This window comes from Kitasatospora sp. NEAU-CNBT7, assembly GCF_057220535.1.
Genome location: NZ_JBXQQB010000007.1, coordinates 1 through 57,671 on the forward strand (window position 1 = coordinate 1; position 57,671 = coordinate 57,671).

The window sequence follows — 57,671 nt, forward strand, 5'->3', positions numbered from 1 at the left end:
GACGTCACGCTGCTCGAAAGGGTCCTCAGTGGACTTCGCAAGCTCTAACGCGGCCGCCCCCAGCCGCGCCACCACCTCGGCGAAGATCGTCGTCGCGGGCGGCTTCGGCGTGGGCAAGACCACCCTCGTCGGTGCGGTCTCCGAGATCAACCCGCTGCGCACCGAAGCCGTCATGACCAGCGCCAGCGCCGGCATCGACGACCTCACCCACACCGCGGGCAAGACGACCACCACGGTCGCCATGGACTTCGGCCGCATCACCCTCGACGAGGACCTGATCCTCTACCTCTTCGGCACCCCCGGCCAGGACCGCTTCTGGTTCATGTGGGACGACCTCGTCCGCGGCGCCATCGGCGCCGTCGTCCTCGTCGACACCCGCCGCCTCGCCGACTGCTTCCCCGCCCTCGACTACTTCGAGAACAGCGGCCTGCCCTTCGTCGTCGGCCTCAACGGCTTCGAAGGCCACCAGCCGCACACCCCCGAAGAGGTCCGCGAAGCACTCCAGCTCGGCCCCGACACCCCGATCATCGCGTTGGACGCGCGGCGCCGGGACAGTGCCAAGAGCGCCCTGATCACCCTGGTCGAGCACGCCCTCCTCGCCCGCCTGCGCTGACCCGCCGGCCCCGCCGGGGGACGGCCGGGGCCCGCGGAACCGTCGTCGGTCCGCGGGCCCCGGGGGGTCCGGCCCATCCCGGCTCAGCCCTGCGCGGGGTCCAGCCCGGCGTGGATCAGGCCGTAGGTGTAGGCGTCGTCGAGCGCCAGCCAGGACGCCGCGATCACGTTGTCGGCGACCCCGACCGTGGACCAGGTGGCGCTGCCGTCGGTGGACTCGACCAGCACCCGGGTCTTGGAACCGGTGCCGTGCTGGCCCTCCAGGATGCGGACCTTGTAGTCGACCAGCTCCAGCCGGGCCAGCTGCGGGTAGATCGGCTCCAGGGCGGCCCGCAGCGCCTTGTCGAGGGCGTCCACCGGGCCGTTGCCCTCACCGGTGGCGACCTTGCGCTCGCCCTTGGCCCAGACCTTGACGGTGGCCTCGTTGCCCGCCGTGCCGTGCGGGCCCTGCTCGCTGATGGTCCGCCAGGACTCCAGGGCGAAGAACCGCTCCCGGCTGCCGCGCACCTCGTCGCGCAGCAGCAGCTCGAAGGAGGCGTCGGCGGCCTCGTAGGTGTAGCCGAGGTTCTCCTGCTCCTTGACCCGGGCGACCACCCGGCCGACCAGGTCGCGGTCGGCGGACAGGTCGTAGCCGAGCTCCTTGCCCTTGAGCTCGATCGAGGCCCGGCCGGCCATGTCGGAGACCAGCATCCGCATGGTGTTGCCGACCCGCTCGGGGTCGATGTGCTGGTACAGGTCCGGGTCGACCTTGATCGCGGAGGCGTGCAGGCCGGCCTTGTGCGCGAAGGCCGAGAATCCCACGTACGGCTGGTGCGTGGAGGGCGCCAGGTTGACCACCTCGGCGATGGCGTGCGAGATCCGGGTCATCTCCGCGAGCCGGCCCTCGGGCAGCACCCGGCGGTCGTACTTGAGCTCCAGCGCCCCGGCCACCGGGAAGAGGTTGGCGTTGCCGACCCGCTCGCCGTAGCCGTTGGCGGTGCACTGGACGTGGGTGGCGCCGGCGTCGACGGCGGCCAGCGTGTTGGCGACCGCGCAGCCGGTGTCGTCCTGGGCGTGGATGCCGAGCCGTGCCCCGGTGCGGGCCAGCACCTCGGCCACGGTCTCCCGGACGCCCGCGGGCAGCATCCCGCCGTTGGTGTCGCAGAGCACCACCACCTCGGCGCCGGCCTGGTGGGCGGTGCGGACCACCGCGAGCGCGTACTCGGGGTTGGCCCGGTAGCCGTCGAAGAAGTGCTCGCAGTCGATGAAGACCCGGCGGCCCTGGGCGCGCAGGTACGTGACGCTGTCGCGGACCATCTCCAGGTTCTCGTCGAGGGTGGTGCGCAGGGCCAGCTCCACGTGCCGGTCGTGCGATTTGGCGACCAGGGTGACCACCGGGGCCCCTGAGTTGACCAGGGCGGCCAGCTGGGGGTCCTCGGCGGCCTTGCCGCCGGCCCGGCGGGTGGCGCCGAAGGCGACCAGCTGCGCGTGGCGCAGGTCGAGCTCGGCGGCGGCCCGGGCGAAGAACTCGGTGTCGCGGGGGTTGGCGCCCGGCCAGCCGCCCTCGATGAAGCCGACGCCGAAGTCGTCCAGGTGCCGGGCGATGGTCAGCTTGTCCGCGACGGTGAGGTTGATGCCCTCGCGCTGGGCGCCGTCGCGCAGCGTGGTGTCGAACAGGTGGAAGCTGTCGTTGGGGCGGCTGTTGCTGGCCTCGGTCATGGCCCTGGGTTCTCCGTTCGGTGGAGTTACTGCTGTTGCCGGGTGGGAGTCCGGCTCCACTGTCCAGCATCCCGCGCGCACCCGGTGTCCCTCGGCCCCTCGTGGGGGCTCCGGCCGGTCCGGGGCAAAACAAAAGACCCCTCGCGGGTGCGAGAGGTCTGCGCGCGGGTCTGGACGCTGGTGGTCGCTCCGCATTCGGGTACTGCGGGAGCGGTCACTGCGGACCGGCGCGCCTGCTGCTAATAATCAGCGAGAGCGAGGACACGCTTGCAGTCTGGCACACCGACCGCATCCCGGCCCCGCCGTCTCGCGATGCGAAACGCCTCAGGTCAGCCGGTCGGTGGCGAGTTCGAAACCGAACGGCGCGGGGAGCGGCAGCGGGTCCCCGACAGCGGCCCAGGCGACGGCGTGGTAGTCGCCCCGCCGCGGGTCACCGAACAGCAGGACCTTGCCCTCGTGCCGGTCGACCAGCAGGTAGAGCGGGATGCCGGCGGCCGCGTAGCCGAGCCGTTTGGCCTCGCGGTCCTTGCCCGGCCGACCGGAGGTGACCTCCAGGACCATCAGCACATCGTCCGGCTCGGACCAGGACTCCCGGCCCAGCATGGCACCGGCCGCAGTGAACGTGCCGTCCGGGATGTAGCGGCCGCTGGGCACGATCAGGCCCTTGCCGCCCGCGAAGTCGACGCCGTCCGGGCATTGGCGAGCGATCTGCCGCACGATCCGGCCGACCGCGGTCTCGTGGTCCCCGTCCGGCGGCGAGGTCACGATGATCTCCGCCTCGATCAGCTCGGCCTTGAGACCCTCCGGGATGCTCAAGGGTCAGGAAGGCGTCGAGCAGATAGCTGTCATGGTCCTCGGCGAAGTCACCCGTCGGCGCGCTCAGAGCCCCTCCTCAGGTCCGCACGGCTCAACGAGCGGGGCACTTCGAGGTTACCGAGCCGGGCGCCCCGGCGGTGCGGGGCGCCCGGTGCCGGGTCAGACGATCTTGTGCAGCCAGCCGTGGGTGTCCGGGGCCTGGCCGCCCTGGATGGCGAGCAGCGCCTTGCGCAGCTCCATGGTGACCGGGCCGGGCTCGCCCTTGCCCACGGTCCAGTCGGCGCGGGCGGACTTGACCGAGCCGACCGGGGTGATCACGGCGGCGGTGCCGCAGGCGAAGACCTCGGTCAGGGTGCCGTCGGCGTTGGCCTGCTTCCACTCGTCGGTGGAGATCTTCCGCTCCTCGACCCCGTAGCCGAGGTCGGCGGCCAGCTGCAGCAGCGAGTCGCGGGTGATGCCGGGCAGCAGGGCGCCGGAGAGCTCGGGGGTGACGATCTTCGCGTCCTTGCCCTCGCCGAAGACGAAGTACAGGTTCATGCCGCCCATCTCCTCGATCCACCGGTGCTCGGCGGCGTCGAGCCAGACCACCTGGTCGCAGCCCTTGGCGGCGGCCTGGGCCTGGGCGACCAGGGAGGCGGCGTAGTTGCCCGCGCACTTGGCGGCGCCGGTGCCGCCGGGGGCGGCGCGCACGTACTCCTCGGAGAGCCAGACCGAGACCGGCTTGATGCCGCCGGGGAAGTAGGCGCCGGCCGGCGAGGCGATGATCATGAAGAGGTAGGAGTTGGCCGGGCGCACCCCCAGGCCCACCTCGGTGGCGAACATGAACGGCCGCAGGTAGAGGCTCTGCTCGGCCTCGTTCGGCACCCAGTTCTGCTCCTGCTGGACCAGCAGCTCGACGGCCTCGACGAAGGTCTCGACCGGCAGCTCGGGCATCGCCAGCCGGCGGGCCGAGTCCTGGAAGCGCCTGGCGTTGGCCTCCGGGCGGAAGGTGCTGATCGAGCCGTCGGCCTGGCGGTAGGCCTTCAGGCCCTCGAAGATCGCCTGGCCGTAGTGCAGGGTCATGTTGGCCGGGTCGATCTCCAGCGGCGCGTAGGGCGTCAGCTGGGCGTCGTGCCAGCCCAGGCCGTCGGTCCACCGGATGGTCACCATGTGGTCGGTGAAGACCCGCCCGAAGCCGGGGTTGGCCAGCCGGGCCTCGCGCTCCGCGTCGGACAGCGGGTGCGCGGTGGGCTTGAGGTCGAACGTGATGGGCGCCTGGGTGGGCGTACTCATGGCTGTCTGTCCTTCACCGTGGGGTAGGGCTGGGCCGCCACCGCCGGTGATCGAACGCACGACGGCACGGCCCACTGTCGATACTCGCATCCAGAGGGCCGTGCCGAACAGCCGGAGGGCTGTCCCGTCGTTGCTCCGGCGCCTCAGCCGGATACTCGGGCGGCGAGCGCGTCGCCGACCTGGGAGGTGGTACGGGCGCCGGAGCGCTCGGTCAGATCGGCCGCGACGGCGGCCTCGACCCGGGCGGCCTCGTCGGCGTACCCGAGGTGTTCCAGCAGCATGGCGACCGACAGCACGGTGGCGGTCGGGTCGGCCTTGCCCTGGCCGGCGATGTCCGGGGCCGAGCCGTGGACCGGCTCGAACATGGACGGGAAGGCGCCGGAGGGGTTGATGTTGCCGCTCGCGGCCAGGCCGATGCCGCCGGTGACGGCCGCGGCCAGGTCGGTCAGGATGTCGCCGAACAGGTTGTCGGTGACGATCACGTCGAAGCGCTCGGGCTGGGTGACGAAGAAGATCGTCGCCGCGTCGACGTGCAGGTAGTCGGTGGTGACCTCGGGGAACTCCCGGCCGACCTGCTCGAAGATCCGGGTCCACAGGTGCCCGGCGTGCACCAGCACGTTGTTCTTGTGGACGAGCGTGAGCTTCCTGCGCGGACGGGCGGCGGCGCGGCGGTAGGCGTCCCGCACCACCCGCTCGATGCCGAACGCGGTGTTCAGGCTGACCTCGGTGGCCACCTCGTGCTCGGTGCCGGTGCGCAGCGAGCCGCCGTTGCCGACGTACGGGCCCTCGGTGCCCTCGCGGACCACCACGAAGTCGATCTGCGGGTCGCCGGCCAGCGGGGAGCCCACACCGGGGAAGAGCTTGCCCGGGCGGAGGTTGATGTGGTGGTCGAAGGCGAACCGGAGCTTCAGCAGCAGGCCCCGCTCCAGCACGCCGGACGGCACGCTCGGGTCGCCGATCGCGCCGAGCAGGATCGCGTCCTGGCCCTTCAGCTCCGCCAGCACGCTGTCCGGCAGGGTCTCGCCGGTGCGGTGGTAGCGGCGGGCGCCGAGGTCGTACTCGGCGGTCTCCAGCTTGACGTCGGCGGGGAGGACGGCGCTGAGCACCTTGAGGCCCTCGGCGACCACTTCCTGGCCGATACCGTCACCGGGGATCACTGCGAGGCGAAGGGTGCGAGACATGCTCGTGACCCTACTCCCGCGTCCCATGGGCTGACATCCCGTGTCCGCCATTCGGACATTCCCGGCAGCGGGCGGTTGGTGCCGGCCGGCCGGGTGCGCCTACAGTGCGGCCTGGCGGAAGCGGCGGGCGAACGGCGGAGGACAGACGGATGTGGCAGCTGATCCGGTTCGGGCTGGTCGGTGCCGTGAACACCGGCAGCTGCCTGGCGCTGTTCTGGCTGCTCCACCCGGCGCTGCCGTACCTGGCGGCGTTCAGCGTGGCGTACCTGCTCAGCATGGTCGGGTCGTTCTTCCTGAACACCTACTTCACCTACCGCACCCGGCCGACCTGGCGGAAGTTCCTGCTCTTCCCGCTGCCCAACCTGGCCAACTACCTGCTGCAGACGGCCGGCCTGTTCGCCCTGGTGCAGTGGTGCGGCCTGGACGAGCGGATCGCGCCCGCGGTGGTCGCCGCGGGCGCGATCCCGGTCAGCTTCCTGCTGACCCGGCTGGTGCTGACCGGCCGGGCCGCCGGATCACCGCAGCCCGGATCGCCGCAGCCCGGATCACCGCAGGGAGACCAGCTGGGCCCGGCGCCCGTCCGGGTTGAGGTGGTGGACCAGTAGCAGCCGGGCGGTGTCGCCGCCGGGGCCCTTGCGGACGTCCAGCACCGTGCCCGGGCCCGCCGGGGCGGCGATGGCGGCCGGCCCGTCGGCCGGGCTGCGGACGTCCAGCGCCGGGTGCAGCACGTCGATCGACAGGGTCGGCCGCTCCCCCTGCAGCCCGATCGAGGACAGCGCGTCGGCCGCACTGGGCACCCCGCCGAGGGCGAACCCGGTCCACAGCCCGTACCGGATCCGGGCCGCGGAGGTGCTCAGCCCCGGCAGCGCGGCCAGCCGGACCGGCAGCACCAGCGTGTCGCTGTCGAGCAGACCGGTGTCGCTGTCGCCCCAGCGGGCGTTCAGCGGCTGGACGTCCAGCTCCCGGCCGGTCCTGGCGTCCACCGTGCGGGCCACCAGGACGTCGCTGCCGCGCAGCCGGTCGGCGCTGACCACCGCGTCGGTGCGGCCGTCCCCGTCGGTGTCCAGCGAGGCCCGGACGCCGAACTGCGCCGCCGGGGTCGCGGCCGGCGCCCACAGCGCCGCCGCCAGGTAGAGCGTGCCGCGGGCCAGCGGGTCACCGCCGACCGCCGGGGCGTCGCTGGCCGCACCGGCCGCCCGCAGGTTCGCGGCCCGCTCGGACGGCGCGTCGACGCACAGCCCGGCGGCCGGGCAGTCCGGCCAGCGCTCGCCCTCACCGCCCAGCTGGAAGGCGCTGACCAGGGCGCCGGCCGTGGACGGCGCGCCGGTGCCGCCGAGCGCCAGCAGCGCGGAGCCCTGCCGGGCCGACTTCAGCTGCAGGCCCGCCGTCAGGTCGGAGGCCGCCCGCACCGCCGCGAACAGCGGCACCCGCAGCTCGGGCGCGTCGCCGGACACCGGGGTCAGCAGCAGCCGCCCGGACAGCTCGCCGCGGTACCCGCGGGCCCGGCCGCCCTGCAGCGTGTCGATGGTCGGGTCGGGCTGCCGCTCGACCTGCCCGGGGACCCGCAGCGCGACCCGGACCCGGGCCGTGCCGCCCGCCGGGACGTCCACCCGGGCCGGGCTCGGCTCGAAGGTGGCGCCCGCGAGCTCGGTCGCCGCCGCGTACCCCGTGGTGTAGCTGACCGGGGTGTCGCCGAGGTTGCGTACCTCCACCTCGCGGACCGTCTCGGTCGGCCGCGAGACCGCGACCGGCCCGAACGACAGCCCGACCGCGCCCGGCGCCGCCCCCTCGCCCGCCGCGTACGCCACGGCCGGGGTCCGCACCGCCCGGTCCACCCGGACCCGCCCGGCGCCGGTCCGCTCCGGCCCGTACACCGGGCCGCCGTGGCCGTCCCCGAGCCAGGTGTCCCCGGCGGTGTTCATCAGGGCCGCCTTGACCTCCTCGACCGACCAGTCCGGGTGGGCCGCGCGCACCAGCGCCGCCAGGCCCGCGATGTGCGGGGTCGCCATCGAGGTCCCGTCCTCGCGGATGCCGGCCGTGCCGCTGCCCGCGCGGGCCGACCAGATGGTCTCGCCCGGGGCCGCCAGGTCGGGCTTGACCAGGCCGGGCAGACCGATCCCGCGGGAGGTGAACGAGGTCAGGGTGTCCACCCGCTGCGGCTGCTCCTGGGCGACCGAGCCGCGCAGGGCGTCGCCGGGCGCCGCCAGCTGCACCCGCACCGGGCCCTCGGCCAGCGCCGAGGTGAGCCGCTCGCCGTCGGCCCGGGCCAGGATGGCCACCGGTACCCGGTCGTCGCCGGCCAGCTCGCCCAGGTGGTCGCCGTCGGCCGCGAACAGCGCGCCGAGGGCGCCCGCGTCGGCCGCGTGGTCGGCCCGGGCCGCCGAGCCGCAGGCCCGGTCCGCGTCCTTGGTCCGCCAGGTCAGCAGCGCCACCCTGCCCTTGAGCCGGGCCGCGTCCGCCGGGGTGAAGGCGGTGCAGCCGTCGCTCTGGTCGGCCGGCCGCGCGAGTTCGCCGCTCACGTCGGCGGTGGACCACTGCCGGTACTGGGCGCTCCAGTGGGCCGGGACCAGCCCGGCCAGCGCCGCCGGTGCCAGCACCCGGATGCCGTCGGCGTCGGTGTGCTGGTCGACCGAGGCGGCCACCGCGATCACCCGCGGGGCGATCCCGGGGCTGCCCCCGATCGCGTACACGTCGCCCTCGTTGCCGGCCGCGGCGACCACCACGGTGCCGAGCTCGGCGAGCCGGTCGGCGGCCAGCGCGTCGGCGTCGGCGGGGTCGCCGAAGGAGCTGCCGAGCGAGAGGTTGACCACGTCGAGCCGGTCGGACAGGTCGCCGTCGCCGTTCGGGTCGGCGGCCACGTCGAGGGCCTGCGCGAGCTGGTCGGTGGACCCGGTGCAGCCGAACACCCGGATCGCGTACAGCTGCGCCTCGGGCGCCGCGCCCGGGCCGACCTTGAAGCCGGCCGGGTCCAGCCCGGGCCGGTACGGGCCGCGGTAGGTGCGGCCGTCCGCGGCGACGCCGTAGCCGGCCGCCGTCCCGGCCACATGGGTGCCGTGGCCGTTGAGCGCGCAGTCGATCGGGTTGGCGTCCGGGTGCGGCTCGGGCTGGGAGTGCTCGGCGGAGGGGTCGGGGTTGTAGTCGTCCCCGACCAGGTCCCGGCCGCCGGCCACCTTGTCGTTGGGGAACAGCGCGGCCGGGGCCGGCTCGGCGCCGTTGACGGCCTTGAAGGCCGCCTCGGTGCCGGGGCCGCCGAAGTCGGCGTGGGTGTAGTCGATCCCGGAGTCGATCACGCCGATCCGCACGCCGCGCCCGGTGTTGCCCTCCCCGGCCGCCGGGGACCACACCTGCGGGGCGCCGGTGAGCGGTACCGAGTAGGAGTTGGCGCGCTGCTTGAGGGTGATCGGGTGGACCGCCCGGACGCCCGGCAGGGCGCCGAGCCGCGCCCGGGCGCCCGCGGGCGCCCGGACCGCGAGGCCGGTGAGCACCGTGGAGGTGCGGTAGATCGGGCGGGCGGCGGGCTCGGCCCGGTGCACCGCGGCCTCCAGGTCGGCGGCCGCGCGCAGGGCCCGGGCCCGCTGGTCGGCGCCGGCCCGGGCGGCGGCCTCGCGGACCGCCTCCGGGCTGCGCCGGGACCGCCGGGCGTCGTCGGCGGCCCGGCGCCAGGCGGGGGCGGCGGGCTCGGTGTCGAGTTCGAGCAGGAAACCGGCGGGGGCGCCGGCGCGGGCGGTGCCCGCGGAGGTGTCGGGCCGCTCGGCCGCCGCCGCGCCGGCGGGCGCGACGGCGGTCAGCAGGGCGAGGGTCAGGCCGATCCGGGTGGCGACTGCCGCCCGGCGGTGGGCTGGTGGGGTGCGCACAGGTCCGTCTCCCCCGGCAGGGGTGGACTGATCTGCGTGCCGGTCAGCCGCGGTCCGCGCCGTGCGGAGGTCGATCACCCTTCCGGAGGCACCAAATTACGATCATCGAGTTGGCGTCGGCGAGCACTCTCCCCCGTTGGGGGACGGCTTGCACTCCTGTGGGTGACGGACCGTCAGGCGTTCGGCCCATTCCGCGACCTGCGGGCGGAACCCGCGGGCCGCGCTCAGTAACCGTGGCCGGTGGCACCGCCGTTGTCACGGCGGTCCAGGGCGCGCTGCAGGGCGGCCGCGGCGTGCGGGTCCGGCTCGGCGCGGCGACGGCGGCGCGGGGCGTGGACGGAGTGGACGGCGGGGGTGGTGGGGACGGTGCGACGGTCTGCGACGGGGGGCATACCGGTCTCCTCGGTTCAGGGCGCGCCCGCAGGCGCAGTGGGGAGGGTGGGGTACGCCGGCAAGGGTCGCCTGCCGAACTGCGTACGGGCACACACGGGCCACCGTCCCTGGCTTGCAGGGGTGGCTCACCGTATGGCTCTTTCACCGTACGACTCGGCGGCGCCGCTGTCTGCACGATTAGTTGGATTTCCTAGTATCTGAGACGGGGTTCACCCGGCCGCCAGAGCCGCGGTATGCGAACGGCCCTCCCGCCCGAAGGCGGAAGGGCCGCTCGAAGGCCTGGCTGCCGGTCTCAGCCGAGGTTGACCGCGCGGGCGAAGCGGGCGCCGATCGCGCCGGCGATCTCGGCCAGCACCTCCTGGGAGACCTCGCTGTCCACGGTGATCGAGGCGAGCGCCTCCGCGCCGTCCCGGGCCACCTGCATGCCGGCGATGTTGATCCCGGCGTCGCCGAGGATCCGGCCGAGGGTGCCGACCACGCCGGGGCGGTCCTCGTACTTGAAGAACGCCATGTGGTCGGTGAGCGCCACGTCCACGTCGAAGGCGTCCACGCCGACGATCTTCTGCTGCTGCTTCGGGCCGGCCAGCGTGCCGGAGATGGCGACCTCGCCGCCGTCGGCCAGGGTGCCGCGCACGGTGATCACGTTGCGGTGCTCGGGGCTCTCGCTGGAGGTGGTCAGCCGGACCTCCACGCCGCGCTCCTGGGCGAACAGCGGGGCGTTGACGTAGGACACCGTCTCGGCCACCACGTCCTCGAACACGCCCTTGAGGGCGGAGAGTTCGAGCACCTTGACGTCGTGCTGGGTGATCTCGCCGCGGACCTCGACATCGAGCCGGACGGCGACCTCGCCGGCCAGCGCGGTGAAGATCCGGCCGAGCTTCTCGGCCAGCGGCAGACCGGGCTTGACGTCCTCGGCGATCACGCCGCCCTGGACGTTGACCGCGTCCGGCACCAGCTCGCCGGCGAGCGCCAGGCGGACCGAGCGGGCGACCGCGATACCGGCCTTCTCCTGCGCCTCGTCGGTGGAGGCGCCCAGGTGCGGGGTGGCGACCACGTTGTCGAAGGCGAACAGCGGGGAGTCGGTGCACGGCTCCTTGGCGTAGACGTCCAGGCCCGCGCCGGCCACCCGGCCGTCGCGCAGCGCGGCGGCCAGCGCCGCCTCGTCCACGATGCCGCCGCGGGCGGCGTTGACGATCCGCACGGTCGGCTTCACCTTGTGCAGCGCCTCGTCGCCGATCAGGCCGATCGTCTCGGGGGTCTTGGGGAGGTGCACGGTGATGAAGTCGGAGACCTCCAGCAGCTCCTCCAGGGAGAGCAGCTTGACGCCCATCTGGGCCGCGCGGGCGGCCTGGATGTAGGGGTCGTAGGCGACGATCTTCATCCCGAACGCGGACATCCGCTGGGCGACCAGGACGCCGATCCGGCCGAGGCCGACCACGCCGAGGACCTTCTCGCTCAGCTCGACGCCGGTGTACTTGTTGCGCTTCCACTCGCCCTGCTTGAGCGCGGCGTTGGCCGGCGCGATGTTGCGGGCGACCGAGATCAGCAGGCCGCAGGCGAGCTCGGCGGCGGTGACGATGTTGGAGGTCGGCGCGTTCACGACCATCACGCCGGCCTTGGTGGAGGCCGACACGTCCACGTTGTCCAGGCCCACCCCGGCCCGGGCGACGACCTTGAGCTTCTTGGCCGCGGCCAGCGCCTCCGCGTCCACCTTGGTGGCGCTGCGGATCAGGATCGCGTCCACGTCCGCGATGGCGGTCAGCAGCTCGGTGCGGTCCGCACCGTTGCAGTGGCGGATCTCGAAATCCGGACCCAGGGCGTCGACCGTGGCGGGGGACAGCTCTTCGGCGATCAGAACTACGGATTTGCTGCTCACGACAGTGTCCTTAACTGTCCGGTTCTCCCCGGCACGTAGGTGGCGTGGCGAACGGGGGGAAGGTGGCATGCCGCGTAGGTAGACGCACGACGCTGTGGGCCTGACGCGCACTCGGAAGTGTATCGACGGGCTGGGGCGGCGGCTGCTCCCGTCCGGCGAAATCACCCGGACGGGAGCAGCCTGGTTGTACAAGGCAGTTGGACCGCCCGAACGGGTTACGCCTCGGAGTCGACCCAGCTCATCAGCTTGCGGAGCTTCTTGCCGGTGGTCTCCAGCAGGTGCTCGGAGTCGGCGTTCTTGTACTCGTTGTACTTGGGCAGGCCCGCCTTGTACTCGGCGATCCAGGTGTTGGCGAAGGTGCCGTCCTGGATCTCGGCGAGGACCTTCTTCATCTCGGCCTTGGTGTCGGCGGTGATGATGCGCGGACCGGTGACGTAGTCGCCCCACTCGGCGGTCTCGGAGACCGACCAGCGCATCTTCTCCAGACCCCCCTCGTACATCAGGTCGACGATCAGCTTGAGCTCGTGCAGGCACTCGAAGTAGGCGATCTCCGGCTGGTAGCCGGCCTCCACCAGGGTCTCGAAGCCGGCCTTGACCAGCGCGGCGGTGCCGCCGCACAGCACGGCCTGCTCGCCGAACAGGTCGGTCTCGGTCTCCTCGGTGAAGGTGGTCTTGATGACACCGGCCTTGGTGCCGCCGATGCCCTTGGCGTACGACAGGGCCAGATCAAACGCCTTGCCGGTGGAGTCCTGCTCGACCGCCACGATGCACGGGACGCCGCGGCCCTCCTCGTACTGGCGGCGGACCAGGTGGCCCGGGCCCTTGGGGGCGACCATGCAGACGTCGACGTTCTCGGGCGGGGTGATGAAGCCGAAGCGGATGTTCAGGCCGTGGCCGAAGAACAGGGCGTCGCCCGCCTTCAGGTTCGGCTCGATCGACTCGGTGTAGACGTCGGCCTGGATCGGGTCCGGCACCAGGATCATGATGACGTCGGCCTCGGCCGCGGCGGTGGCGGGGTCGGTGACGCGCAGGCCCGCCTCCTCGGCCTTGGCGCGGGACTTCGAGCCCTCCAGGAGGCCGACCCGGACGTCCACGCCCGAGTCACGCAGCGACAGCGCGTGGGCGTGGCCCTGGCTGCCGTAGCCGATGACCGCGACCTTGCGGCCCTGGATGATGGACAGGTCGGCGTCGTCTTCGTAGAACAGCTCGGCCACGGGGGCACATCTCCTTGCGTGGTGGTGGTGCCGGTGCGTACCTACCGTACGTGGACCCGGCGGTGGGGTGGGGCGTTGCTTCAGGGGGTGAGACGGCAGGGGATCAGGCGCTGCGGTCCAGGGCCCGCAGCGAGCGGTCGGTGATCGACCGGGCGCCGCGTCCGATGGCCACCAGACCGGACTGGACCAGCTCCTTGATGCCGTACGGCTCCAGCATCTTGAGCATCGCCTCCAGCTTGTCGGAGCTGCCGGTGGCCTCGATGGTGACGGCGTCCGGCGAGACGTCGACCGTCTTGGCGCGGAACAGCTGGACGATCTCGACGATCTGCGAGCGGCTCTCCGCGTCGGCCCGGACCTTGACCAGGACCAGCTCGCGCTGGACCGCCTGGCCCTGGTCGAGTTCGACGATCTTTATCACGTTGACCAGCTTGTTCAGCTGCTTGGTGACCTGCTCCAGCGGCAGGTCCTCCACGTTGACCACGATGGTCATCCGGGAGATGTCCGGGTGCTCGGTCGGGCCGACCGCGAGCGAGTCGATGTTGAAGCCCCGACGGGAGAACAGCGAGGCGATGCGGGCGAGCACGCCGGGCTTGTTCTCGACCAGGACGGAGAGGGTGTGCTTGGACATGGCGGTCATGGTCTCTCTATCGGGTGGTCGGGGCCGTCAGTCGAGGTCGTCGCCGAAGTCCGGGCGCAGGTCCCGGGCGGCGAGGATCTCGTCGTTGCTGGTGCCGGCGGCGACCATCGGCCAGACCATGGCGTCCTGGTGGACGATGAAGTCGATGACCACCGGGCGGTCGTTGATCTCCATCGCCTGCTTGATCACCGCGTCCAGGTCCTCCGGGCGCTCGCAGCGCAGGCCGACGCAGCCCATCGCCTCGGAGAGCATCACGAAGTCCGGGATCCGGGTGCCCTGGGCCGGGGCGGCGATGCCGTCGTGCTCGGGGCCGGCGTGCAGCACGGTGTTGGAGTAGCGCTGGTTGTAGAACAGGGTCTGCCACTGGCGGACCATCCCGAGCGAGCCGTTGTTGATGACGGCCACCTTGATCGGGATGTTGTTCAGGGCGCAGGTGACCAGTTCCTGATTGGTCATCTGGAAGCAGCCGTCGCCGTCGATCGCCCAGACCTCGGTGTCCGGCCTGCCGGCCTTGGCGCCCATCGCGGCCGGCACCGCGTAGCCCATGGTGCCCGCGCCGCCGGAGTTCAGCCAGGTGGCCGGCTTCTCGTAGCTGATGAACTGCGAGGCCCACATCTGGTGCTGGCCGACGCCCGCCGCGTAGATGGCGTCCGAGCCGACCAGCTGCCCGATCCGCTCGATCACCTGCTGCGGCGACAGGCCGCCCTCGGGGGCGGGCTCGTAGCCGAGCGGGTAGGTGGCCTTCCACTGGTTGAGCTTGACCCACCAGTCGGCGTAGTCGCCCTTGTGCCCGGCGTCGAACTCGGCCTGCACGGCGACGATCAGATCGGCGATCACCTCGCGGGCGTCACCGACGATCGGCACGTCGGCCGGCCGGTTCTTGCCGATCTCGGCCGGGTCGATGTCGGCGTGCACGACCTTCGCGAACGGGGCGAAGCTGTCCAGCTTGCCGGTGACCCGGTCGTCGAACCGGGCGCCGAGGGTGAACAGCAGGTCCGACTTCTGCAGCGCGGTGACGGCCGGGACCGAGCCGTGCATGCCGGGCATGCCCAGGTGCTGGGGGTGGCTGTCGGGGAAGACGCCGAGCGCCATCAGGGTGGTGACCACCGGGGCGCCGGTCAGCTCGGCCAGGATCCGCAGCTCGGCGCTGGCGTTGGCCTTGAGCACGCCGCCGCCGACGTACAGGACCGGCTTCTTCGCGTTGACCAGCATCCGCGCCGCCTCGCGGATCTGCTTGGCGTGCGGCTTGGTGACCGGCCGGTAGCCGGGCAGCGAGGTCTCCACCGGCCAGCGGAAGACGGTGGTCGCCTGCAGCGCGTCCTTGGCGATGTCGACCAGGACCGGGCCGGGGCGGCCGGTGCCGGCGATGTGGAAGGCCTCCGCGATCACCCGGGGGATCTCGGCCGGGTCGGTGACCAGGAAGTTGTGCTTGGTGATCGGCATCGTGATGCCGCAGATGTCCGCCTCCTGGAAGGCGTCGGTGCCGATCGCCTTGGAGGCCACCTGGCCGGTGATCGCCACGATCGGCACCGAGTCCATGTAGGCGTCGGCGATCGGGGTGACCAGGTTGGTGGCGCCGGGACCCGAGGTCGCCATGCAGACGCCGACCCGCCCGGTGGCCTGCGCGTAGCCGGTGGCGGCGTGGCCGGCGCCCTGCTCGTGCCGGACCAGGATGTGGCGGACCTTGGTGGAGTCCATCAGCGGGTCGTACGCCGGGAGGATCGCCCCGCCCGGGATGCCGAAGACCGTGTCCGCGCCCACGGCCTCGAGGGAGCGGATGAGCGACTGGGCGCCGGTCATGGTCTCGGTGGTCTGGGGACCCGGAGCGTGGGCTGCCGGGGTGTCCCCGCGGCGGGGGGATGCGGCGTGCTCAGTCATCTGCCTGTCTCTTCTCGGGTTCTGCCGGCCCCGGCAGTTGAGGGTCCTGCCGTCCGGGGGCCGATCTCCGGCTCTGCCCCAATCGTCCCGTTTTAGGACGCTCAGGGCCAGGGGTATCGCGGGGGTGGAACAGGTTCAGTGCAACAAAAAACCCCTCGTGCCCAGGGCATGCGAGGGGTGGCGCGTCGGTCTGTCACGAGGCAGGCACAACGGCCCGCTCAGCCGACGCGCCCGCCAAGTACGAGAATTCGGGTGCGCATGGCACCGACCTTCCTCCCGAGCCCCGGTGAGTGTCAAGCTGGTGGGACGGACGTCTCGCCATGCGGACCACCGGACGGACCCCCGACGGCATGGCGTTGTGGCAGGTCGAGGGGGGCGTGGTGGTGCCCGGAGCGGCCCGCCGCGGGCTCCGCGCAGCCACCCGGACGGGTCTGGTCCGCCAGGTGCGGGCGGCGCCCGGCCAGCGCACCGACCGGACGCGGCAGCGGGTAGACCCGGCGCACCAGCGCACGGGCCAGCCGGGGCTCGTCCAGCGGCTGGGCGAAGGCCAGCCCCTGGGCCCGCCGGCAGCCCAGCTCCTGCAGCACCGCGACCTGGCGCGGATGGTCCACCCCCTCGGCCGCCGTCACCATACCGAGGTCGCGGCCCAGGCGCAGCGCGTTCCCGGCCAGCGCCCGGGTGAGCGCGGAGTCGGCGAGGTCCTGGACCAGGCTGCGGTCCAGCTTCAGCACGTCGAACGGCAGCCGGGCGAGGGTGCCGAGCGAGCCGCCGCCGGCCCCGAAGCCGCCGACCGCGGTGCAGACGCCGAGCCGGCGCAGCGCGGCCAGCCGGCGGCCGAGCTCGTCCGCGCCGTGGTCGGCCCCGGTCTTGGCCAGTTCCAGCATCAGCTGGCCCGGGGGCAGGCCGCTGTCGCGCAGGGCGGAGGCCACCGCCTCGTACATGCCGGGGGCGCAGAGCCGGTCCTCGGTCAGCCGGACCGAGACCGGTACGTCGGGGCTGGCGGGGTCGGCGCGGCGGCGGGCGGCTGCCCGGATGGCCTCCTGGAGCATCCAGCGGGCGAACCTGGTCGCGGCGTCGCCCTGCTCGGCGGTGCGCAGGAACTCCGCCGGGGTGAGCAGCAGCCCCTGCGCGGAGCGCCAGCGGGCCTGCGCCTCGACGCCGGCCACCTGGCCGCTGGCGAGGTCGACCACAGGCTGGTGCAGCAGGGTGAAGCCGCCCTCGCGGACCGCCACCCGCAGCCGTTCCGCCAGCTCGGTGCGGCGCTCCAGCTCGGCCCGCATCGCCGGGGTGTAGAGCACCACCCGGCCCTTGCCCTCGGACTTGGCCCGGTACATCGCCAGGTCGGCGTTGCGCATCAGCTCGTCGGTGGCGGCCCGCGGGTCGGCGCCGGGGGTGAGGTCGCGCGGGGCGAAGGCGATGCCGATGCTGGCCGCCACCCCCAGTTCGGCGCCGCCGATCCAGTACGGCTCGGAGAGTGCGGTGCGCAGCCGCTCGGCCAGGTCGTGCACCTGGTCGGGGGCGAGCCGCCCGCACACCAGGGCGGCGAACTCGTCGCCGCCGAACCGGGCCACGGTGTCCCCGGAGCGGACCGCGCCCTGCAGCCGGCGGGCGGCCTGCACCAGCAGTTCGTCGCCGACCTGGTGGCCGGCGGTGTCGTTGACCGCCTTGAAGCCGTCGAGGTCGAGGAAGAGCACCGCGACGCCGGTGCCGTCGGCGGCGCGGTGCGCCGGGGCGCCCTCGGCCTGGCCGAGGCCGAGCGCGGCGCGCACCCGCTGGGCGAACAGGGCCCGGTTGGGCAGGTCGGTGAGCGGGTCGTGGAAGGCGTTGTGCTGGAGCTGGGCCTGCAGCCGGACCCGCTCGGAGACGTCCCGGCTGTTGAGGATCAGCCCGTCGCGGTGGCGGTTGACGGTGGACTCCACGTGCAGCCACTCGCCGTCGCCGGAGCGGATCCGGCACTCCACCCGGGCGGACGGCTCCGCGCCGCCCTCGCGGCGGTTCGGGAACCGGCCGCGGGCCAGGATCCGGCCCACCTCCCAGATCACCCGGTCGACGTCGTCGGGGTGGACCAGGTCGAGCAGGTTGCCGCCGACCAGCTCCTCGGGGTCGCGGCTGTAGACCCGCAGCGACGCCGGGCTGACGTAGGAGAGCACCCCGTCCGCCCCGGCGATCATGATGACGTCACTGGAGCCCTGCACCAGCGAGCGGAAGTGCGACTCCTTCTGCGCCAGCTCCTGGGCCAGCGAGAGGTTGTCCAGCAGCATCACGCCCTGGCGCAGGATCAGCGCGATCCCGACCGTGCTGGCCGCGGCGAGCACCTCGCGGTCCACGAAGTGGCCGACCAGGGCGTTGTAGAGGATCCCCGCGGTGCAGACCGCGGCGGCCGCGTACGGGGTGAGCGCGGAGAAGGTGCTGGCCACCCGGCGGCGCGGCACCCCGCCGGCCGAGGGGTGCTCCCGGCTGGCCAGGCCGCGCGGCTGCGACCAGGGCGCCCGGGCCAGCAGCACGCTGCCGGCGAACCAGCCCGCGTCCAGCAGCTCACCGGAGCGGTACGAGCTGCGCAGGCCGGGTGCGGTGAACAGGGCGTCGCAGACCACGGTGAGGGCGAGCGCGACCATCGCGGTGTGCACGGCCGCCCGGTTGCCGTCGCGGCTGCGGAAGCGCAGTCCGACCACCAGGCTGACCAGCAGGATGTCCAGCACCGGGTAACCGAGGCCGAGCGCCAGCTTGACCGGGTCGCCGCCGTCGCCGCTGGCCACCCGCCCGAGCGCCAGGCTCCAGCTGAGGGTGAACAGCGAGCCGCCGACCAGCCAGCCGTCCAGCAGCAGGCAGAGCCAGCCGGCCGCGGTGCGCGGTCGCTGGGCCAGCACCAGCAGGCCGGTGATGGCGAGCGGGGCGAAGAGCAGGAAGGCGAAGTCGGCCACCGAGTCGGCCGGGACCTCGGTGCGCAGCACCACCTCGTACCAGCCCCAGGTGCCGTTGCCGACCGCCACCATCGCGGAGGACAGCCCGAACAGCAGCCAGGCGGGCCGGGCCGGGCCGGCCACCGCGCAGCCGTGGGCGAGGCAGGAGAGCGAGGCCGCCAGGGCGGCGCCGGCCAGCCCGAAGTCGCCCATGAACAGCGCCACCGAGGGGGATCCCCAGCCGACCGCGGCACCCGCCGTGTACCCGAGGCAGAGCAGCACCAGCAGGGCGCCGGGAAGGCCCGCGGTCCGGGTGCCGTCGGCGAGCGCCCGGCGCAGCCGGGCGGCGCGGGGGGTGGTCCGGGGGGCGGGCAGCACCGCATCGGTGGAGTTCAATCGACATCTCCCCCTCCGACACCGGGACCGTCTCGGCCCGGGCCTCGGCTGTGCGGCGCTCCGCGGTGCCGTACCGGTGTTCCCGATCGGGACCCTACACCACTTTCGTCACTCAACGACACGCACACTCAACTTAGAGTAATGGCGCGCTGGGGTGGCCTGGGGGCATTGGTCCGGGATCGCCCGATCGGCAGGGGCGTACGCCCCCGGCGCGCGAGCCCTCGGCGGCTGCGCACCGGCGGTCGGCGGCCGCGCCGGTCAGCGGTCGGCGGGGACCTGGCCGGCGTCCGGGAACAGCCGCCAGCGGTGGGCCAGCGCGGCCGCCTCGCCGCGGCCGGCCACCTCCAGCTTGGCCAGGATGTTGGAGACGTGGACGCTGGCGGTCTTGGGCGAGATGTACAGCTCCTCGGCGATCCGCCGGTTGGTCAGGCCGAGCGAGAGCAGCCGCAGCACGTCCCGTTCGCGCGGGGTCAGCCCGAGCGCCTCGACGGCGGCCGGGGCGCCCTGCGGCGCGGCCGGCCCGGGCCGGCCGGGGTCCGCCCCGGCGGAGTCCGCCCGCCCGGTGGGCGGCACCGGCAGGCCGGCCCGCTCGGCCAGCAGGGCGGCCTCCCGCGCCAGGTACCGGTCACCGCGGCCGCGGGCCAGCGGGTGGGCCTCGTCCAGCAGTTCGGCGGCGGCCCGGCGGTCCCCGTCGGCGGCCGCCCGGCCGGCGGCCCGGACCAGCGCCTGCCCCAGCGGGTGCGGGCGGCCGGCCACCCGCAGCGGGGTGATGGCCGCGGCCCAGTGCCCGGCGGTGTCCGCGCCGTGCGCGCGGGCCAGCTCGGCGTCCAGCAGCCGGGCCCAGCCCTGGTGCAGCGGCACCTGCGGCCGGTAGCCCTCGGCCGCCGCCGCGATCCGCGCCAGCACCTCGGCCCGCCCCGGCCCGGCGGCGGGCAGTCCGCGCGCGTCCGCCTCCACGGCCGCGGCCCGGACCAGCAGCGGGAGCAGCAGCAGCGTCTGCTGGCCGGCCGGCTCGCGGTCCAGTACCCCGAGGATCTGCTCGCGGGCGGCCAGCGGGCTGCCCCAGCGGGCGGCGGTCTCGATGCTCACCAGGACGGTCGGCAGGACGTGCTGGGGCTGCTCGTGCCGGCCCGCCGCGACGGCCTGGGCGAGCGCCGCCTCGGCCGCGGTCCGGTCGTCGGCCAGCAGGGCGAGTTCGGCCCGCAGCCGGCTGAGGAAGGCGTGGTGGGAGTCCCTGGACGGGTCCTCGGCCCAGGCGTCGAGCACCCCGGCGGCCTCCACCAGCCGTCCGAGGGCGATCAGCGCCTCGGCCAGGTTGCCGGTGAGGATCGCCCCGGTGTTGCCGAGCAGCCCGGTGGAGCCGGCGGCCTCCAGCCCCTCGCGGGCGGTGCGCTCCGCCTCCTCGGCCCGGCCCAGCTGGACCAGCAGGCTGGCCAGGTTGTTGAGCCCGCGGCAGGTCAGGTCGGGCACGCCGAGCGCGCGGGCCTGCTCCACCGCGGCGGCCAGCTCCGCGAGGCCCCGGTCCGGGTCGTCGAAGTCGGCGAGCAGGCTGCCCAGGGTCATCCTGGCGTGCGCCTCGACGCTGCCCGCGCCGACCTCCCGCGCGATCCGCACGGCCCGTTCGGCGGTGGCCAGGTGCTCGCGGGTCGGCCGGCGCAGCATCGCGTGCGCCGCCTCCAGGGCGAGCACCTCGGCCTGGACGGCGGACGGTCCGAGGTCGGCCACCAGCCGGTGCGCGTAGGCGAGTTCGGCGCTGCCGCCGGGACGGTCGAGGTGGCCCAGCATCCGGGCGCGCTGCATCCGGAACCAGGCCGCCCGCATCGGGTCGCGCTGCTCGTCGACCAGCTTGACCCCCCGCTTGGCGAGGCTGAGTCCGCGTTCGCGCTCCCCGCTGCGGCGGGCCGCGACCACCGCCTCGGCCAGCACGTCGACCTGCCGGAGCCGGTCGCAGGAGTCGTCGTGCCGGCCCGCGTCGCAGGAGCAGGGCGGATAGGTCTCGGCCCAGTCGTAGGGGCGCAGGGTGTGTTCCAGGACGTCCTCGGAGACCTCCTCCCACAGCTCCAGGGCGCGTTCCAGCATCCGCAGCTGCTCGGCGAAGGCGTTGCGGCGGCGGGCGGCGCGGGCCGCGTCCAGGGCGGCGGGCAGCGCCCGGCCCGGATGGTGCGCGTGGTACCAGTAGTTGGCCAGCCGGGCGGGCCGGACCTCGTCCCCCACCAGCGCGGGGTCCTGCTCCAGGGCGTCGGCGAAGCGGCGGTTGATCAGGTGCCGCTCGCCGGGCAGCAGGTCGTCCGAGACCGCCTCGCGGACCAGTGCGTGCCGGAAGCGGTAGCCCTCGCCGTCGGTGTCGGGGCGCAGGATGTTGGCGCCGACCGCGGTGCGCAGCGCCTCGATCAGCGGCTCCTCGCCCTCGTCCAGGACGGCGGCGAGCAGCCCGTGCTCGACGCAGGAGCCGCCCTCGGCGGCGAACTTGACCACCTGCTGGGTCTCGTCGCTCAGTGCCTCCACCCGGACCAGCAGGATGTCCCGCAGCGACTCGGTCAGCCCGGCCGGACAGCCCTGCCGGTGGGCGGTGGCGAGCTCCTCGACGAAGAACGGGTTGCCCTCGGAGCGGCGGTGGATCCGGTCGACCAGGGCGCGGTCCGGCGCCTCGGTGCCCAGGATGCCGGCCAGCTGCGCGGCCACCTCGACCTGGCCGAAGCGGTCGAGTTCGAGCCGCTGGACGGTGCGCAGCCGGTCGAGTTCGGCCAGGAAGGGGCGCAGCGGGTGGCGCCGGTGCAGGTCGTCGCTGCGGTAGGTGGTGACGATCAGGACCCGGGAGCGGTGCAGGGTGCGGATCAGGTAGGCGAGCAGTTCGCGGGTGGAGCGGTCGGACCAGTGCAGGTCCTCGACGGCGAGCACCAGGGTGCGGTCGGCGCCGAGCCGCTCAAACAGCCGGGCGGTGTGCTCGAACAGCCGGGCCCGGCCGAACTCGTCGTTCGGTTCGCCGTCCGCCTCGCCGAAGTCCGGCAGCAGCCGGGCCAGATGGCCCTCCATGCCGGCCGCGGCCCGTTCCAGTTCGGGCCCCAGCTGGCGGTACAGCCGGCGCAGCGCGGTGGCCAGCGGCGCGTACGGCAGGCCCTCGGCGCCGATCTCCAGGCAGCCGCCCAGCACGGTGACCGCGCCGGCGGCGGCCGCGCTGTCGAGGAACTCCTCCACCAGCCGGGTCTTGCCGACCCCGGCCTCTCCCCCGATCAGCACGGTCTGCGGGTCCCCGGCCTCGGCGCGGCGCAGGGCCGCCGCGAGGAGGTCGGTCTCCGCGTTGCGCCCGACGAAGACCGGGCTGACCGATATCTGCTCCATGGCGGCGAGCATGCCACAGGCCCGTATCGCGGGCCGAGGCGTTTTGGGGGCGCCGGACGGCCCGAAGGGGAGCACGCCGGTGGCGTGCTCCCCTTCCGTCCCGGCTCCGGCACCCGGGATGTGCCGCTCTGTCAGCATTCGCCGAGTCGTGCCGGGCGGGCGGTGGCCGGCCGGCCGGTAGCGGCGGCGTCGCGGCGTCCGCTGCGGGCGAACCGGGCCCGCAGGCCGGTGCGGTCGCCGGTGTGCTCCCGGGCTTCGCGGGCGGTCCGGGCCTCGTGCACCAGGCGGGCGCGCTCGGCCTCCTGCTCGAGCTGGTGCTGGCGCTGGCGGATGATCTCGTACTCGTACACGGTGGTGGTCCCCCTGTTCGGGACGCTTCCCGGTCCCTGTGGCCGGTCCGTCGTCCTGCATCCAGGATTCCGTCCCAGGTAGGGATGCGGCATCGGCAGCATGCCTCATCTTCGGGGGAACGACCGCCTTAGGCGCCTGCCTTTCGAAGCCGAAAGGCCCGCCCGCACCCCGGAGTACGGGGTGCGGGCGGGCCTAGGGGACTAAGGAGGCCTAAGGCGTCCTCAGGACAGCTTCGCCAGCAGCAGGTCCTTGACCCTGGCCGCGTCGGCCTGGCCGCGGGTGGTCTTCATGACCGCGCCGACCAGCGCGCCGATCGCCTGGACCTTGCCGTCACGGATCTTGGCGGCGATGTCCGGGTTGTCGGCGATGGCCTGGTCGACGGCCGCACCGAGCGCGGAGTCGTCGGAGACCACGGCGAGGCCGCGCTGCTCGACGACCGCGTCCGGCTCGCCCTCGCCGGCCAGCACGCCCTCGATCACCTGGCGGGCCAGCTTGTCGTTGAGCTTGCCCTCGGCGACCAGCGCGCACACCCGGGCCACCTGGGCCGGGGTGATCGGCTGCTCGGCCAGCTCGGTGCCGGTCTCGTTGGCCCGGCGGGCCAGCTCGCCCAGCCACCACTTGCGGGCCTGGTCGGCCGGCGCGCCGGCGGCGATGGTCTGCTCCAGCAGCTCCACCGCACCGGCGTTCAGCACCGACTGCATGTCCTTGTCGGACAGCGCCCACTCGGCCTGCAGCCGGGCGCGGCGCACCCGCGGCAGCTCGGGCAGCGCGGCCCGCAGCTCCTCGACCCAGGTCCGGGCCGGCGCGATCGGGACCAGGTCGGGCTCCGGGAAGTACCGGTAGTCCTCGGCGTTGTCCTTGATCCGGCCCGCGGTGGTGGTGCCGTTGTCCTCGTGGAAGTGCCGGGTCTCCTGGACGATCGTCCCGCCGTCGGTCAGCACCGTGGCGTGGCGCTGGATCTCGAACCGGGCCGCCCGCTCGACGCTGCGCAGCGAGTTGACGTTCTTGGTCTCCGAGCGGGTGCCGAAGGTCTCGGTGCCGTTCGGGCGCAGCGACAGGTTGACGTCGCAGCGCATCTGGCCCTTGTCCATCCGGGCCTCGGAGACGCCCAGCGCCCGGATCAGCTCGCGCAGCTCGGCCACGTACGCCTTGGCCACCTCGGGGGCGCGCTCGCCGGCGCCCTCGATCGGCTTGGTGACGATCTCGATCAGCGGGATGCCGGCCCGGTTGTAGTCCAGCAGCGAGTGCGTGGCGCCGTGGATCCGGCCGGTGGCACCGCCGACGTGGCTGGACTTGCCGGTGTCCTCCTCCATGTGGGCGCGCTCGATCTCCACCCGGAAGGTCGAGCCGTCCTCCAGCTGCACGTCGAGGTAGCCGTTGAAGGCGATCGGCTCGTCGTACTGCGAGGTCTGGAAGTTCTTCGGCATGTCCGGGTAGAAGTAGTTCTTCCGGGCGAACCGGCACCACTCGGCGATCTCGCAGTTCAGCGCGAGGCCGATCTTGATCGCCGACTCCACGCCGACCGCGTTGACCACCGGCAGCGAACCGGGCAGGCCGAGGCAGGTCGGGCAGGTCTGCGAGTTCGGCTCGGCGCCCAGCTCGGTCGAGCAGCCGCAGAACATCTTGGTCTTCGTACCCAGCTCGACGTGGACCTCAAGGCCCATCACCGGGTCGTACGAGGCGAGAGCGTCCTCGTACGAGACCAGACTGATGACGCTCACAGCGTCCCCTTCACTTGAGTCTTGGAGGTCCGTCAGCCCAGCAGCACGTCGTCGTCGCCGAGCCGCTTGAGCTCACGGACGAGGAGCGCGGTGCCGGTGATCAGCGCGGCGGCGCCGACCAGGGCGTTGATCAGCTTGAGGGTGTCGTTGTCGCCGCGGGCCTTCTTGACGTCCTTGACGATCGAGACCGCGCCGAAGGCGCTGGTCCCGATGGACAGCCACAGGCCGGGCTTGGAGTGCTTGAACCCTTTTGCCTTCGCAACGGTGCTCACAGTGCCGGTGCCTCCTCCAGCAGGGGGTGTCCCCACTTGTCGTTGAGTGCGGCCTCGACGGCGCCGCCCACGCGGTACAGGCGGTCGTCCGCCATCGCGGGCGCGATGATCTGCAGGCCGACCGGGAGATTGTCCTCCGGGGCCAGGCCGCAGGGCAGCGACATGGCCGCGTTGCCCGCCAGGTTCGACGGGATGGTGCACAGGTCGGCCAGGTACATCGCCATCGGGTCGTCGGCACGCTCGCCGATCGGGAAGGCGGTGGTCGGGGTGGTCGGCGAGATCAGCACGTCGACGCCGGCGAAGGCCGCGTCGAAGTCGCGCGAGATCAGGGTGCGGACCTTCTGCGCCGAGCCGTAGTAGGCGTCGTAGTAGCCCGAGGACAGCGCGTAGGTGCCCAGGATGATCCGGCGCTTGACCTCGTCGCCGAAGCCGGCCTCGCGGGTGAGCGCGGTGACGTCCTCGGCGGAGCGGGTGCCGTCGTCGCCGACCCGCAGGCCGTAGCGCATCGCGTCGAAGCGGGCCAGGTTGGAGGAGGCCTCGCTCGGCGCGATCAGGTAGTACGCGGGCAGCGCCAGGGTGAACGACGGGCAGGACACCTCGACGACCTCGGCGCCCAGCTCGCGCAGCAGCTCCACCGACTCGTGGAAGCGCTGCATCACGCCGGCCTGGTAGCCCTCGCCGGCGAACTCCTTGACGATGCCGATCCGCATGCCGCGGATGTCGCGCATCTTCGCCGCCGCGACCACGGCCGGCACCGGCGCGTCGATCGAGGTGGAGTCCAGCGGGTCGTGGCCGGCGATGGCCTCGTGCAGCAGGGCCGCGTCCAGCACGGTCCGGGCGCACGGGCCGCCCTGGTCCAGCGAGGAGGAGAAGGCGACCAGGCCGTAGCGGGAGACCGAGCCGTAGGTCGGCTTGACGCCGACCGTGCCGGTGACCGCGCCGGGCTGGCGGATCGAGCCGCCGGTGTCGGTGCCGATCGCCAGCGGGGCCTCGTACGCGGCCAGGGCCGCCGCCGAGCCGCCGCCGGAGCCGCCGGGGATCCGGGACAGGTCCCAGGGGTTGCCGGTCGGGCCGAAGGCGGAGTTCTCGGTGGAGGACCCCATGGCGAACTCGTCCATGTTGGTCTTGCCGAGGATCACCACGCCGGCGTCCTTCAGACGCGCCGTCAGGGTCGCGTCGTACGGCGGGATCCAGCCTTCGAGGATCTTCGAGCCGCAGGTCGTCGGGATGCCCTTGGTGGTGAAGACGTCCTTGAGCGCCAGCGGGACGCCGGCCAGCGGGCCGAGCTCCTCGCCCTTGGCGCGCTTGGCGTCCACCGCGCGGGCGGCGGCCAGCGCGCCCTCGGTGTCGACGTGCAGGAAGGCGTTGACCTTCTTGTCGACCGCGTCGATCCGGTCCAGGTGGGCCTGCGCGACCTCGACGGCGGAGACCGTGCCGGAGGCGATCGCGGTGGCGGTCTCGGCCGCGGTGTAGCGGATGAGATCGGTCATGGTGATCAGTCCTCCCCGAGGATCTGGGGCACGCGGAAACGCTGCTCCTCGCTGGCCGGGGCGCCGGACAGCGCCTGCTCCGGGGTGAGCGAGGGCCGCACCTCGTCCGCGCGCATGACGTTGGTCAGCGGCAGCGGGTGGGAGGTCGGCGGGACGTCCTGTCCGGCGACCTCGGAAACGCGGGCGACCGCGCCGATGATCACGTCGAGCTGCTCGGCGAAGTGGTCCAGCTCTTCGGCCTGCAACTCAAGACGCGACAGCCGGGCGAGGTGGGCGACCTCCTCGCGCGTGATGCCAGGCATGCAGCGATCCTCAAGGTGAGTTCTGGTGAGGCCGGGGCCGCTGCTGCGGCGCCCGGCCCGGACGGGCGGGCGCTCGGCGCACCCCGTCCTCTTGGTCTGTGCGCCCCATCCTATGGGGCGCGGCCCGGGCACCGGCGACGCGAGCGGGGCGCCGCGGGAGGGTCACTGCTGGGCGGTCGGGGCCCCGAGTTCGGGCTTGGCCTTGCCCTTGCCCTTCGCGCCGGGCCCGAGCTGGGTGGCCGGGCGGACCTGGGTCGCCGTCAGCCGCTCGACCGACGGCGCGCCGGTGCTGTGCACCATCAGCCAGGCGGTGGCCTGGTCGGCCGGCAGCGCGGCCGACACCAGCCAGCCCTGCACCGCGTCCACCCCCATGCTCTGCAGCCGCTCCCAGGTCTCGTCGTCCTCGACGCCCTCGGCGACCACGGTCAGCCCGAGCGAGTGCGCCAGCTCGACCGAGCAGCGCACCACCGCGGCGTCGTGGTCGTCGGCGACCATCCGGGAGACGAAGGAGCGGTCGATCTTGAGCTCGCCGACCGGCAGGCTGCGCAGCCGCACCAGCGAGGAGTGCCCGGTGCCGAAGTCGTCCAGCGACATCCGCACGCCGTAGCGGCGCAGCTCGTCCAGGGTGTCGGCGGCCCGCCGGGAGTCGTCCAGCAGCAGCCGCTCGGTGATCTCCAGCTGGAGTGCGTCGGCCGGGACCTGGTTGCGGTCGAGGTGGCCGGCGACCCGGGCGGCGAAGCCCGGGTTGAGCACGTCGCGCGGCGAGACGTTGACCGCGACCGGCACCTTGAGCCCCTGGGCCCGCCAGATCGCCAGCTGGCCGACGGCCGACTCCAGGACGTAGTCGGTGAGCCGGGGCATCAGACCGCTGGACTCGGCCAGGCTGATGAACTCGTCCGGGGCGACCCGGCCCTGCCCGGCCCGCTCCCAGCGCAGCAGCGCCTCCAGGCCGACCACCCGCCCGTCGAAGGCGACCTTCGGCTGGTAGTGCAGCTTGACCTCGGCGGTCTCCAGCGCCCGCCGCAGGTCGCCGAGCAGTCCGATCCGGTACGGCGTGTCGATGTCCCGCGACTCGTCGTACTGCTCGACGCCGCTGCGGCTGCGCTGGGCGTGGGCCATCGCCACGTCGGCGCGCCGCAGAAGCGATTCGGCATCCTGTGCGTGGGTCGGGTAGACGCAGACCCCGGCGCTGGCCTCGAGCACCAGCAGCAGCCCGTCGAGCCGGATCGGCGCGGCGAGCTCCACGATCAGGGCCTTGGCCACCCGCTCCAGCGTCTCGGGGCTGCCCACCCCGGGCAGCAGCACGGCGAACTCGTCGCCGCCCATCCGGGCCACCACGGCCTGCCCGCTGCGCTGGACGGACGGCGGCAGCGCGGCGAACACGTCCTCCGCCGGGTCCTGCAGCGCGGGCACCCCGGGACGCGGCGGGCCGGGCTGCGGGCCCGAGCGCAGCGCCCGGTTCAGCCGCCGGGCGATGTGCACCAGCAGCCGGTCCCCCGCGGTGTGCCCGAGGGCGTCGTTGAGCGAGCGGAACCGGTCCAGGTCGAGCAGGATCAGCCCGACGCTGTAGTCGTCCTCCCCGTCGTGCGCCGCGATGGCCTCCTGGGCGGCGATCAGCAGGGCCTGCCGGTTGGGCAGGTCGGTGAGCGGGTCGGTGAGCTGGTCCCTGGCCCGGTCGCGGGCGATCCGCCAGGCCGCCACCAGGACGGCCAGCGGGACCGCGAACAGCGGCAGCAGCTCGGGTTCGTAGCGGTAGACCAGGACGGCGAGCGGGATGAGCGGCGCGGCCCCGGCCAGCACAACGCCGAGCAGCAGGACCGCACCTGCCACCCCCTGCGGCGGGCGTGTGGGCGCACCGCCGGTCGTACGATCCATAAGCCCTGTCCTCCGTCGGGCCCGCCCCGTCAGGCCGCCTTACGGTGAGGCACCGTACCGGTGCCGGTGGACGTCAGGCGACGGGGTGTCCCCACGGGCCCCGGCCAAGACCGGAGCCACCCACCCCTGCTGACTCTCTGTTGCGCTCCAGGGTATGCCGGGGTCGACCGGGAGGGCAGACTTTCGGACACCCTGAGCGCGGCACCGGCCGGACTTCTCCCCCGGGGGAGGGTCCGGCCCTGTCCTCACACCGGATGGATGCCCGCGATCCCCGGCGCGGACCCCGGTGACGTCGCATCAGGAGGATAACGGCCCGGACAGCGGTGACCGCTCATCAGGACCCGGCCGGCGGGCTACTCGGCGGGCTCCTCGGGCCCTGCGGCGGGGGCCGGCTCCGCCGCCGGTGCGGCCTCGGGGACCGGCAGCGGGTCGAGCCCGAGGCTCGCGCGGGCCGCGTCGGGGCCCTGCTCCAGCAGCACGGTGAAGCCCGCGTCGTCCAGCACCGGCAGACCCAGCTGGACGGCCTTGTCGTACTTGGAACCCGGGTTGTCACCGGCCACCACGAAGTGGGTCTTCTTCGAGACCGAGCCGGTCACCTTGGCCCCGCGCGAGGTCAGCGCCTCCTTGGCGCCGTCCCTGGTGTGCCCGGCCAGGGTGCCGGTGACCACCACCGTCAGGCCCTCCAGCGGGCGCGGCCCCTGCTCCTCGGCGCCCTCCTCGACGAAGCTCACCCCGGCGGCCCGCCACTTCTCCAGGATCTCGCGGTGCCACTCCTCCTCGTACCACTCCTTGATGGAGCGGGCGATGGTCGGACCGACCCCCTCGGCGGCGGCCAGCTCCTCCTCGGTGGCGGCGAAGATGCGGTCCAGGTCGCGGAACTCCCGGGCCAGCGCCTGGGCGGCGACCGGGCCGACGTGACGGATCGACAGGCCGTTCAGGAAGCGCCACAGCGGGCGGTCGCGGACCGCCTGGAGGTTGTCCAGCAGCAGCGTCAGCGACTTCTTCGGCTCACCGCGGAGATTGGCGAAGAAGGTGGCCACCTTCTCCTCGCCGCTCTGGTCGTCCAGCTTCGGCATGCCGGTCTTCGGGTCGCGCACCAGCACCTTGATCGGCAGCAGCTGCTCGACCGTCAGGCCGAAGATGTCGCCCTCGTTCCTGACCGGCGGGTCGGCGGGCTCCAGCGGCTGGGTCAGCGCGGTCGCGGCGACGTACCCGAGGCCGTCGACGTCCAGCGAGTCGCGGCCGCCGAGGTACGCGATCCGCTCGCGCACCTGGGCGGGGCAGAACTGCGCGTTGGGGCAGCGCAGGTCGATGTCGCCCTCCGACATCGGCCGCAGCTCGGCGCCGCACTCGTGGCACTCGGCCGGCATCACGAACTCCCGCTCGGTGCCGTCCCGCAGGTCCTCGACCGGGCCGAGGATCTCCGGGATCACGTCGCCGGCCTTGCGCAGCACCACGGTGTCGCCCAGCAGCACCCCCTTGGCCTTGACCACCTGCTGGTTGTGCAGGGTCGCGTACTGCACCATCGAACCGGCCACCTTGACCGGCTCGGCGAGCACCGCGTACGGGGTGGCCCGGCCGGTGCGGCCGATGCCGACCTTGATGCTGGCCAGCTTGGCGGTGACCTCCTCCGGCGGGTACTTCCAGGCGATCGCCCAGCGCGGCGACTTGGAGGTGGCGCCGAGCCGGCCCTGCAGCGCGATCTCGTCCACCTTGACGACCACGCCGTCGATCTCGTGCTCGACCGAGTGCCGCTGCTCGCCGTACTGCCGGATGAAGGCGCGGACCTCGTCGAGGGTGGAGACCACCCGGTTGTGCCGGGCGGTGGGCAGGCCCCAGTCGCGCAGCAGCTGGTAGGCGTGCGACTGGCAGTCGATGTCGAAGCCGACCCGGGCGCCGATGCCGTGCACCACCATGTGCAGCGGGCGGGCGGCGGTGACCTGGGTGTCCTTCTGGCGCAGCGAGCCGGCCGCCGCGTTGCGCGGGTTGGCGAACAGCTTGAGCAGCGCCTGCGGGCGCTTGCCCTGCTTCTCCCGCTCGGCGTTCTCCGCGCGGCGGCGCTCGTTCTCCGCCGCGAAGGAGGCGTTCAGCTCGGCGAACGCCTCGGTCGGCAGGTACACCTCGCCGCGGATCTCCACCAGCTCGGGGACGTTCTCGCCCCGCAGCTGGTGCGGGATCTCCTTGATGGTGCGGACGTTGGCGGTGATGTCCTCGCCGACCCGGCCGGTGCCGCGGGTGGCGGCCAGCACCAGCCGGCCGCGCTCGTAGGTGAGGTTGACGGCCAGACCGTCGACCTTGAGCTCGCACAGGTAGTGGTAGTCGATGCCGGACAGCTCACCGGCGACGCGCTCGGCCCAGGCGGCCAGCTCCTCGTCGTCCATCGCGTTGTCCAGGCTGAGCAGCCGCTCCCGGTGCTCGACCTTGGCGAAGGCGTCGGTGGCGCTGCCGCCGACCTTCTGGGTGGGCGAGTCGGGGGTGACCAGCGCCGGGTGCCCGGCCTCCAGCGCCTCCAGCTCGCGCATCAGCCGGTCGAACTCCGCGTCGCTGACCACCGGGGCGTCCTGGTCGTAGTACCTGACCCGGTGCTCCTCGATCTCGGCCGCCAGCTCCGCATGCCGCGTGCGAACCTCGGCCGGGATCTCCTCCCAGCCCTCAACAGCCGCCACCCTGGGCCCTCCTGCCGTCTTACTCCGGGTTGTCCACCAGGCTCTGCGCCGCCTTCACACTGAGTGACAGCGCCCGCTTGGCGTAGTCGGGGGAGGCCCCCGCCAGCCCGCAGGTCGGTGTCACCAGCACCCGGCGGCCCAGGAGCTCCGGATCCAGCCCGAGCCTGCGCCACAACGTCCTGACACCCTGGACACTACCGGCCGGGTCCGACAATCCCGTGTCGGTGGAGGGCACCACACCGGCCAGGATCACGGTGCCGCCCTCGACCGCCTCGCCGAGGTCGTCGTCGTCACGCTCCGTCAGGAACGAGAAGTCCAGCGACACCCCCGCCACCCCGGCCCGGCGCAGCAGCGGGATCGGCACCCCGGGTGCGCAACTGTGCACCACCACCGGCACGTCCAGCGCCCGGACCACCGAGCGCAGCGTCTCCTCGGCCACCTGCCGGTCGACCGCGCGCAGCCGCTGGAACCCGCTCGCGGTCTTCACCGACCCGGCCAGCACCGCCGACAGCGACGGCTCGTCGAGCTGCAGGACGGGCTCCGCGCCCGGCACCCGGGTGCGGACCTCGGCCAGGTGCCGGCGCAGGCCCTCGGTCAGCGACCCGGCGATGTCCCGGCAGGCGCCCGGGTCGGCCAGCGCCTTCTCGCCGTGCCGCAGCTCGACCGAGGCGGCCAGCGTCCAGGGGCCGACGGCCTGCAGCTTCAGCGGTCCCCGGTAGCCCTGGGTGAACTCCTCCAGCGCGTCCAGGTCCTCGCCCAGCCAGGAGCGGGCCCGCCGGCTGTCCCGCCCTGGCCGGTCCGCGAACCGCCAGCCGCTCGGCTCGACCTGGGCGAACAGCTCGACCAGCAGGCCGGCGCCGCGCCCGATCATGTCGGCGCCCGGCCCGCGGGCGGGCAGCTCCGGCAGGTGCGGCAGCAGCTCCAGCGAGCCGGTCACCGTCCTGGCCGTCTCCCGGGCGTCGGTGCCGGGCATGGACCCGACGCCGCTGGCGGCGCCGGACAGGGCGGGGAAGGAGTATTCGGTGCTCACCCGGCCGAGCCTAGGGCACCGCGCGCCCGCGGACGGCCGGTCCGCCGGGCACCCGGGCCGGGCGGGGTCGGCCCCGGGGCCGGGCGGCTGGGTCCGGCCCCGGGTCAGGCGCCGGGACGGACGGTGATCTCGGTGATCGCCGCGTCGCGCGGCAGGTCGAGCGCGGTGACGATCGCGGTGGCCACCGACTCCGGGTCGATCCAGCGGCTCGGGTCGTACTCCTTGCCCTCCTGGTGGTGCACCTTGAGCTGCATCGGGGTGGCGGTCCGGCCCGGGTACACCGTGGTGACCCGCACACCGTTGCCCTGTTCCTCGGCGCGCAGCGCGTCGGCCAGCGCACGCAGGCCGAACTTGCTGGCCGCGTACCCGCCCCAGTTCCCGTCCGCCCGCAGGCCCGCACCGGAGTTGACGAACACCACCTGGCCCCTGGCCTGGCGGATCGACGGCAGGAAGAGCCTGGTGAGCTCGGCCGGGGCGACGGTGTTCACGTTCAGCTGGTGCTGCCAGGCCTTCACCGGAAGGTCCCCGACGGTCCCGAGCTCCACCACGCCCGCGATGTGCAGCAGCGCGTCCACCTCGACCGGCATCTCCTGCTGGCCGAGCGCCCAGGACAGCTTGGCCGGGTCCGCGAGGTCGCCGACCAGCGTGCGGGCGCCGGGGAAGCGCGAGCGCAGCACCGCCGCCCGCTTGGCGTCGCGCGCCAGCAGCCACAACTCGGCGCCCCGGGCGGCGAGTCGCTCGGCGACGGCCGAGCCGATGCCGGAACCGGCGCCGGTGATCAGGTGTGCACCCATGATGTCCTCGGTGTGGTCGTGGCGGTCGGGCGGGAGCCGATCGCGGTCGGTACGGTCAGACCCGGCGGTCGAGCTGCGCCAGTGCCCCGGCGGGGGTGTCCGCGAAGGTGATCAGCTCGGCGAGCGGACGCGGCAGGAAGCCCTCGGCGTCCATCCGCTCCAGCTGGGTCCGCAGCCCCGCGTAGAAGCCCGCGGTGTCCAGCACCACGACCGGCTTGTCGTGCAGGGCGTGCTTCTTCAGCTCCAGCACCTCGGTGACCTCGTCCAGCGTGCCGAGACCGCCGACCAGCACCACCACGGCGTCGGCCCGCGCCAGCAGCTGCGCCTTGCGCTCCGCCAGGTCGGCGGTCATCACCAGCTCGTCGGCGCCCTCGTACGTCTTGTGCGCCAGCAGTTCGACCGAGATCCCGACCAGCCGGCCGCCGGCCTCCTTGACCCCGTCGGCGAGCAGCCCCATCAGCCCGGCGTGCGAACCGCCCCACACCAGGGTGTGGCCGCCCGCCCCGAGCAGCCGTGCGAACTCGGCGGCGGGGGCGGTGTAGCGGTCGTCCAGCGAGTACGCGGAGCAGAAGACAGTGATGTTCATGATTCCCCAGGTCTACCACGGGCCCGGCGGCCCCGGGATCCCGCCCCTCGCAGCGGCCGGCCCGTGAGGGCCCGTCTCAGGCCGTGACGGCCCGCCGCCGGGTCGTCGCGATGGTGGCCGAGCCGACCACGCGGGTGCCGTCGTAGAGGACCACGGCCTGCCCCGGGGCGATGCCGCGGACGGGCGCGGCCAGCCGGACGGTCAGCTCCCCGTCCACCAGCTCCGCCGTGACCGGCACCTCCTCGCCGTGCGCCCGCAGCTGCGCGGTGTACGCGGCCTCCCCGGCCGGCTCGGCGCCGCACCACCGCGGCCTGATCGCCGTCAGCCCGAGCACGTCCAGGCCCTCGGCGGGGCCGACGGTGACGGTGTTGTTCACGGGCGAGATGTCCAGCACGTAGCGCGGCTTGCCGTCGGCGGCGGGCCGGCCGATCCGCAGGCCCTTGCGCTGGCCGATGGTGAAGCCGTACGCGCCGTCGTGCTCGCCGAGCTTGCTGCCGTCGGCGTCGAGGATGTCCCCGGTCGCGGTGCCGAGGTGCTTGGCGAGGAAGCCCTGGGTGTCGCCGTCGGCGATGAAGCAGATGTCGTGGCTGTCGGGCTTCTTGGCGACGGCCAGGCCCCGGCGCTCGGCCTCCAGGCGGATGGCGTCCTTGGTGGTGTCGCCGAGCGGGAACATCGAGTGCGCGAGCTGCTCCGCGTCCAGCACCCCGAGCACGTACGACTGGTCCTTCGCCGCGTCCACCGCCCGGTGCAGTTCGCGGCCGCCGCCGGGCAGCTCGACGATCCGGGCGTAGTGGCCGGTGCAGACCGCGTCGAAGCCGAGGGCGATGGCCTTGTCCAGCAGCGCGGCGAACTTGATCTTCTCGTTGCAGCGCAGGCACGGGTTGGGGGTGCGGCCGGCCGCGTACTCGGCGACGAAGTCGTCGATCACGTCCTCGCGGAACCGCTCGGCGAGGTCCCAGACGTAGAACGGGATGCCGATCACGTCGGCGGCCCGCCGGGCGTCCCGGGAGTCCTCGATGGTGCAGCAGCCGCGGGCGCCGGTCCGGAAGGACTGCGGGTTGGCGGACAGCGCCAGGTGGACGCCGGTCACCTCGTGGCCGGCCTCGGCCGCACGGGCGGCGGCGACGGCGGAGTCGACACCGCCGGACATGGCCGCGAGCACCCGCAGGCGCGGGCTGTCACTGGGGAGGGTCGGGGCACCGGGGAAGTCGCTCATGATGCGACCAGCGTACGTGCTCCCGCTCGGCGGGCGGTAAAGGAATCCTCGACCGTCCGCGGCGGCCCGCCCCTGCCCCCGGGCCCGCGCTCAGCGCCGGGCGGCGGCCGCCAGGCCCGCGTTGCGGGCCCGCTCGACGGCCGGGGTGAGCGCCGCGGTGAGCGCCTCGACGTCGGCGCGGGTGGAGGTGTGGCCGAGCGAGAACCGCAGCGAGGCCCGGGCCAGCAGCGGGTCGGCGCCCATCGCCAGCAGCACGTGGCTGGGCTGCGGCACGCCGGCCGAGCAGGCCGAGCCGGTGGAGCACTCGACGCCCTGGGCGTCGAGCAGCATCAGCAGCGCGTCGCCCTCGCAGCCGGGGAAGGAGAAGTGCGCGTTGGCGGCGAGCCGTCCGGCCGGCGCCGGGTCGCCGTTGAGGATCACGTCCGGCACGGCGCCGCGGACCGCGGCGACCAGCTCGTCGCGCAGCGCGCCGACCGCGGCGGCGTACGGTTCGCGGCGCTCGACGGCGAGCGCGGCGGCGGTGGCGAAGCCCGCGGCACCGGGCACGTCGAGGGTGCCGGAGCGCACGTCCCGTTCCTGCCCGCCGCCGTGCAGCAGCGGCACCGGGGTGGCCTGACGGGCCAGCAGCAGCGCGCCGACGCCGTACGGGCCGCCGATCTTGTGGCCGGTGACGGTGAGCGCGGTGAGCCCGGAGTCGGCGAAGGAGAGCGGGACCTGACCCAGCGCCTGGACCGCGTCGGCGTGCATCGGGATCCCGAACTCACGCGCCACCTCGGCCAGTTCGGCGATCGGCTGGAGGGTGCCGACCTCGTTGTTGGCCCACATCACGGTGATCAGCGCGACCGAGGACGGATCCCGCTCGACGGCCTCGCGCAGCGCGTCCGGGTGCACCCGGCCGTAGGGGTCCACCGGCAGGTAGTCGACCAGCGCCCCCTCGTGCTCGGCCAGCCAGTGCACCGCGTCCAGCACCGCGTGGTGCTCGACCGGGCTGCACAGCACCCGGCGGCGGGCCGGGTCGGCGTCGCGGCGGGCCCAGTACAGCCCCTTCACGGCGAGGTTGTCGGACTCGGTGCCGCCGCCGGTGAGGACGATCTCGCTCGGGCGGGCGCCCAGCGACTCCGCGAGGGACTCCCGGGACTCCTCGACCACCCGGCGGGCCCGGCGGCCGGCCGCGTGCAGGGAGGAGGCGTTGCCGACGACCCCGAGCTGCGCCGTCATGGCGGCGACAGCCTCGGGCAGCATCGGAGTGGTCGCGGCGTGGTCGAGATAAGCCATAGCGGGACCAAGTGTAGGCGTCGCCAGGGTCACGATTTGGCCATTGCACCCTCTGCAACGCGCCGTTAGCCTCCTGCCTCACTGGCAGGCGTGGAGGGGCGGACACGATGTCGCAGACGGTCGACCGGGCGCTGACCATCCTGGCCGCCCTCGGCGAGGGGCCGAGCTCGCTGGAGCAGGCGGCGAACCGGATCGGTGTGCACAAGTCCACCGCCCTGCGGCTGCTGCGCACGCTGCAGGAGCACGGCTTCGTGACCCGCCAGAGCGACCACCGCTACCGGCTCGGCGGCCGGCTGTTCTCGCTCGCCCAGCAGGCGCTGGAGACCATCGACATCCGGCAGGTCGCCGCACCGTACCTGGCCTCGCTGAACGAGCGCTCCGGGCACACCGTGCAGCTGTCGGTGCTGGAGGACGGCCAGGTGCTGCACCTGGACAAGGCGCAGAGCCGCTACCCGGACCGGCCCGGCTCCCGGCTCGGCCCGGACGGCCGCTTCGGCCACCGCCCGCCCGCGGCCGCGACGGCGATCGGGCGGGTGCTGCTGGCGGACCTGCCGCCGGAGCAGCTGACGGCCTTTCTGGCGGCGCAGCGGGCCGGCGGCCCGGAGACCGGCCCGACCGAGGAGCTGCGGGCCGAGCTGGCCGCCGTGCGCAGCCGGGGCTGGTCCGCGGACGAGGCGGCCGGGCCGGGGTCGGTCACGCTGATCGCCGCGCCGATCGCCGGCACCGAGGGCCGGGCGATCGCCGCCTGTTCGCTGTCCGCGCCCGCCCACGAGGCGTCGGCGGCGGAGCTGAGCCGGCTGCTGCCGGAGCTGCTGTGCACGGTGGAGGCGATCTCGCTGGCGTACGGGGGGACGCCTACTCCTCGCTGGTGCGAGAACCGTTGCGGTGCCAGGCACGCGGAGCGCGCCAGCCGTACCTGAGCGCCAGCATCCGGATCACGAAGGCGCACAGCGCGGCGGCCGAGGCGTTCAGCGGGGTGAGGCGGTCGACCGAGATCAGCACCGCGACCACGGTGGCGCCGGCCAGGGCGGGCACCGCGTAGATCTCCCGGTCCCAGCGCAGCAGCGAGGGCTGCTCGGTGGCGAGGACGTCGCGGATGACGCCGCCGCCGGCGGCGGTGAGCATGCCGAGCGCCACCGAGGCGACCGAGCCGAGGCCGTAGTCGTGGGCCTTGATCGTGCCGGTGACGCAGAACAGGCCGAGGCCGGCCGCGTCCAGGGTCTGCACGGCGGTGTTGATCCGCTCCACCTGCGGGTGCAGGAAGAACACCACCAGGCCGGCGGCGAGCGGGGTGGAGAAGTAGCCGAGGTTGCTGAAGGCCGCCACCGGCGTGGCCCCGATCACCAGGTCGCGCATCACCCCGCCGCCCAGCGCGGTCGCCTCGGCGAGCACGCAGATACCGAAGATGTCCATGTTCTTGCGGACGGCCAGCAGGCCGCCGGACAGGGCGAAGACGAAGATGCCGATCAGGTCCAGGGCCTGTTGCACCCCTGGCGGGAAGATTTGCGAGGTCACCGGCCCAGTCTCCCTGCCGCCCCGGCCCGCGGCCCAATCGAACAGCGGGCCCCGCCGCACGCCCCCGGGATCAGGCGAAGGTCTCGCGCGGGGGCGGGCCGCCCAGCGCGTCGAGCCGGTCCGGCATCGTCAGACTGGTCATCCGGTGCCAGCCGGCCACCCGCTCGTATCCGAACACCGCGTGGACGCCGGCCGCCAGCACCGCCGACTTCGCCCGCGGCCAGCGCAGGATCGAGCCCATGTGCGCCATCACCGCCAGGCTCACGTCCCGGTAGGTGCGGATCTCGGCGCGGGCGGTCTCCTGCAGCGTGGTGAGGATCCGCCGGCCGTGCCCGGCGTGGGCGAGGCGCAGCAGCTCCTCGTGGCAGTACGCGAGGTGGTTGTCCTCGTCGTTGGAGATCATCCGCACCGCGTGGCCGACCTCGGGGTGGTGCCCGAACACCTTCTTCAGCAGCTGCATCTGCTCGGCCGCGCGCTGCTCGGTGACCCGGCTGTGCGCGAGGTAGGTGATCACGTCGGCCTCGCTCAGCGGCTCGTCGCGGCGCAGCCGGGAGTGGGCCAGGCCGATCCCCTGGCGTTCCAGCATCATCGTGTAGTCGGTGTCGTCCGGGACGTCGACCGGCGTCAGCCCGCGCTTGCGCAGCAGCGCGTTGAAGATCCGGCCGTGCTTGTCCTCGTCCGCGCCGTGCCGGGCGATCCGGGGGGCCAGCCACTGGTCGTCCACCAGCCGGGAGATCCGGCCGTTCTCCCAGCCGCCCTGGTCCTCGCCCTTGGCCGCGATGGAGCAGAACAGCCGGAAGGCTTCGTCGTCGTCGTGGATCTCCTGGAACAGACTGCGCGCCGACAGCACCTGAGGCCTCCCAGCTGCCCGGCCGGGGTCGGGCGTCGATCGGAACAGAACTCCGATCAGTGAATGCGGGCCCGGTCGCACCCGCAACCGCTCGCGCCGCCCGCTGCGCCGTACGGCGGACGCGGGCGGCCCGGACGGCCGCTGGGGCGCCACGACGCCGAAGGCCGCCACCCGGTGCGGGGGTGGCGGCCTTCGGCGCGTACGGGCGGGGCCCGTTCCGGGTCAGACCAGGACGGGGTTCTCCGGGAAGTGGCAGGCGACCTGGTGGCCGACCTTGGCCGCGACCAGCGGCGGCTCCTGGGTGGAGCAGACGTCCTGGGCCTTCCAGCAGCGGGTGCGGAAGCGGCAGCCGCTCGGCGGGTTGATCGGGGAGGGGACGTCACCGGTGAGCAGGATCCGCTCGCGGCGCTCCTTGCGGCCCGGGTCCGGGACCGGCACCGCCGACATCAGCGCGGTGGTGTACGGGTGCATCGGGGCCTTGTAGAGCGAGTCCCGGTCGGCGATCTCGACGATCTTGCCGAGGTACATCACCGCGACCCGGTCCGAGACGTGCCGGACCACCGAGAGGTCGTGCGCGATGATCAGGTAGGTCAGGCCGAGCTCGCTCTGCAGGTCGTCGAGGAGGTTGACCACCTGGGCCTGGATGGAGACGTCCAGCGCCGAGACCGGCTCGTCCGCGACGATCATCTTGGGCTTGAGCGCCAGGGCCCGGGCGATGCCGATGCGCTGGCGCTGGCCGCCGGAGAACTCGTGCGGATAGCGGTTGTAGTGCTCGGGGCTGAGGCCGCACAGCTCCAGCAGGTCCTGCACCGCCCGCTTCACGCCGTGCTCGGTCTGCACCTTCTGCAGCCGGAACGGCGCACCCACGATGGTGCCCACGGTGTGCCGCGGGTTCAGCGAGGAGTACGGGTCCTGGAAGATCATCTGGATGTCCTTGCGCAGCGGCCGCATCGCGCCCGTGCTCAAGTGGGTGATGTCGGTGCCCTCGAACTCGATCTTCCCGCCGGTGGGCTCGGCGAGCCGGGTGACCAGCCGCCCCATCGTCGACTTGCCGCAGCCCGACTCGCCGACCACGCCGAGGGTCTCCCCCGGGTTGACCGTGAAGTCGATCCCGTCCACGGCCCGGACGGCACCGGTCTGCCGGCGCAGCACGCCCTTGGTGATGGGGAAGTGCTTGGCCAGAGCGGTCACCTTGAGCAGCGGCTCGCGGTCGGCGGCGGGCGCGGGGGCCGGGATCGCCGCTGTCGATGAGTCCGTCATGGGGTGTCTCCTGAGGGGTGGAACGGGGTCACAGCCGGGGCGCGATCTCGTCGGCGAAGATCCGGTGCCGGTCGGCGGCCGGCAGGTGGCAGGCGGCGTGGTGCCGCTCGGCGGCCTCCGCGAGCACCGGCACCTCGGTGGACGAGCGCCCGCCGGTCAGCTCCGCGTACGGGCAGCGCGGGTGGAAGGCGCAGCCGGTGGGCACGTTGATCAGGCTGGGCGGGGTGCCCTTGACCGGGACCAGGCGGTCCTGCAGCTCCCGGTCCAGACGCGGCATGGAGCCCAGCAGGCCCCAGGTGTACGGGTGTTCGGGCGCCTGGAAGAGGGTGGCCGCGGGGCCCCGCTCGACGCACTTGCCGCCGTACATCACCAGGATGTCGTCGGCCAGCTCGGCGACCACGCCGAGGTCGTGGGTGATGATGATGACGGCCGAGCCGAACTCCTGCTGCAGGTCCCGGATCAGGTCCAGGATCTGGGCCTGGACGGTGACGTCCAGGGCCGTGGTCGGCTCGTCCGCGATCAGCAGCGAGGGGTCGTTGACCAGCGACATCGCGATCATCGCGCGCTGGCGCATACCGCCGGAGAACTGGTGCGGGTAGTCGTCCACCCGGCGGTCCGGCTGCGGGATGCCGACCCGGTCGAGCATCTCGACGGCGCGCTTGCGGGCGTCCTTCTTCTTCACCTCCGGGTGGTGCACCCGGTAGGCCTCCACGATCTGCTGCCCGACGGTGTAGTACGGGTGCATCGCGGTCAGCGGGTCCTGGAAGATCATCGCCATCCGGCGGCCGCGCAGCTGGCGGACCCGCTCGGGCCCGGCGGCGATCAGGTCCTCGCCGTCCAGCCAGATCTCGCCGGTGATCCTGGCCCGCTTGGAGCGGTGCAGGCCCATGATGCCGAGCGAGGTGACGGACTTCCCGGAGCCGGACTCGCCGACGATGCCGAGGGTCTTGCCCTTCTGCAGGTCGAAGCTGACCCCGTCCACCGAGCGGACCAGGCCGTCGTCGGTGTCGAAGTGGATCCGCAGGTCGCGCACCGACAGGAAGGCGTCCGGCGAAGAGGTCTGAAGGTCGATCATGACAGCCTCACGCGGGGGTCGACTGCGGCGTACAGGAGGTCAACCAGGAGGTTGCAGGCGACGATGAAGAAGGCCGCCACCAGCGTCACGCCGAGCACCTTGGGCAGGTCGTTCTCGCCGATGGCGGCGACGGCGTAGGCGCCGATGCCCTTGAGCGAGAAGACCTGTTCGGTGATCAGGGCGCCGCCGAGCAGCAGGCCGAGGTCCATGCCGAAGATGGTGATGATCGGGGTGAGCGCGGAGCGCAGCCCGTGCCGGACGACCACCTTGCGCTCGGCCAGGCCCTTGGCCCGGGCTGTGCGGATGTAGTCCTCGCTCATCGTCTCGAGCATGCCGGCCCGGGTGAGCCGGGCGTAGAGCGCCGAGTAGAGGAAGGCCAGCGAGATCCAGGGCAGCACCAGGTGCCCGGCCCAGGCGAACGGGTCGTCGGTGAAGTTGACGTACTCCACGTTCTCGAACAGCGGCCACTTGAAGTGGAAGGCCAGCAGCAGCAGCGCGCCGGTGAAGAAGACCGGGCTGGAGACGCCCGCCAGGGCGATGCCCATGGAGAGCCGGTCGAAGATCGACTTCGGCTTCAGGGCGGAGACCACGCCGGTGGAGACACCGGAGAGCAGCCAGATCACCGAGGCGCCGACGGCCAGCGAGAAGGTCACCGGGATGCGCGAGGAGATCTCCGGCCAGACCTCGACGTGGTTCTTGAACGAGTAGCCGAAGCACGGCACGTGGCAGCTGACCGGGTCCGGGCCGAACTTGTACTCGGCGCCGCTGACCAGGGCCTTCAGGAACCGGCCGTACTGGACGTAGAGCGGCTGGTCGAAGCCGAGGTTCTGCTTGACCGCGGCGATCGCCTCGGGGCTGGGGTTCTTGCCGACGTACTGCGCGGCCAGCTGGTCGGTGGTCTCGCCGGCCAGCGAGGGGAGCAGGAAGAAGATGCCGAAGGTGATGGCGCTGACTACCAGCAGCAGCACGACGGCCGCGAGGATCCTTCGGATGATGTAGGCGAACATAGTCGGTCGGCTGCGGCGGCCCGCCTCCGTCCGGGGTGACCGGACCGGAGGCGGGCGCCGCTGCCTTCACCTGCCTTCAGGGGTGTGGAGCCAGGCTCTTACTTGGTGACGCCGATGTTCAGGTAGTCGTACTGACCGGAGAAGGCCGGGGTGGACGCCATGTTGGTGGCACCCGCCGGGCGGTACAGGAAGACCTTGTAGTAGGTCAGCGGCACGATGACCGCGGCGTCCATGGTCTTCTTGTCGATCTCGCCGTAGATCTTCTCGCGGGCGGCCCGGTCCGGGTTGGCGATCGCGTCGTCCAGCAGCTTGTTGATCGACGGGTCGTTCAGCTGCGAGAGGTTGGTGTTGCCGGACTTCTTGATCGCCCGGCCGTCCACCACCTGCTGCAGGAAGCCGTAGCCGGTCGGCCAGTCGGCGCCCCACTGCATCATGATCAGACCGGTGTTGTGGCTGTCGGTGTACTCCGGCACGCCCGCGAAGTCCGAGAAGTACTTGCCCTGCGGGAACTGCTGGATCTCGACGTCGATGCCGACCTTCTTCAGCGCCGCCTGGATCGCGGTGGCCGAGGCGACCTCGGTCGAGCGGTCCTGGCGGGCCATGATGCTGGTCTTGAAGCCGTCCGGCTTGCCGCAGGCCTTCAGGGCGTCCTTGGCCTTGGCCTCGTCACCCTTGTTGCCCTCGGTCGCGTACGGGTCCGACTTCTGGTAGCCCGGGATGTCCGGCGGGAGCACCGTGGAGGCGATGTCACCGCGGATCGGACCGCCGATCGCGGTCTGCACCGAGACCTTGTCGATCGCGTACTGGACGGCCTTGCGGCAGTCGATGTTGTCGAACGGCGCGACCTTGGTGTTGATCGCGGTGTAGACCAGACGGCCACCGTAGGTGTTGTCGGTCTGCGCCTTGAGCTTGGGGTCCAGCAGCAGCTTGGCCTGGGTCTGCGGGTCGACGCCCTTGCCGGCCAGGTCGACCTGGGCGTTTCCGGCCAGCAGGTCCTGGTCGATGGTCGACTGCGCGATCTTCAGCTTGACCTGGATCTTGTCGGCGAGCTGCTTGCGGATCGGGTCGGTCTTCGGGTCCCAGTTGGTGTTCGGGACCAGCACGACCTCCTTGCCGTCCTCGTAGCTCTGGAACTTGTAGCTGCCGGTGGAGGCGATGTGCTTGACGTAGTCCGCGCCGGTGTCCTTGGCCTGCGGCACCGGGACCGTCTGCGGGGCGCTGACCAGGTAGTCGAAGTCGGCGAACGGCTGCTTCAGGTGGAAGACGATGGTGGTGTCGTCCGGAGTCTCGATGGACTTCAGGTCACCGGTCTTGTCCTTGTACGGACCCGCGTACGGGGTGTCGTTGTCCTTGAGCAGGTCGTGGAAGTACGTCGGACCGTTGGACAGCACGTCGGGCGCGAAGTTGGAGCGCTCCACCGCGTACTTGACGTCCTTGGAGGTGACCGCGGTGCCGTCGTCGTACTTGATGCCGGCCCGCAGCTTGTAGGTCCAGGTCAGACCGTCCGGGCTGACCTGGCCCAGCGACTCGGCCAGGTCCGGGACCAGCTTGTTGCCGGCCTCGCCGGCGGCGGGCTGGAAGGTGGTCAGCGGACGGCCGTACAGACGCGAGAAGTTGTACATGTACGCGTAGTACGTGTTGCCCGGGTCGAAGGAGTCCGGCACGTCGGAGTGCTCGTAGACGACCGTGCCGCCCTTGGTGTCCGAGGCGTTCACGATGTTCTTCGTCGCGGCGTCGGCGCCGGCGACGGAGCCGCCCTTGGTGGCGCCGTCGGTGCTGCCCTTGCTGCTGGAGCAGCCGGTGAGGGTCAGCGCCACGGCCGCGGCGAGCGCGGTCAGCGCGGCGGTACGGGACCTGCGCATAGCTGAGATCAACCCCTTGGAGGATGAGCGATGACGGTGGAAATCCCTGACGGCTACGTCAGTTGTTCTTGGGGTCGAGGGCGTCACGGAGCCCGTCGCCCAACAGGTTGAAAGCGAGCACGGTGACGAAGATCGCCAGGCCGGGGACCATCAGGTACTGCGGGTCCACCTGGTAGTAGTCGATCGCGTTGCTCAACATGCCGCCCCAGGAGGCCTGTGGCGGCTCGATGCCGACGCCGAGGAAGCTCAGGCCGGCCTCGAAGAGGATGTTGGTCGGGATCAGCAGGGTCGAGTAGACCAGGATCGGACCGACCAGGTTGGGCAGCAGTTCCTTGAAGAGGATGAACGGGCCGCGGGCGCCGAGGCTGCGGGCCGCGTCGACGAACTCGCGCTCGCGCAGCGAGAGCGTCTGACCGCGCACGATCCGGCCCATGTAGGGCCAGTTGAAGAAGCCGATCACGAAGATCAGCACCGTGATGTGCAGCGAGGTGCCGTGCAGCCCGAACGCGCCGTCCTTGAGCGAGGCCGAGATGGCGATCGCGAACAGCAGCAGCGGGAAGGCCAGGAACATGTCCATCAGCCGGCTGATCACGGTGTCCACCCAGCCGCCGTAGTAGCCGGCGGTGATGCCGAGCACGGTGCCGATGACGTTGGACAGGATGGTGGCACCGAAGGCCACCAGCAGCGAGACCCAGGAGCCTTCGATGACCCGGGTCAGCAGGTCGCGTCCGTACTGGACGTCGACACCGAGCGGGTGCTCCCAGCTCATGCCGCCCCAGTCGCCGAACGGGATGCCGCCGAGGTTGGCGTCCAGCGCGTCCTGGTGGAAGGCGTTCGGGTCGAGGCCGAAGACCGCCTCGATCGGCTTGGCCAGCACTGCGAGCAGCACCAGCAGGATCACGACCACGCCGCCGGCGACGGCGGCCTTGTCGCGCTTGAAGCGCAGCCAGGCGATCTGGCTGAGCGATCTGCCCTCGATCCGCTTCGCCGGGCCGGTTTCCTGCTTGGCCTGGGGTGCGGAGCCGAGGGTCTCGTTCGATGTGGTCATGGTCAGTTCGGTCCCCTCGCCGACGGTGGCCGGCCCACGGTCTCCGGCCGGTTCGTGGCCTGCCCGGCCCGGTGGGGCCAGGAGCTCGAAAGGGCCGGAATGCGCCACTGATGCTTGGTGACGGTGCGTCGGTGCGGTGGTGCCGGGCTCGGTGCGGCGGTGCTGAAGGTGCGGTGCTGAAATGCCGGGGTACTGCGGTCCCGGACGGGCGGCGGTCAACTGCGCCGGTACGCCGGGTCGTTGCGAGGTGCGTGGTACCGGTCGGAAAGCGACCCGTGCCGATCAGGTTTCTCAGCTTGCGCGTTCGCCTTCGTGGGGCTCGCTACGCGCTCTGCATTGCGCAGCACTCTGTGTCATTCGGACAGCCTTGCGCCAGACCTCACAACCGAAGGATGCCCAACTGTGATCTGCCTGCATGCACGACTGTTTCCGCCGCATATCGCTCTTCACACAGGTGTTACGTGCCTGTCAAGACGCCCGCTGACGGATGGTCGCCAGTGGCGGAAAACTGCCAGGTCGGCGCGGGGGGACAAAAGGAAGCACCCGTGGGCGAAAACGCCTACGGGTGCTCAGAAAATGGCATACGAACGTATTTCAGCGGCCCGGGTAGCCCTGCCACGGCTGCTGCGGCCAGCCCGCCACCGACTGCCCCTGCGGGGGCGGATAGCCGTACCCCGGGTACGGCGGCTGCGGGGCCGCCTGCTGCGGGCCGAACCGGGCCTCGCGGTCGTAGAACGGACGCGCGTTGGCCAGCAGCCACATCGCCACCGGGTCGAACTCGTCGGCCAGCATCACCGTCGACACCGAGGTGCCCTCCGGCAGGTGCGCCACCGCGCGCTGGACCAGCGCCCGGGCCGCCTCGACCGCGGGCGGCGAGGTGTCGTACAGGTCGAGGCCGATCGCCAGGTAGGGCTCGCCGAGCGCGGGCCGCACCCAGACCTGCCGCAGCGAGCGCAGCGGCCTGACCTCGGCCGCCTGGTGCTCCAGCTGGGCGTAGAACTGCGGGACGGCCAGCTGGGGTTCGGCCAGCTGCAGCGGGCCGGCCGGGAGCCGGTCCAGGCCCACCGCGATCCGGCGCAGGTCCGCCCAGGGCACGCCGACCCCGCCGCCGGGCACGTGCGGGTCCAGCCACAGGCCCCAGCGGGTCCGGTAGAGCGCGTTGGCGATCTCCAGCCCGGAGATCGCCTCGTGGCCCCGGGCCCAGCCGCTCGCGCTCAGCTGCCCCGGCGAGGTGACGGCGGGCGCGTAGCCGAGACCGCCGATGTCCATGTTCCCGTACTGGGCGTCGGGGCTGCCGGGCTGTCCGTGCCACAGCAGCATCCAGACCTGGCCCTCGGCCAGCGCGCGCAACAGCGCTTCGTAGGCCTCGTACCGCTCGGGCGCGACCTGGGCCAGGGCACGCTCGATCGCCCCCGGGTCACCACCGGGGCGCGCCTGGCCCCACTGGCCCGGCGCGCCGCCGCCTGCCGCTCCCGCGCTCACGCGCCCACCTCGCTCTCGCCCGTCCCGTCGCCCCCGCGGCCCCGCCGCGCGGACTGTCGGCAGCAACCCTATGGGGCAGGGCCGACAGCCGTCATACCGCCGTCCCCCTACTGGACGGTCACCGCCGCGGCGGGCCGCCCGCGGGGCCCGGCCCCGGGCCCGCCGTTCAGGCGCGGACGTAGAACGGCCGCACCTGGGTGACCAGCCAGTCGACCACCGGGTCGGCGGCCAGGTCCAGCAGCACCAGGTGGACGCCCCAGGCCGGGGCGGCGGTTCCGAGCGCCCGGCCGAGCGCCTCGCCCACCCGGGCCGGGTCGGCGGGCAGCGCGGGGTCGAGCTGGATGCCCAGGTAGAGCAGGGTGGCCTCGCCCTCCACCTTGGCCAGCGCCCGACGGGCCGTCAACACCTCTGGCAGCATCGCGAGTTCGGATCCGGCGGCGGCCAGGAAGGCGTACGGCTCCTGGTGCGGCTCGGGCTCCTTGAGGGCGACCCGCGCCCCCTCGGGCACGCCGCCGTCCGCCGGCCGATCGCCCTGCGGGCCGCGCCGCAGCTCGCCGACGCCCTCCGGCGGCACCGGGATGCCGACCGGCGCCTCGGGGTTGACCGCGATGCCGATCCCCAGCGGCAGGCCGCGGGCGAACTCCCACATCGGCGCGATGGCGAAGGCCATCCCGGGCGCCTGGCGCAGGAACTCCTCCTGGGAGGAGAAGACCGGCACGTACGGCGCGCCGGCCAGTTCGATGGTCGGCAGGTCCAGCGACTGGCCCTGCTGGTCGGCGCCGGCCGGCAGCGGGATCCACACCTGGCTGCGGGCCAGCACCTCGATCACCCGGGGCGTGGCGCCCGGGTCGCCCAGGGCCGCGGTGAGCACCTGTTCCAGCTCGTTGACCGGCCAGCTCCCGCCCTCGGGAGCCGCGCCCGGCTCCGTCCAAGGCCGTGCCTCGCCCGCCGGGTACCCCATCCGTCTCTGCCCCTTCCGCCCTGACCGGGCGAGCCCGCGCGCCGCGCGCCGTGCGCGGGCCGAAGAACCGTCCCGCAGAGCGTATCGCCCGGCCCCCCTCCCGCAGGGCCCCGCAGGCATGCCATGATGACCCCGATCGAACTTCATACTGGCCGCTCGAACCCGCGCGGGAGAGTCCGGAGTGCCGTTCCACGGCACGGGCCGGCGCCGAAGGAGCAAGTCCTCCCCGGAATCTCTCAGGCCACCCATACCGCGCGGGCGAGGCACATCTGGAAAGTGGACACGGCCGCGCCGTGCGCCCACCCACGGTGCAAGCCGCCATTCTTGTGTGCGGTGAAGCTCTCAGGTTGTGACGACAGACGGGGAGACTCCACCCCCGCATGCCCGCATCCAGGTGCGGGCGCGCTCCGTGAGTGTCCAGCCAAGGAGTCCCGCCGCCATGTCCCTCCGCCACACCGCGCTCGACGCGCTGCACCGCTCGCTCGGTGCCACCATGACCGACTTCGCCGGCTGGGACATGCCGCTGCGCTACGGCTCCGAGCGCGAGGAGCACCTCGCGGTCCGCACCCGGGCCGGGCTCTTCGACCTCTCCCACATGGGTGAGATCACCGTCAGCGGCCCGCAGGCGGGCGAACTGCTGGACCACGCGCTGGTCGGCTTCATCTCCGCGCTCGGCGTGCTGCGGGCCCGCTACACCATGATCTGCCGCGAGGACGGCGGCATCCTCGACGACCTGATCGTCTACCGCACCGGCGAGACCGAGTACATGGTGGTCGCCAACGCCTCCAACGCCCAGGTGGTGCTGGACGCGCTGACCGAGCGGGCGGCCGGCTTCGACGCCGAGGTCCGCGACGACCGCGACGCCTACGCGCTGCTCGCCGTCCAGGGCCCGGAGGCCAACGGCATCCTGGCCTCGCTGACCGACGCCGACCTGCCGGCGCTGAAGTACTACGCGCTGCTGCCCGCCACCGTCGCCGGCCGCGAGGTGTGGCTGGCCCGCACCGGTTACACCGGCGAGGACGGCTTCGAGATCTTCTGCGCCCCCGCGGACGCCGAGCACCTGTGGCAGGAGCTCAGCAAGGCCGGCGCCGACAAGGGCCTGGCGGCCTGCGGCCTGTCCTGCCGCGACACCCTCCGGCTGGAGGCGGGCATGCCGCTGTACGGGCACGAGCTGTCCACCGACCTCACCCCGTTCGACGCCGGCCTCGGCCGGGTGGTGCGCTTCGACAAGACCACCAACGACGGCCGCTTCGTCGGCCGCGAGGCGCTGGAGCGGGCCGCCGCCGCGGCCGGGACCGCCCCGCCGCAGGTGCTGGTGGGCCTGGTCTCCGAGGGCAAGCGGGTGCCGCGCGCCGAGTACGCGGTGGTCTCCGCCGAGGGCACCCCGATCGGCCGGATCACCTCCGGCGCCCCCTCCCCCACCTTGGGCAAGCCGATCGCCATCGCGTACGTGGACGCCGCGCACGCCGCCCCGGGCACCGCGGTCGCGGTCGACGTCCGCGGCAAGCACGAGCCGGTCGAGGTCGTCGCGCTGCCGTTCTACAAGCGCGCCCGCTGACCCGCACCAACCCGACAGGCCGGTCCGCCCAGCGGACTGCTTCGCCCTACCCTCTTGCGATCCTGGAGAATGACGTCATGAGCAACCCCACGCACCTGCAGTACACCAAGGAGCACGAGTGGCTGACCGCGGCCGACGCTGACGGCGTCTCGACCGTCGGCATCACCAAGCACGCGGCCGACGCGCTCGGCGACATCGTGTACGTCCAGCTCCCGGAGGTCGGCGACACCGTGACCGCCGGCGAGACCTGTGGTGAGCTCGAGTCCACCAAGTCGGTCAGCGACCTGTACTCGCCGGCCACCGGCGAGATCGTCGAGATCAACCAGGCCGTCATCGACGACCCGGCCCTGGTCAACGGCGAGCCCTTCGAGGGTGCCTGGCTGTTCAAGCTCAAGGTCGAGGCGACCGACGAGCTGCTGGACGCCGAGGCCTACACCGCGTTCACCAGCGGCGCCTGACCCACCGCGTGAAAGGGGGCCGGCCGCAGCGCGGCGGACGGCCCCTTCCCCTCAGGTAACCGCCCAGCCCCACGGGAAGACCCACTCATGACGGTTCTCAACCAGTCCCTGCACGCGCTCGACCCGGAGATCGCCGCCGCGGTCGACGCCGAGCTGCACCGCCAGCAGACCACCCTCGAAATGATCGCCTCCGAGAACTTCGCCCCCGTGGCGGTCATGGAGGCCCAGGGCTCGGTCCTGACCAACAAGTACGCCGAGGGCTACCCCGGCAAGCGCTACTACGGCGGCTGCGAGCACGTCGACGTGGTCGAGCAGATCGCGATCGACCGGATCAAGGAGCTGTTCGGCGCCGAGCACGCCAACGTCCAGCCGCACTCCGGCGCGCAGGCCAACGCGGCCGCGATGTTCGCGCTGATCCAGCCGGGCGACACCATCCTGGGCCTGAGCCTGGCGCACGGCGGCCACCTCACCCACGGCATGAAGATCAACTTCTCCGGCAAGCTCTACAACGTGGCCGCGTACCACGTGGACGAGACCGGCGTGGTCGACATGGCCGAGGTCGAGCGGCTCGCCAAGGAGCACCAGCCCAAGCTGATCATCGCCGGCTGGTCCGCCTACCCGCGCCAGCTGGACTTCGCCGAGTTCCGCCGCATCGCGGACGAGGTCGGCGCGCTGCTGATGGTCGACATGGCGCACTTCGCCGGCCTGGTCGCGGCGGGTCTGCACCCGTCCCCGGTGCCGTACGCCGACGTGGTGACCACCACCACCCACAAGACCCTGGGCGGCCCGCGCGGTGGCGTGATCCTCTCCAAGGCCGAGTACGCCAAGAAGATCAACTCCGCGGTCTTCCCCGGCCAGCAGGGCGGCCCGCTCGAGCACGTGATCGCCGGCAAGGCCGTGGCCTTCAAGGTCGCCGCCTCGGAGGAGTTCAAGGAGCGCCAGCAGCGCACCCTGGAGGGCGCCAAGATCCTCGCCGAGCGCCTGCTGCAGGCCGACGCGACCGAGGCCGGCGTCTCCGTGCTCTCCGGCGGCACCGACGTCCACCTGGTCCTGGTCGACCTGCGTAACTCCCAGCTCAACGGCCAGGACGCCGAGGACCGGCTGCACGAGGTCGGCATCACGGTCAACCGCAACGCCGTCCCGAACGACCCGCGCCCGCCGATGGTCACCTCCGGCCTGCGGATCGGCACCCCGGCGCTGGCCACCCGCGGCTTCCAGGCCGCGGACTTCCGCGAGGTCGCCGACATCATCGCCGAGGCGCTGCTGCCCGCCTTCGACGGGACCAAGGCCACCGCGCTGAAGGCCCGCGTGACCGCGCTGGCCGAGAAGTACCCGCTCTACCCGAACCTGTAGTTCACCCCGGGGTACGGCGGACGACCCCCGCCGTACCCCTCGGTTCTCCGGGGCACCGCGCACACTGGACAGTGGACCGCGGTGCCCCGCGCCGTGCCCGCACCCCCCAAGCACCTCCGCACGTCTCCACGTGACCAGACAAGGACGTCCCCGTGGCCATCAGCGTCTTCGACCTCTTCTCCATCGGCATCGGTCCGTCCAGCTCCCACACGGTCGGCCCGATGCGGGCGGCCCGGATGTTCGCCCGCCGCCTGAAGTCCGAGGGTCTGCTGGCCCAGGCCGTCTCGGTGCGCGCCGAACTGTTCGGCTCGCTCGGCGCGACCGGCCACGGCCACGGCACCCCGAAGGCCGTCCTGCTCGGCCTGGAGGGCAACTCCCCGCGCACCGTCGACGTCGACCAGGCCGACCTGGACGTCGAGCGGATCAAGGCCGAGAAGCGGCTGCGGCTGCTCGGCGCCCAGGAGATCGCCTTCGACCCGGACACCCAGCTGGTGCTGCACCGCCGCAAGTCGCTGCCCTACCACGCCAACGGCATGACCCTGTGGGCCTTCGACGCCGAGGGCGCCACCGTCCTGGAGAAGACCTACTACTCGGTCGGCGGCGGCTTCGTGGTCGACGAGGACGCCATCGGCGCCGACCGGGTGGTCCCCGACGACACCGCGCTGCGCTACCCCTTCCGCACCGGCGAGGAGCTGCTGCGGCTCACCCGGGAGACCGGCCTGTCGATCTCCGGCCTGATGCTGGAGAACGAGAAGGCCTGGCGCTCCGAGGCGGAGATCCGGGCCGGGCTGCTGGAGATCTGGGGCGTGATGAAGGAGTGCGTCGACGCCGGCATGGCCCGCGAGGGCATCCTGCCCGGCGGCCTGAAGGTCCGCCGCCGCGCGGCCTCCGGCGCCCGCGCGCTGCGCGCCGAGGGCATCGGCCCGGCCAACGCGATGGAGTGGGTCACCCTCTACGCGATGGCCGTCAACGAGGAGAACGCCTCCGGCCAGCGGGTGGTGACCGCCCCGACCAACGGCGCGGCGGGCATCATCCCGGCGGTCCTGCACTACTTCCAGAACTTCATCCCCGGCGCCGACGACGACGGCATCGTCCGCTTCCTGCTGGCGGCCGGCGCGATCGGCATGCTGTTCAAGGAGAACGCCTCCATCTCCGGCGCCGAGGTCGGCTGCCAGGGCGAGGTCGGCTCCGCCTGCTCGATGGCGGCCGGCGGCCTCGCCGAGGTCCTCGGCGGCTCCCCGGAGCAGGTCGAGAACGCGGCCGAGATCGGCATCGAGCACAACCTGGGCCTGACCTGCGACCCGGTCGGCGGCCTGGTCCAGATCCCCTGCATCGAGCGCAACGGCATGGCGTCGGTCAAGGCCGTCACCGCCGCCCGGATGGCCCTGCGCGGCGACGGCCGGCACCACGTCTCCCTCGACAAGGCGATCAAGACCATGAAGGAGACCGGCGCCGACATGAAGATCAAGTACAAGGAGACCTCCCGCGGCGGCCTGGCGGTCAACGTCATCGAGTGCTGAGCCGCGCCCCCCGGGGGGGGGGTGCCCCCGGGGGGGGCGGTACGGAATCCGCACGTGAGGCGACCGTTGGCTGAATAATCAGAGGCCGTCACGCGAATCTATTCGCACACTGAAGGTGAAGTGGGTTACAAACCTTCCAATCCAATTTGCTCACATGCTGAGACCGTGCGATAGTCGAACAAGTCGGGCGTTGCGAGACGCCTGACGCGATCCACGGCCTCCATGACCCGGTCCGGCCGTCACCACCGCGCGGCGAGCACCCCCTAGGCCTGCACGGTGACCTGCAGGGGCCCCTGAACCGCGTACACCGTGGACGGGGGCCCCGCACTGTTTCCCGGGCCCGTCCCCCGGCCGCTCCGGGCCGCTCAGGCCGTCGTGCGCTCGCGCACCTTGAGCTCGAACCAGACGCCCTTGCCGCGGGGCAGCAGATCCGCGCCCCAGCGGTCGGCGATCTCCGACACCACCCGCAGGCCGTGCCCGGACTCGTGCAGCGGCTCGGCCGCCATGATCAGACAGGGCAGCGCCCGCGAGGAGTCCCGCACCTCGACCCGCACCACACCGGGACGGCGGACCACCCGTAAGCCGATGGTGCGCCCGCCCGCGTGCCGCACGGCGTTGGCGACCAGCTCGCCGGTGAGCAGTTCGCCGGCCTCCAGCTGCTGGTGCAGGCCCCAGTCGGCGAGCACGCCGAGCACCACCCGGCGCGCGACGCCGGCCGACACCGGCCGGGACGGCAGCCGGGCCTCCTGGTCCTCGGCCTGCTCCCGCAGCCGACGGCGGGCGGTGCGCTCCAGCTCGCCGGGCGTCAGCCGCTCCAGCTCCGACAGCGCCGGGGCGCCGCAGCCCGACGGGCCGTCATCGGCCAGTTCCGCCAGCCCATGTGATGCCCGGTCCGCTTCGCCCCATCCTGCCATGCGCCAATCATTGCGGAACGCATGCGGGCGCGTACGGACAATGACCAAACGATCACTAGGCGTCTGGCATATGCCCGCCGCGGCCGAACGCCCGCCCGGCGGACCGTTCGAACGCCTACCAGTTGTTCCAGGACAGGTTCCATCCGCTCAGCCCGTTGTCGGCCGCGACCTGCTTGCCCTTGGAGTTGACCACGGTCACGACGTCGCCGATCAGCGAGGAGTCGTAGAACTTGCCGGCCCGCGAGGAGGCGGAGCCGCCCTTGGCGTCGGCCAGGCCGATGCAGCCGTGGCTGGCGTTGTAGGAGCCGAACGCGCTGCTCCAGTAGTTGCCGTGGACGTAGGTCCCGGAGTCGGTCAGCCGCATCGCGTGCGGGACGTCGGAGATGTCGTACTCCTCGCCCGAGCCGACCCCGGCGACGCCCTGCGAGCTCATCCGGGTGGTCTCCGCCTTGTCCTCGACCACCATGGTGCCGTTCCAGGTGTCGAAGCCCGCCTTGCCGGCCGTGAAGGGCACCTTGTCGGCCGGCTGGCCGTCGCGCACCACCTGCATCTGGTGGGTGGCCACGTCCGCGGTGCTGATCTGGGAGCGGCCGATGGTGAACGGCTCGTCGCGGTCCACCCCGCCGTAGACCCCGGGCGCCACCTCGACGCTCTTCAGCCGGTAGTGGACGGTGACCGTGGTGCCGGACTTCCAGTACTCGGCCGGGCGGAAGTCGACCCGCTGGCTGCCGAACCAGTGGCCCTTGACCACCGTCCCGTCGGAGGTCTCGAAGGTGACCCCCTTCTCGACCGCGGCCTTGTCCTTGACCGGGCGGTCGAAGGTGAGCGAGACGATCATGCCGACGCCGTAGGTGCCGCCGTCCGCGATGTTGTCGTGGGCGCCGGCGTCCTTGGCCGGGGTGAGGGTGGTGAAGCCGCTCTGCGCGGTGGTCTCCAGACCGGCCGCGTCGACCGCCTTGGCGGCCACCCGGTACTGCGCGGAGACCGCCAGGTTCCCGCTCGGCACCCAGCTGAGGCCGTCCGCCGCGACCGCGCCGGGCACCTCCTTGCCGTCCGGGCCGGTGACCGCCACGGTGGTCAGCTTCCCGCCGCTCACCCCGACCTTGAGCGCCCCCGCGGGCTTGACGCCGGTGGCGCCGTCGGCGGGCTCGATGGTCACCGCCGCCGAGGAGACGGTGGGCTTCGCCGGGGTGGCGGGGGCGGGCGTGCCCGCCGGGGACGCACCGGCCGCCAGGCGCGCGGCGCTGCTGCTCCCGGTGTCGCCGCCCGAACCGCAGCCCGTCGCCAGCAGCACCAGCGCACCTGAGAGCGCCCCGGCCGCCAGGCCCGTGCGTATCGACTTCACTCGCGTACTCCCCATCTCCCCGGTCGGCCGTCAGCCACTTACACGTGGGGTCCTCGACCCAGGTTGCGCGACCAGGGTCGAGATTCGGTTACGAACGGAGAACGGCCCGGTCGTTCCGAGGAACGGCCGGGCCCTTCGATGCTCCGTGACTGCCCGGGGCTACCAGCTGCCCCAGGCGACGTTCCAGCCGCTCAGGCCGTTGTCCGGGGAGACCTGCTTGCCCTTGGCGTTGACGATCTTGACCACGTCGCCGACCAGCGAGGAGCCGAAGAACTTGCCCGCGGTGGAGTTGTCGTCCCCGCCCTTGCCGTCCTGCATCGAGATGCAGCCGTGGCTGGCGTTGGACTTGCCGAAGGCGCTGCTCCAGTAGTTGCCGTGCACGTAGGTGCCGCTGTTGGTGAGCCGCATGGCGTGCGGCACGTCCGGCACGTCGTACTCGCCGCCGACCACGTTGGCGACCGTGGCGGAGTTCATCCGGGTCACCTTCTCCTTGCTGGAGATGACCATGGTGCCGTTGTACGACGGGTTGTCGTCGTTGCCGGCGGTGATCGGGATGGTCTGGGTGGAGCCGTCGCCCTTCTTGACCGTCATCTGGTGGCTGGCCGCGTCCGCGGTGCTCACCTGGTAGCGGCCGATGGTGAAGGGCTCGTCCTTGTCCACGTCGCCGTAGACGCCGGGCGAGACCTCGACGCTCTTCAGGCGGTAGTGGATGGTGACCTTGGTGCCCGGCTTCCAGTACTCGGCCGGACGGAAGTCCAGCCGCTGGCTGCCGAACCAGTGGCCCTTGACCTTGGTGCCGTCGGAGGCCTCGAAGGTGATGCCGTCCGCCACCGCCTTGGTGTTCTTGATCGGCTTGCTGAAGGCCACCGAGACGATCATGCCGACGCCGTAGGTGCCGTTGTCGGAGATGTTGTCGTTGGTCGCCGCGGTCTTCGCCGGGGTGAGCGTGGTGAAGGTGCTGGTCGACGCGGCCTCCAGGCCGGCGTCGTCCTTGGCCTGCGCGTTCACCTTGTAGACCATGCCGACGGCGAGCGCCTCGGTCGGCTTCCAGCTCAGGCCGTCCGCCGCGATGGTGCCGGCCACCGCCTTGCCGTTCTTGTCGGTCACCTCGACATTGGTCAGCTTGCCGCTGGCCACCGCCACCTGGAGGGCGTTCGGCGCGGCGTCGGTGGCGCCGTCCTTCGGCGTCACGGTCAGCTGCGCCGCGGAGACCTTCGCGGGCTCGGCCGCGGCCGAGGCCGCCCCGCCGCCCGTGGCTCCGCCCGAGCCGCCGGCCGCCGAGCCGCCGCCCGAGCTGCTGCAGGCCGCGCCGAGCAGCAGGACGCCGCCCATCGCCAGCGCGATGCCGGAGCGCCGCACGGCCCGTCCGGCGGTCCTCGTGTTGATGCGTATGGCGGCGTCGGCCGCCCGAACCGGCTTCACGTCGGTCTGCTCCCCTCCCGGTAACCCAAAGCGATACACGCGCTGTCGCCCGGGTGAGTTGCACCCCTGGGCCGACTTCTTTCGCGCTGCTCGCCGGACGGGGACCCCGGACCGGCGCGGTGGTCAGGATAACTGGCCCGTCTGAGTGAATCTTCGAGGGGCGGCGGGTGCCCGTTCGGTGAATGGTCACCGGGGGGCGGGCGCGCTCCGTACCGTCCAGCCGGCCCACGGCAGGTTCCACCCGTTCAGGCCGTTGTCGGCGGGCACCCGCTCGCCCGCGGAGCCCCGGACCTCGACCACGTCGCCGGTGATGGTGTGGTCGAAGAACCAGCCGGCCGGGGAGTCCGGGGAGCCGCCCTTGACGTCCGCGAGGCCGATGCAGCCGTGGCTGGTGTTGGCGGTGCCGAAGACCGTCCGCGGGGACCAGTAGTTGCCGTGGACGAAGGTCCCCGAACCGGTCAGCCGCATGGCGTGCGGCACGTCCTTGATGTCGTACTCGTCCCCCAGCCCGACCGTCTGCGAGTCCATCCGGGTCACCGGGAACCGCTCCGAGACCACCATCGTGCCCAGGTAGGTGGGGTGCTCCGGCCCGCCCGCGCTGACCTTGAGGGTGCGCACCACCCGGCCGCCCTGGCGGACCGTCATCGTCCGGGTGTCCAGGTCCACGGTGCTGACCTGGGAGCGGCCGACGGTGAACCGGACCGTCCTGGACTGGGTGCCGACGTAGCCCGGCGCCCCCTGCACGTCCTTGAGCCGCAGGGTCAGCGTCACCCGGGTGCCGGGCGCCCAGTACCGCTCCGGGCGGAAGTCCAGCCGCCGGCCGCCGAACCAGTGGCCGGCCACCGGCACCGGCGGGTCCGCCGTCACCGCCACCGCCCGCTCCACCGCCGCGCGGTCGGTGATCGCCCGGCTGAAGCGCAGCGAGACCGGCATGCCGACACCGACCGTGGTCCCGTCCTCCGGCGTGTAGAAGGCCACGAAGGTGCGGTCCGGGGTCCTGGTCTCGAACGCGGCGTGCTGCGCCTCGGTGAGCCCCTCGTCGTCCTCGGCCAGCGCGTCCAGGGTGTACGCGGTGGCCGCCGCGAGCCGCCCGTCCGGGGTCCAGCTCCGGCCGCCGGCACCGAGCCGGCCCGGCACCTCGGCGCCCTTCTCGTCGGCGAGCCGCACGCTCACCAGCCGGCCCCGGGCGACCGTCACCGTGACCGGCCCGTCGAGCGGCACCTCCTGGGCGCCGTCGGCCGGGGTGACGGCCAGCCCGGCGTGCGGCACCGCCCGCGGCGGCTCCGGCGGCGCCGCGTCGGCGCTGCCCGGCCCGGCGCCCGAGCACCCCGCCAGCAGCAGACCCGCCCCGAGCGCCGCCGCCCGCCGCGCCCAGCCCCGTACTCCCGGGTGCATCCCGGCCCTCCCTGATCAGCCGCCCGGGGCCGCGACCGGCCCGGTAGCGGGCATAACGACCGCATCGGGGCGGGGACACGTGGGCACGATCTCCCCCGACGGCCGTCGCGGCGGCCGACCGCGGGACAGAATCATCACATTCCGTCACGAGAGGCACCGGGACGTGACTGCGGCATCCGATCAGGGAACAAGACGGAGGCGGGGAAGGGACCCCCGCGCTGGGAGGGTGCGGCGATGACGGCGTGGCAGGAGCTGGACACGGGGACGAGCCCGGGCGCACCGCGCCCGGCGGCCGACCGGCCGAACGGCACGGCGCCCCACCCGGCCCCGCCCGACCCCTGGCCGGGCAGCTGGCAGCCGCTCGGCGCGCGCTTCCGCACCGACCTGCAGGGCGGCCGGGGCACCAACTTCGCACTCTGGGCGCCGGCCGCCGAGGCCGTCGAGCTCTGCCTCTTCGACGAGCGGGGCCGGGAGAGCCGTCACCAGCTCACCGAGCAGACCTTCCAGACCTGGCACGGGTACCTGCCCGGGGTGATGCCCGGCACCCGCTACGGCTACCGGGTGCACGGCCGCTGGGACCCGTGGACCGGCGCCCGGTGGAACCCGGCCAAGCTGCTGCTCGACCCGTACGCCCGCGCCGTCGACGGCCACTACACCGCGCACGACGCCACCTGCACCGCGGTGCGCAACTGGCCCGAGCGCGAGGTCGCCGACACCGTCCGCGACAACCGCGACTCGGCGCCCTACGTGCCCCGCGGCGTGGTGGTGCACGACGACGACGACTGGTACGACGACCAGCGGCCGAAGACCCCGTGGGCCGAGACCGTCCTGTACGAGCTGCACGTGCGCGGCTTCACCATGCGCCACCCGGAGATCCCGCCGGAGCTCCGCGGCACCTACGCCGGCCTGGCGCACCCGGCGGCGATCGAGCACCTGACCCGGCTCGGGGTCACCGCGGTGGAGCTGCTGCCGGTCCACCACCACGTCAGCGAGGACCACCTC

Annotated in this window: 44 protein-coding genes, 1 pseudogene and 1 riboswitch (1 of these 46 running past the window's edge); of the genes and pseudogenes, 8 read left to right on the forward strand and 37 right to left on the reverse strand. The window is 72.9% G+C overall.

The genetic code is table 11. The features are described from left to right. Nucleotides 1-28 precede the first annotated feature (28 nt). A complete protein-coding gene (locus AC2TEW_RS11710) occupies nucleotides 29-613 on the forward strand; it encodes a GTP-binding protein (protein ID WP_033823131.1) in 585 nt (194 codons plus the stop codon). Between the two features lie 83 nt (nucleotides 614-696). Here the strand turns inward: AC2TEW_RS11710 and cimA are convergent, their stop codons facing one another. The 4 genes from cimA to AC2TEW_RS11730 all read right to left on the reverse strand — a co-directional run bounded on the left by cimA (nucleotide 697) and on the right by AC2TEW_RS11730 (nucleotide 5,579). Further along, nucleotides 697-2,310 carry a citramalate synthase gene (cimA, locus tag AC2TEW_RS11715; protein ID WP_484623310.1) on the reverse strand — a complete coding sequence of 538 codons (1,614 nt, stop codon included), beginning with the start codon at nucleotides 2,308-2,310 and terminating at the stop codon, nucleotides 697-699. Between the two features lie 324 nt (nucleotides 2,311-2,634). Continuing rightward, on the reverse strand, nucleotides 2,635-3,126 hold the full coding sequence (locus AC2TEW_RS11720) for a Uma2 family endonuclease (protein ID WP_484623311.1): 492 nt from the start codon (nucleotides 3,124-3,126) through the stop codon (nucleotides 2,635-2,637). A 159-nt stretch (nucleotides 3,127-3,285) separates the two neighbouring features. After that, on the reverse strand, nucleotides 3,286-4,398 hold the full coding sequence (locus tag AC2TEW_RS11725) for a branched-chain amino acid aminotransferase (RefSeq protein WP_484623312.1): 1,113 nt from the start codon (nucleotides 4,396-4,398) through the stop codon (nucleotides 3,286-3,288). A gap of 143 nt (nucleotides 4,399-4,541) precedes the next feature. After that, nucleotides 4,542-5,579: a 3-isopropylmalate dehydrogenase gene (locus tag AC2TEW_RS11730; protein ID WP_484623313.1), complete on the reverse strand. Its 1,038-nt coding sequence runs from the start codon at nucleotides 5,577-5,579 to the stop codon at nucleotides 4,542-4,544. Between the two features lie 149 nt (nucleotides 5,580-5,728). Here AC2TEW_RS11730 and AC2TEW_RS11735 point away from each other — a divergent pair, with 149 nt between their 5' ends. Continuing rightward, nucleotides 5,729-6,184: a GtrA family protein gene (locus AC2TEW_RS11735; RefSeq protein WP_484623314.1), complete on the forward strand. Its 456-nt coding sequence runs from the start codon at nucleotides 5,729-5,731 to the stop codon at nucleotides 6,182-6,184. Here AC2TEW_RS11735 and AC2TEW_RS11740 read toward each other — a convergent pair. From AC2TEW_RS11740 to AC2TEW_RS11835, 20 genes and pseudogenes are all read right to left on the reverse strand, one after another. Continuing rightward, nucleotides 6,125-9,433 carry a S8 family peptidase gene (locus AC2TEW_RS11740; RefSeq protein WP_484623315.1) on the reverse strand — a complete coding sequence of 1,103 codons (3,309 nt, stop codon included), beginning with the start codon at nucleotides 9,431-9,433 and terminating at the stop codon, nucleotides 6,125-6,127. The genes AC2TEW_RS11735 and AC2TEW_RS11740 overlap by 60 nt on opposite strands. Nucleotides 9,434-9,657: 224 nt before the next feature. After that, nucleotides 9,658-9,825, reverse strand: coding sequence for a hypothetical protein (locus AC2TEW_RS11745; RefSeq protein WP_484623316.1), 168 nt, complete (start codon nucleotides 9,823-9,825; stop codon nucleotides 9,658-9,660). Nucleotides 9,826-10,118: 293 nt separating this feature from the next. Beyond that, nucleotides 10,119-11,702, reverse strand: coding sequence for a phosphoglycerate dehydrogenase (gene serA, locus AC2TEW_RS11750; protein ID WP_484623317.1), 1,584 nt, complete (start codon nucleotides 11,700-11,702; stop codon nucleotides 10,119-10,121). Between the two features lie 215 nt (nucleotides 11,703-11,917). Next, nucleotides 11,918-12,916, reverse strand: coding sequence for a ketol-acid reductoisomerase (gene ilvC / locus AC2TEW_RS11755; RefSeq protein ID WP_484623318.1), 999 nt, complete (start codon nucleotides 12,914-12,916; stop codon nucleotides 11,918-11,920). 103 nt (nucleotides 12,917-13,019) lie between these two features. Beyond that, nucleotides 13,020-13,544 (reverse strand): acetolactate synthase small subunit, encoded by a 525-nt coding sequence (gene ilvN, locus AC2TEW_RS11760; protein WP_484623319.1) that lies wholly within the window; start codon nucleotides 13,542-13,544, stop codon nucleotides 13,020-13,022. 36 nt (nucleotides 13,545-13,580) lie between these two features. After that, on the reverse strand, nucleotides 13,581-15,431 hold the full coding sequence (locus AC2TEW_RS11765; RefSeq protein ID WP_484623320.1) for an acetolactate synthase large subunit: 1,851 nt from the start codon (nucleotides 15,429-15,431) through the stop codon (nucleotides 13,581-13,583). Nucleotides 15,432-15,724: 293 nt separating this feature from the next. Then, complete coding sequence (locus tag AC2TEW_RS11770; protein WP_484623508.1) at nucleotides 15,725-18,670, reverse strand: putative bifunctional diguanylate cyclase/phosphodiesterase; 2,946 nt, start codon at nucleotides 18,668-18,670, stop codon at nucleotides 15,725-15,727. A 315-nt stretch (nucleotides 18,671-18,985) separates the two neighbouring features. After that, nucleotides 18,986-22,066 (reverse strand): helix-turn-helix transcriptional regulator, encoded by a 3,081-nt coding sequence (locus tag AC2TEW_RS11775; protein ID WP_484623321.1) that lies wholly within the window; start codon nucleotides 22,064-22,066, stop codon nucleotides 18,986-18,988. Between the two features lie 131 nt (nucleotides 22,067-22,197). Continuing rightward, nucleotides 22,198-22,416 (reverse strand): hypothetical protein, encoded by a 219-nt coding sequence (locus AC2TEW_RS11780; protein WP_484623322.1) that lies wholly within the window; start codon nucleotides 22,414-22,416, stop codon nucleotides 22,198-22,200. 222 nt (nucleotides 22,417-22,638) lie between these two features. Beyond that, complete coding sequence (gene gatB, locus AC2TEW_RS11785) at nucleotides 22,639-24,138, reverse strand: Asp-tRNA(Asn)/Glu-tRNA(Gln) amidotransferase subunit GatB (RefSeq protein ID WP_484623323.1); 1,500 nt, start codon at nucleotides 24,136-24,138, stop codon at nucleotides 22,639-22,641. 32 nt (nucleotides 24,139-24,170) lie between these two features. Next, a complete protein-coding gene (locus AC2TEW_RS11790) occupies nucleotides 24,171-24,410 on the reverse strand; it encodes a hypothetical protein (RefSeq protein ID WP_350638077.1) in 240 nt (79 codons plus the stop codon). Continuing rightward, on the reverse strand, nucleotides 24,407-25,900 hold the full coding sequence (gene gatA / locus AC2TEW_RS11795) for an Asp-tRNA(Asn)/Glu-tRNA(Gln) amidotransferase subunit GatA (RefSeq protein ID WP_484623324.1): 1,494 nt from the start codon (nucleotides 25,898-25,900) through the stop codon (nucleotides 24,407-24,409). The genes AC2TEW_RS11790 and gatA overlap by 4 nt, the downstream gene beginning before the upstream one ends. A 5-nt stretch (nucleotides 25,901-25,905) precedes the next feature. Continuing rightward, complete coding sequence (gene gatC / locus AC2TEW_RS11800) at nucleotides 25,906-26,202, reverse strand: Asp-tRNA(Asn)/Glu-tRNA(Gln) amidotransferase subunit GatC (protein ID WP_033820075.1); 297 nt, start codon at nucleotides 26,200-26,202, stop codon at nucleotides 25,906-25,908. A 162-nt stretch (nucleotides 26,203-26,364) separates the two neighbouring features. Beyond that, nucleotides 26,365-28,014 (reverse strand): annotated as a pseudogene (locus AC2TEW_RS11805) (putative bifunctional diguanylate cyclase/phosphodiesterase); the annotation flags it as partial. Between the two features lie 416 nt (nucleotides 28,015-28,430). Continuing rightward, nucleotides 28,431-30,743, reverse strand: coding sequence for an NAD-dependent DNA ligase LigA (gene ligA / locus AC2TEW_RS11810; RefSeq protein ID WP_484623325.1), 2,313 nt, complete (start codon nucleotides 30,741-30,743; stop codon nucleotides 28,431-28,433). A gap of 19 nt (nucleotides 30,744-30,762) precedes the next feature. Continuing rightward, nucleotides 30,763-31,716: a methionine synthase gene (locus AC2TEW_RS11815; protein ID WP_359891226.1), complete on the reverse strand. Its 954-nt coding sequence runs from the start codon at nucleotides 31,714-31,716 to the stop codon at nucleotides 30,763-30,765. A gap of 161 nt (nucleotides 31,717-31,877) precedes the next feature. Next, complete coding sequence (locus tag AC2TEW_RS11820) at nucleotides 31,878-32,567, reverse strand: SDR family oxidoreductase (RefSeq protein WP_484623326.1); 690 nt, start codon at nucleotides 32,565-32,567, stop codon at nucleotides 31,878-31,880. Between the two features lie 55 nt (nucleotides 32,568-32,622). Continuing rightward, nucleotides 32,623-33,153, reverse strand: a complete 531-nt coding sequence (locus AC2TEW_RS11825; protein ID WP_484623327.1) for an LOG family protein — start codon at nucleotides 33,151-33,153, stop codon at nucleotides 32,623-32,625. Nucleotides 33,154-33,229: 76 nt separating this feature from the next. Next, nucleotides 33,230-34,369 (reverse strand): tRNA 2-thiouridine(34) synthase MnmA, encoded by a 1,140-nt coding sequence (gene mnmA, locus AC2TEW_RS11830; RefSeq protein WP_484623328.1) that lies wholly within the window; start codon nucleotides 34,367-34,369, stop codon nucleotides 33,230-33,232. A 90-nt stretch (nucleotides 34,370-34,459) separates the two neighbouring features. Next, nucleotides 34,460-35,644, reverse strand: a complete 1,185-nt coding sequence (locus AC2TEW_RS11835; RefSeq protein WP_484623329.1) for a cysteine desulfurase family protein — start codon at nucleotides 35,642-35,644, stop codon at nucleotides 34,460-34,462. Between the two features lie 107 nt (nucleotides 35,645-35,751). Here AC2TEW_RS11835 and AC2TEW_RS11840 point away from each other — a divergent pair, with 107 nt between their 5' ends. Next, on the forward strand, nucleotides 35,752-36,564 hold the full coding sequence (locus AC2TEW_RS11840; protein WP_484623330.1) for an IclR family transcriptional regulator: 813 nt from the start codon (nucleotides 35,752-35,754) through the stop codon (nucleotides 36,562-36,564). Here AC2TEW_RS11840 and AC2TEW_RS11845 read toward each other — a convergent pair. The 9 genes from AC2TEW_RS11845 to AC2TEW_RS11885 all read right to left on the reverse strand — a co-directional run bounded on the left by AC2TEW_RS11845 (nucleotide 36,500) and on the right by AC2TEW_RS11885 (nucleotide 46,704). Further along, a complete protein-coding gene (locus AC2TEW_RS11845) occupies nucleotides 36,500-37,159 on the reverse strand; it encodes a trimeric intracellular cation channel family protein (protein WP_051812217.1) in 660 nt (219 codons plus the stop codon). The two genes, AC2TEW_RS11840 and AC2TEW_RS11845, sit on opposite strands and share 65 nt — an antisense overlap. Before the next feature lie 70 nt (nucleotides 37,160-37,229). Further along, nucleotides 37,230-38,009: a ferritin-like domain-containing protein gene (locus tag AC2TEW_RS11850; protein WP_484623331.1), complete on the reverse strand. Its 780-nt coding sequence runs from the start codon at nucleotides 38,007-38,009 to the stop codon at nucleotides 37,230-37,232. A 222-nt stretch (nucleotides 38,010-38,231) separates the two neighbouring features. After that, the gene (locus AC2TEW_RS11855) at nucleotides 38,232-39,269 is read right to left on the reverse strand and encodes an ABC transporter ATP-binding protein (RefSeq protein ID WP_033820067.1); all 1,038 of its coding nucleotides are present in this window, start codon (nucleotides 39,267-39,269) and stop codon (nucleotides 38,232-38,234) included. 28 nt (nucleotides 39,270-39,297) lie between these two features. Continuing rightward, on the reverse strand, nucleotides 39,298-40,344 hold the full coding sequence (locus AC2TEW_RS11860) for an ABC transporter ATP-binding protein (protein WP_484623332.1): 1,047 nt from the start codon (nucleotides 40,342-40,344) through the stop codon (nucleotides 39,298-39,300). After that, nucleotides 40,341-41,351: an ABC transporter permease gene (locus AC2TEW_RS11865; protein ID WP_484623333.1), complete on the reverse strand. Its 1,011-nt coding sequence runs from the start codon at nucleotides 41,349-41,351 to the stop codon at nucleotides 40,341-40,343. The genes AC2TEW_RS11860 and AC2TEW_RS11865 overlap by 4 nt, the downstream gene beginning before the upstream one ends. Before the next feature lie 98 nt (nucleotides 41,352-41,449). Continuing rightward, a complete protein-coding gene (locus AC2TEW_RS11870) occupies nucleotides 41,450-43,213 on the reverse strand; it encodes an ABC transporter substrate-binding protein (protein ID WP_484623334.1) in 1,764 nt (587 codons plus the stop codon). A gap of 58 nt (nucleotides 43,214-43,271) precedes the next feature. Further along, nucleotides 43,272-44,261 carry an ABC transporter permease gene (locus tag AC2TEW_RS11875; protein ID WP_484623335.1) on the reverse strand — a complete coding sequence of 330 codons (990 nt, stop codon included), beginning with the start codon at nucleotides 44,259-44,261 and terminating at the stop codon, nucleotides 43,272-43,274. Nucleotides 44,262-44,855: 594 nt separating this feature from the next. Then, on the reverse strand, nucleotides 44,856-45,743 hold the full coding sequence (locus AC2TEW_RS11880; RefSeq protein ID WP_484623336.1) for an enhanced serine sensitivity protein SseB C-terminal domain-containing protein: 888 nt from the start codon (nucleotides 45,741-45,743) through the stop codon (nucleotides 44,856-44,858). Between the two features lie 166 nt (nucleotides 45,744-45,909). Next, on the reverse strand, nucleotides 45,910-46,704 hold the full coding sequence (locus tag AC2TEW_RS11885; protein WP_033820062.1) for an enhanced serine sensitivity protein SseB C-terminal domain-containing protein: 795 nt from the start codon (nucleotides 46,702-46,704) through the stop codon (nucleotides 45,910-45,912). Between the two features lie 157 nt (nucleotides 46,705-46,861). Then, nucleotides 46,862-46,967, forward strand: a riboswitch (glycine riboswitch). A 176-nt stretch (nucleotides 46,968-47,143) separates the two neighbouring features. Here AC2TEW_RS11885 and gcvT point away from each other — a divergent pair. The 4 genes from gcvT (at nucleotide 47,144) to AC2TEW_RS11905 (ending at nucleotide 51,593) form a co-directional block, all read left to right on the forward strand. After that, nucleotides 47,144-48,262 (forward strand): glycine cleavage system aminomethyltransferase GcvT, encoded by a 1,119-nt coding sequence (gene gcvT, locus AC2TEW_RS11890; protein WP_484623337.1) that lies wholly within the window; start codon nucleotides 47,144-47,146, stop codon nucleotides 48,260-48,262. Between the two features lie 77 nt (nucleotides 48,263-48,339). Continuing rightward, on the forward strand, nucleotides 48,340-48,720 hold the full coding sequence (gcvH, locus tag AC2TEW_RS11895) for a glycine cleavage system protein GcvH (RefSeq protein ID WP_033820060.1): 381 nt from the start codon (nucleotides 48,340-48,342) through the stop codon (nucleotides 48,718-48,720). Nucleotides 48,721-48,807: 87 nt separating this feature from the next. After that, nucleotides 48,808-50,073, forward strand: a complete 1,266-nt coding sequence (glyA, locus tag AC2TEW_RS11900; protein WP_484623338.1) for a serine hydroxymethyltransferase — start codon at nucleotides 48,808-48,810, stop codon at nucleotides 50,071-50,073. A gap of 152 nt (nucleotides 50,074-50,225) precedes the next feature. Further along, entirely contained in the window at nucleotides 50,226-51,593 is a 1,368-nt protein-coding gene (locus AC2TEW_RS11905; RefSeq protein ID WP_484623339.1) for an L-serine ammonia-lyase, read from the forward strand. 365 nt (nucleotides 51,594-51,958) lie between these two features. Here AC2TEW_RS11905 and AC2TEW_RS11910 read toward each other — a convergent pair whose 3' ends face one another. From AC2TEW_RS11910 to AC2TEW_RS11925, 4 genes are all read right to left on the reverse strand, one after another. Beyond that, a complete protein-coding gene (locus tag AC2TEW_RS11910; RefSeq protein WP_484623340.1) occupies nucleotides 51,959-52,507 on the reverse strand; it encodes an ATP-binding protein in 549 nt (182 codons plus the stop codon). Nucleotides 52,508-52,622: 115 nt separating this feature from the next. Further along, the gene (locus tag AC2TEW_RS11915; RefSeq protein WP_484623341.1) at nucleotides 52,623-53,852 is read right to left on the reverse strand and encodes a L,D-transpeptidase; all 1,230 of its coding nucleotides are present in this window, start codon (nucleotides 53,850-53,852) and stop codon (nucleotides 52,623-52,625) included. Nucleotides 53,853-54,011: 159 nt separating this feature from the next. After that, entirely contained in the window at nucleotides 54,012-55,274 is a 1,263-nt protein-coding gene (locus AC2TEW_RS11920) for a L,D-transpeptidase (RefSeq protein WP_484623342.1), read from the reverse strand. A gap of 186 nt (nucleotides 55,275-55,460) precedes the next feature. After that, the gene (locus tag AC2TEW_RS11925) at nucleotides 55,461-56,669 is read right to left on the reverse strand and encodes a L,D-transpeptidase (RefSeq protein ID WP_484623343.1); all 1,209 of its coding nucleotides are present in this window, start codon (nucleotides 56,667-56,669) and stop codon (nucleotides 55,461-55,463) included. A 234-nt stretch (nucleotides 56,670-56,903) separates the two neighbouring features. Between AC2TEW_RS11925 and glgX the strand changes: the two genes are divergently transcribed. After that, a protein-coding gene (gene glgX / locus AC2TEW_RS11930) for a glycogen debranching protein GlgX (RefSeq protein ID WP_484623344.1) crosses the window boundary here: on the forward strand, nucleotides 56,904-57,671 show its start. Its footprint extends 1,524 nt past the window's final position; the window shows 768 of its 2,292 coding nt (coding positions 1-768); it begins with the start codon at nucleotides 56,904-56,906; the stop codon falls past the right edge of the window.

Coding starts and splice junctions, on each gene's coding strand:
- cimA (WP_484623310.1), bottom strand. CDS start 2,310: ATGACCGAGGCCAGCAACAGCCGCCCCAACGACAGCTTCCACCTGTTC.
- AC2TEW_RS11725 (WP_484623312.1), bottom strand. CDS start 4,398: ATGAGTACGCCCACCCAGGCGCCCATCACGTTCGACCTCAAGCCCACC.
- AC2TEW_RS11730 (WP_484623313.1), bottom strand. CDS start 5,579: ATGTCTCGCACCCTTCGCCTCGCAGTGATCCCCGGTGACGGTATCGGC.
- AC2TEW_RS11735 (WP_484623314.1), top strand. CDS start 5,729: ATGTGGCAGCTGATCCGGTTCGGGCTGGTCGGTGCCGTGAACACCGGC.
- AC2TEW_RS11745 (WP_484623316.1), bottom strand. CDS start 9,825: ATGCCCCCCGTCGCAGACCGTCGCACCGTCCCCACCACCCCCGCCGTC.
- ilvN (WP_484623319.1), bottom strand. CDS start 13,544: ATGTCCAAGCACACCCTCTCCGTCCTGGTCGAGAACAAGCCCGGCGTG.
- AC2TEW_RS11765 (WP_484623320.1), bottom strand. CDS start 15,431: ATGACTGAGCACGCCGCATCCCCCCGCCGCGGGGACACCCCGGCAGCC.
- AC2TEW_RS11775 (WP_484623321.1), bottom strand. CDS start 22,066: ATGGAGCAGATATCGGTCAGCCCGGTCTTCGTCGGGCGCAACGCGGAG.
- gatA (WP_484623324.1), bottom strand. CDS start 25,900: ATGACCGATCTCATCCGCTACACCGCGGCCGAGACCGCCACCGCGATC.
- gatC (WP_033820075.1), bottom strand. CDS start 26,202: ATGCCTGGCATCACGCGCGAGGAGGTCGCCCACCTCGCCCGGCTGTCG.
- AC2TEW_RS11815 (WP_359891226.1), bottom strand. CDS start 31,716: ATGCCCGGCACCGACGCCCGGGAGACGGCCAGGACGGTGACCGGCTCG.
- AC2TEW_RS11820 (WP_484623326.1), bottom strand. CDS start 32,567: ATGGGTGCACACCTGATCACCGGCGCCGGTTCCGGCATCGGCTCGGCC.
- AC2TEW_RS11825 (WP_484623327.1), bottom strand. CDS start 33,153: ATGAACATCACTGTCTTCTGCTCCGCGTACTCGCTGGACGACCGCTAC.
- mnmA (WP_484623328.1), bottom strand. CDS start 34,369: ATGAGCGACTTCCCCGGTGCCCCGACCCTCCCCAGTGACAGCCCGCGC.
- AC2TEW_RS11835 (WP_484623329.1), bottom strand. CDS start 35,644: ATGGCTTATCTCGACCACGCCGCGACCACTCCGATGCTGCCCGAGGCT.
- AC2TEW_RS11840 (WP_484623330.1), top strand. CDS start 35,752: ATGTCGCAGACGGTCGACCGGGCGCTGACCATCCTGGCCGCCCTCGGC.
- AC2TEW_RS11855 (WP_033820067.1), bottom strand. CDS start 39,269: ATGACGGACTCATCGACAGCGGCGATCCCGGCCCCCGCGCCCGCCGCC.
- AC2TEW_RS11860 (WP_484623332.1), bottom strand. CDS start 40,344: ATGATCGACCTTCAGACCTCTTCGCCGGACGCCTTCCTGTCGGTGCGC.
- AC2TEW_RS11865 (WP_484623333.1), bottom strand. CDS start 41,351: ATGTTCGCCTACATCATCCGAAGGATCCTCGCGGCCGTCGTGCTGCTG.
- AC2TEW_RS11870 (WP_484623334.1), bottom strand. CDS start 43,213: ATGCGCAGGTCCCGTACCGCCGCGCTGACCGCGCTCGCCGCGGCCGTG.
- AC2TEW_RS11875 (WP_484623335.1), bottom strand. CDS start 44,261: ATGACCACATCGAACGAGACCCTCGGCTCCGCACCCCAGGCCAAGCAG.
- AC2TEW_RS11885 (WP_033820062.1), bottom strand. CDS start 46,704: ATGGGGTACCCGGCGGGCGAGGCACGGCCTTGGACGGAGCCGGGCGCG.
- gcvT (WP_484623337.1), top strand. CDS start 47,144: ATGTCCCTCCGCCACACCGCGCTCGACGCGCTGCACCGCTCGCTCGGT.
- gcvH (WP_033820060.1), top strand. CDS start 48,340: ATGAGCAACCCCACGCACCTGCAGTACACCAAGGAGCACGAGTGGCTG.
- glyA (WP_484623338.1), top strand. CDS start 48,808: ATGACGGTTCTCAACCAGTCCCTGCACGCGCTCGACCCGGAGATCGCC.
- AC2TEW_RS11910 (WP_484623340.1), bottom strand. CDS start 52,507: ATGGCAGGATGGGGCGAAGCGGACCGGGCATCACATGGGCTGGCGGAA.
- AC2TEW_RS11925 (WP_484623343.1), bottom strand. CDS start 56,669: ATGCACCCGGGAGTACGGGGCTGGGCGCGGCGGGCGGCGGCGCTCGGG.